Source organism: Streptomyces minutiscleroticus (assembly GCF_014650875.1).
Classification (GTDB): domain Bacteria; phylum Actinomycetota; class Actinomycetes; order Streptomycetales; family Streptomycetaceae; genus Streptomyces; species Streptomyces minutiscleroticus.
Genome location: NZ_BMVU01000006.1, coordinates 1 through 55,628, shown reverse-complemented (window position 1 = coordinate 55,628; position 55,628 = coordinate 1). Strand labels below are relative to the sequence as shown.

Here is a 55,628-nt window from a genome sequence, read left to right as displayed (position 1 = left end):
TCGCGGGGTCGATCCTGCCGGAGTAGAGGGGGAGCTCGACCGGGGCGTCACCGGGCCGGAACTGCTCCCAGGGCCGGTTGAGGCCGGCGGTGCCGTACCGGCGGACCCGGTCGGTCTCGCCGAGGTCGATGACGTCGGTGAGCACGCAGTCCTCGGCGCTCGGCGCCTGCGTGCGGACACGGCCCTCCGGGTCCACCAGGAGGCTGCGTCCCAGGCCGGTGGGGGCGGCGGCGTTGACGCTCGCGACGAACACCTGGTTGGTGATCGCGTTCGCGCGGGCCAGCACCACCTCCTGCTCCCGGTCGCTGGTGGGCGTCTGCACGAGGTTGACGATCAGCTGCGCCCCCAGGTGGGCGAGGTTGCGCGAGATCTCCGGGAACCACGCGTCGTAGCAGATCGACAGGCCGACCCGGCCGTACTCGCCCATGTCGAGGACGACGAACTCGTTGCCGGGTGCCGTCGTCTCGTACGGGCGCCACGGGCAGATCTTCCGGTAGGCGGTGACGCGCCGCCCGTCGGGGGAGTAGACCGGGGCGGTGTTGTGGATCCGGCCGTCGCCGCCCCGCTCGTAGAGGGTGCCGGGCATCAGCCAGACACCGAGGTCCCCCGCGAGTTCGGCGAGCCGCCGGTCGCGGGGCCCGTCCAGCGGTTCGGCGAGTTCCTCGGGGGCCGCCGCCTCGCCGCCGGGGCCGGACGCGGGCTCGGGAGTGGCGAGGTGGAGCTCGGGGTGGACGAAGAGGCGCACTGTCGGCCGCTGCCGGGCCAGCCGCTCCAGCCCGAAGGCGAAGGAGTCGAGGTCGCCCGAGGGGTGGGCGGGCGCCTGGACGAGCGCAAGGGGGAGGGGTGAAGCCATGCGGAACTGCCTTCCGTGATTTGTTAAACGAAATTTGATTAATGAACCGGCCAGGTGTCAAGAGTCGATCGGCCGCGTGAGAGGATGAGCGCATGGCGCGCCCCCGCAACCAAGCCGCCCGCCGCGCACACCTCGTGCAGGCCGCGGCGCAGACGGTGCTCGACCGGGGCGTGACCAACGCCCGCCTGCGGGACATCGCCGACCGGGCGGGCCTGACCCCCGCCTCGGTCCTGTACTACTACCCGGACGTCAACGACCTGCTGGTCGCCGTGTTCGAGCAGGGCACGGAGACGTACGTGCTGCGCCGCCAGGAGGCCGTGGAGGCCCGCACCACCGACTGGGACAGGCTCTCCGCGTGCGTCGCGTCGGGCGTCCCCTTCCCCGGCGAGGCCGAGACGACGAGCCGCCTGCTGTACGAGCTGCTGCCCGTGGCCTTCCGCAGCGAGGCGGCCGGCGCGCGGCAGCGGGCCTTCGTCGCCCAGCAGACGGGCCTGTACCGGCGCGTGCTGGACGAGGGCGCCGCGTCCGGCGCGTTCCGCCTCGCCGCCCCCTCCGACTTCCTCGCCCGCGGCTTCGTGGCACTGGAGGACGGCTACGGCATCGACGTCCTCTCCGGGGCGGCCACCGCCGAACAGGTCGAGGAGCGCCTGCTGCACCACGCCCGGCTGGTCACCGGGGTGTCCGGAGCCGAGGTACCCGGAACCGGGGCGTCCGGCGCCGGCCGGTGACACCGTCCGGGGAGCGGAGGGCGGCGACCGCTTCGGTGTAGGACGGTCCTCGTAGGGGACTCGCCGACGTCCGAAAGCCGGCGGAAGGGCCGGGGGAGTCCCTGCCGGGAACCCGGCGGGGAAGCCGCGGCTTTTTTCCTAGTGATTTCCCGTGAAAGTGAGAACGGGCATGGATCGGCGGTGTGGTCATTGCGTGGCGCACCGGTCGTCGCCCGGTGAAGAAAGCGTGCGTGAGGGGGAGGCGGGGTGCCGTGATTCCGGTCGATATGACCGATGCGTTACTTCGAGAACGCGGGAAAAGCGAACCGCTGCGCTGCCGGCCTTCTGGTGCAGGCATCGGCCTCCCGTATTCTCCGTTCCCTTCGAACCGGCCGACTGCGTACCGTAATTGATCGCATCGCGTACGCTGTCGCCGGTCGTGTGGACCCGGTGTCCGCTGCCGGGGATCCATGGCGAGGGCCCTCGGCGCTGCTCGGCTGTCCCGGTGTCATGGGGAATCGAATACGAGGTGCGTGGTGCGGTGAACGCGTATAAGCGGATGCTGGTCCCTTCCGTTCTTGCGGGAGTGGCCTCGACCCTGTTGACCGGGTGCGGATTCGGATTCGGCGGGTGGGCGGACTCGGGTCCCGAAGTGGTCGTCGGAATGTCCGACGACGTGCTGGCCACGGACCCCGCCTCGGGTTACGACCCGGGTTCCTGGCTCCTGTTCAACAATGTCTTCCAGTCCCTGCTCAGCTTTCCCAACGGAGGCACCGAGCCCCGACCGGAAGCCGCCGAGAGTTGCGCCTTCACCGACAGCCGCGCCCGGATCTACCGGTGCACCCTCAAGGACGGCCTGAAGTTCAGCAACGGTGACCCGATGACCGCGGAGGACGTCAAGTTCTCCTTCGACCGGATGCGCAAAATCAACGATGCGTCCGGCCCCGCCGTGATGTTCCAGACGCTCGACATGGTGGAAACGCCGAACGAGAAGACGGTGGTCTTCCGGCTCAAGGTCTCCGACGCCACCTTTCCCAGCAAAATAGCGTCCGGTGCCGGTTCCATCGTCAACCACCGCTCATACGACCTGGACGAACTGCGCGACGACGGCGGTGCGGTCGGCTCCGGGCCGTACACACTGGAGTCGTTCGACAGGAACGAGGCCGTCTTCGCGGTCAACGAGAACTACAAAGGCACCGCCGAGGTGAAGAACTCCGGCATCAGGCTGAAGTTCTTCCACGCCGACCGGAGCGCCCTGAAGCAGGCCGTGCTCGACGGCGGGGTCGACGTCGCGTACCGCGGCCTCAGCGCCCGCGACATCGCCGCCATCGAGGAGCAGGGCTACAAGGAAGGGGTCGAGGTCGTCGAGGGGGACAGCGCCGAGGTCCAGCACCTGGTCTTCGACATGGACGATCCGGTGGCCGGCAGGCTCGGCGTGCGCAGGGCGGTGGCCCACCTGATCGACCGCGAGGCCCTCATCAAGGAGGTGCACCGGGACACCGCGATCCCTCTGTACTCGATCGTGCCGGCGGGCATCGGCGGTCACAACACCTCCTTCTTCGACCGGTACGGCGCCCGCCCGTCCAAGTCCGCGGCCAAGGCGGCCCTGCGGGCCGAGGGCATCACGGACAAGGTCGAGCTGACCCTCTGGTCGACCCCGTCCCGCTACGGACCCGCCACCGACCAGGAGCTGGCGGCCATCGCCGACCAGCTCAACGCCAGCGGACTGTTCGACGCCGAGATGAAGTCCGTGCCGTTCGACCAGTACGAGAAGGACATCCTCGCGGGCCGGTACGGCGTCTACGTCAAGGGCTGGGTGCCGGACTACCCGGACGCCGACAACTTCACGGCGCCCTTCTTCGGTGAGGGCAATGTGCTGGGCAACCACTACACGAACCGCGACATCACCGACTCGCTCCTGCCCTCCACCGCCGCCGCCGGCGACCGCACCTCCACGGTGAGGGAGTTCGGGCGGATCCAGGACATCGTGGCCGAGGAGGTGCCGGTCCTGCCGGTGTGGCAGGGCAAGCAGTACGCGGTCGTCCGCGAGGGCGTCCACGGCACCAACTACTGCCTGGACGCATCGACCGTGTTCCGCTTCTGGGAGCTCGGAAAGGAGTGAGCCGTGCTCGCGGGCGCCCGGCTCCTCCGGCCGGCGGCACCCCCGGCCGAGCGCGGCCGCCGACCGGTCTGACGGCCCGTCGGCCCGGAGTGACCGCACGGGCCGTCAGACCGGTACGGCGGCCACGGACTTGCCCGCGAGCGGTCGGCAGCCCGCTCAGCGGGGCGTCGCCGCCGTGAGGGAAAGAGCGGGGACGCCGGGCGGCGCCGTACGCGCGGGCTGCGGGGGCGGGCCGGCCGGCCGCTCGGGAACCACCGCGCCGGTGCGCCGGAACTCGCTCGGGCTGACCCCCCGTATCCGTTTGAACGCCGCGCTGAACGCGAACGCGTCGGAGTAGCCCACGCTGCGGGCGATCTCCGCGACGGTCGCCGTGCCCCGCTCGGTCAGCAGGTCCGCCGCGAGCGTCATCCGCCAGCGGGCGAGGTAGGTGAGCGGTGGTTCGCCGACCAGGTCGGCGAACCGCTTGGCCAGGGTGGAGCGCGACACCCCGATCCGGCCGGCCAGCGAGGAGACCGTCCACGGCGCCGCCGGTTCGGCGTGCAGCAGGCGCAGCGCGTCGCCGACGACCGGGTCACGCTGGGCGGCGTACCAGGCCGGCGGTTCACCGCCCGGCCGGTCGAAGTAGTCGCGCAGCGCGCACACCAGCAGCCAGTCCAGCAGCCGGTCGAGGACCACCTGCTGGCCCGGGGTGTCGGCGGCGACCTCGGCGGCGAGGTGGTCCAGCACGGGGTCGGTCCCGCCGCCGGAGTCCACGCGCACCACGACGGGCAGCGCGTCCAGCAGCCTGCGGCTGATCTCGCCGCGCACCGGGTAGGCGCCGACGATCAGCGTCGTCGCACCGTCGCCCGCGGCGTCGTCGGTGTCGTTCCAGCCGAGCCGGTGCCGGGTGCCGCCCTGCTCGGGCGTCGCGCAGTGCTCGCCGCACGCGACCGGCTCGGCCCGGGTGCCGACCTCGTCGACGAAGGTGAACGGGGCGGGGCCCCGCACGATGACCGTCTCGCCGGCGCCGAGCCGTTCGGGCGGACGGTGCTCCGGCACGATCCAGCCCGTACCGGTGAGGACCGTGCACAGCGTCAGGGGCGCGCCGTCCACGAAGCGCAGCGCCCAGGGCGGGGACAGGGTCGAGCTGCCGAACAACGAGCCCTGGGCCCGCATCCCGCGGAGGAGGTCACCGAACGCGTCCATCCACCGAGGTTAGACGATGACAAAGGCGATCCGGTTTCTCACCCATGGATGCGTCCGAGCGGGCGCCGTTGAATGCTTCCATGAGCAACGACACCACGAGCAACGACACCACCCTCGTCCTCGGCGCGACCGGCAAGACCGGCCGGCGGGTCGCCGCCCGGCTGAGGCTGCGCGGCACACAGGTGCGCGCCGCCTCCCGGACCAGCCGGACCCGCTTCGACTGGTCCGACCCCAGCGGCTGGGACACGGCCCTGCAGGGCGTCGACGCCGTCTACGTGGTGCCCCCGCCCGTGCCCGGACCGGTGCACGAGTTCGTGGCGCGGGCCGAGGCCGCCGGCGTGCGGCGGCTGGTCCTGCTCTCCGGACACGGCGCCGACACCTGGGGCGACTCCACGTTCGGCCTGGAGATGCGGTCGGCCGAGGACGCCGTGCGCGGCTCGGCGCTGGAGTGGACCGTCCTGCGCGCGTCGAACTTCGACCAGAACTTCGACGAGGACCTCTTCCACGCCCCGCTGGTCGCCGGCGAGCTGGCGCTCCCGGCCGGTGCGGTGCCCGAGCCGTTCATCGACATCGAGGACGTCGCCGACGCCGCGGCCGCGGTACTGGCCGAGCCCGGCCGGCACGCCGGACGGGTCTACGAGCTGACCGGGCCGCGCGCGCTGACCTTCGCCGAGGCGGTCGAGCTGATCTCCCGGGCGTCCGGGCTGCCCATGACCTACCGGCAGATCCCCTCCGCCGAGTACGCCGCGACGCTGGTGAAGGAGGGCTGGGCCGAGGACGACGCCCACCATGTCGCCGAGATGTTCGTGCTGATGGAGCGCGGGGTGATCGCCGAGGCGACGGACGGCGTCGCCACCGTGCTGGGGCGCGCGCCCCGGACCTTCGAGGACTACGTCGTACGGGCCGCGGCAGCGGGAGCCTGGCGGCGATGACCGCCTCCGGCGGACGCCCCGAGGCCCGCAGGGCTCCAGCGGGCGGAAGCCCGCGCACCGGGGCGGTCTCCGCGGACGGTCGCCGCCGCGCGTCCGAGGCGCACCGCACCGCCCCACCCGCCGCGCATACGGGTCGCACCACACCGTCCCGCCCGCCCGCCGCGCCAGCGGCGACTGAACGGCACGAGCCCACCGTCACCACCGTCACATCTTGCGAAAGGACCACGACGAGCACCGCCACCGGCCTGCTGACCGCCGAGGACATCGCGTTCCTCGCACGCCCTCCGCACGGGTTCCTGTCCGTGGCCTCGGGAACGCAGCCGCCGCAGCCCCGGCGCCACTGCCCGGCGAGGGCGGGGGACGTCACCGCCTCGGCCCACAGCGGCAGGAACGCCCGGCCGGTCCCTCGCGGCCGGGCCCGCGGACGTAGCCCCCGATCAGGCGGACCAGGCGTGCGAGCCCGGGGCAGGTCGGCGACGCCCAGGAGGAAGCCGCTCCGGCCGGACTTCGCCGCGCGCCAGGCCGGGCCTGCTTCGAGCCGAAGCAGTGGGTGGCGATGCCGCGCCTGTACCCGGCCCGCTCACCGGCGTTGGCCAGGGGCGGGGCGCGTGCCCCCGGACTCCGCCACCAGGTCCGCGGTCGCCGCGAGCAGCGTGCCTGCCGGACCGTGCCGGTGACACGGACTAGCTTTTTGGTCTACTGTTGGACGGTAATTCCAACGGTGTGTCGGGCATCCTCGGGCACCTGCCGCGGGATGCGCACGGCGTGCTGTCCGGCAGGGCGGCACCGGCCTCCCGTCGATGCAGGACACATCCGGTATCGACCTGGGAGAGGTGCCCGTGGCGCGTGTCACCGACGACGAGGAACAGGGCCGGCGCGACGTCTCGGACGCGTCCGGCCCGGCCGGGGCGGACGAGCACCTGATCCGCGAGGCGGAGAAGATCGCTGTCGCCCTGGGCCGGATGTTCCCGGGCCTGTGCGAGGTGGTCCTGCACGATCTGCGCGACCCGCAGCACGCCGTCCGGGCGATCGAGAACAACCTCTCCGGCCGGCAGGTCGGGGACCCCGCGACCGAGCTGGGCCTGGCCCGCATCGCCGACCCGCACTATCCGAGCGTGCTCCAGAACTACCCCAACCGGTTCCCCGACGGCCGTCCGGCCAAGAGCACGTCGATCGGCATCAAGAACGCCGCGGGGGAGTACATCGCGGCCCTGTGCCTGAACCTCGACGTCTCCGTCCTGTCGCCGGTCACGCTCGCCCTGTCCAACCTCGTCGCCACCGACACCGGGCACCGCGAGCAGCCACTGGAGACGCTGCGGAACCGCAACGCGCGCGAGCTGCGCCGGACGGTCGAGGCCCGGTCGGCGGAGCGCGGAGGCACCCCGAGGTCGCTGAACCGCGAGGCCAAGAAGGCGCTCGTGCGACAGCTGCACCAGGAGGGCTACTTCGACTCCCGCGACGCCGCGCAGACCATCGCCGACCTGCTCGGCGTGTCCCGGGCGACCGTCTACAACTACACCAAGTGAGACGGCGTTCGTGGTCGCCGCGGGACGGGACCCCGTCTCCGCCGCCGCACCGTCTCCGCCGTCCCCGGTGGACGACGGGGAACCGACGGTGCCGGCCGGTCGTCACCCCCGCATCGCGACGTACTGCGGTCCCCTCCACCCCGCACATCGCGCCGCACCGAGGTCTGCTCCCCGCCTTCGGGCCCGGCTCCTCGAGAAGAACGGACGTACCCCTGTGACCCTCACCCCGCCCGCGGCCGGCGTCCGGACGCTGGCCGACCCCGACACCCCGTTCGCGGTCGTCGACGTGCACAAGGCGCTGCGCAACATCGAACGGCTCGCCCGGCGCGCCGACCGGCTCGGGGTCGCGCTGCGCCCGCACGTGAAGACGGCCAAGAGCCTCGACGTGGCGGCGCTCATGCACGACGGCACCCACTGTCCCGTCACCGTCTCCACGCTCGCGGAGGCCGAGGCGTTCGCCGACGGCGGCTACACCGACATCACCTACGCCGTGGGCATCGCCCGCCACAAGATGCCGCGCGTGACGGCCCTGCTGCGCCGCGGTGTCACCCTGCGCGTCCTGCTCGACAGCGTCGAGCAGGCGGTGTTCGTCGCCGACGCCGCACGCGAGACGGGCCTCGCCGTTCCCGCCCAGATCGAGATCGACTGCGACGGCCACCGCGGCGGACTCGGGCCCGACGCCCCCGACCTCGTCCGGGCCGGCAGGATCCTGCACGACGCCGGCTGCCTGGACGGCGTCCTCACGCACGCGGGCGAGTCCTACTTCGCCCACTCCCCGAAGGAGCGGCGGCTGGCGGCGGAGAACGAGCGCGACACCGCCGTCGCCGCCGCCGGGACCCTGCGCGCGGCCGGTCTGCCCGTGCGCACCGTCAGCGTCGGCTCCACCCCCACCGCGCACGCGGCCGAGGACCTCACCGGCGTCACCGAACTGCGCGCCGGCAACTACGTCTTCTTCGACCTGGTCATGGCCGGGCTGGGCGTCTGCGGGATCGACGACCTGGCGCTGTCGGTCGTCGTGACCGTCATCGGCCACCGCCCCGAGTACGGCTGGATCCTCACCGACGGCGGATGGATGGCCATGTCCCGTGACCGCGGCACCGCCGCCCAGCCCCGGGACCAGGGCTACGGCCTGGTCACCGACCTGGAGGGCAACGTGCTCCCCGGCCTGGTGATGAGCGCCGCCAGCCAGGAGCACGGCACCCTCACCGCCCGCGACGGTGCCGACCTGCCCGACCTGCCCATCGGCACCCGCCTGCGCATCCTGCCCAACCACGCCTGCGCGACCGCGGCCCAGCACCGCGGCTACCACGTCGTCGACAGCGCCTGGCCCACGGGCCCCGCGCCCGTCGTCCAGGCCGACTGGAAACGCATCACCGGCTGGTGACCGGCGCCCGGGCCGGTGCTGCCCTGCCGCCCGATCCGCCCTCCGCCTCCGATCCGCCCTCCGCCTCCGACCCGCCCGAGGATCCTCATGACCGCTGCCCTGCCCGTTACCTTCGACGACGTCCGTGACGCCGCCGTGCGCCTCGACGGCATCGCCCACCGCACACCCGTGCTGACCTCCCGCACCCTCGACGCCCTCGTCGGCGCGGAGGTGTTCGTCAAGTGCGAGAACCTCCAGCGCGTCGGCGCGTTCAAGTTCCGCGGCGCCTACAACGCCGCCGCCCAGCTGCCCCCCGAGCGGCTGGGCAGAGGTCTCGCCGCCTACTCCTCCGGCAACCACGCCCAGGCCGTCGCGCTGGCCGCCCGGGAACTGGGCACCAGCGCCGTCATCCTGATGCCCGAGGACACTCCCCGCTCCAAGAGGGAGGCGACCGTCGGCTACGGCGCGGAGGTCGTCACCTACGACCGCTACACGCAGGACCGCACCGCACTCGGCGAGGCGCTCGCCGCCGAACGCGGCCTGACCCTCGTCCCTCCCTACGACCACCCGCACGTCATCGCGGGCCAGGGCACCGCGGCCCTCGAACTCCTGCAGGACGCCGGGGAACTGGACGCCCTCGTCGTGCCGGTCGGCGGTGGCGGCCTCATGGCCGGCAGCGCCGTCACCGCCAGGGCGCTGCACCCCGGTGTCCGCCTCATCGGTGTGGAACCCGACGACGGCGACGACACCAAGCGATCCCTGGAGGCCGGTGAGCGCGTCTCCGTCCCCGTGCCCCGGAGCATCGCCGACGGACAGGCCACGTCCGCCCCCGGAGAGATCACCTTCGCCGTCAACCGGCACCTCGTGGACGGCATCGCCCTCGTCGGCGACGACGAGATACGCGACGCCATGCGCTTCGCCTTCGAGCGACTCAAGATCGTCCTCGAACCCAGCGGAGCCACCGCCCTGGCCGCGCTCCTCTCCGGACGCGTCGACGGCCGCCCCCGGCGGATCGGCCTCATCGCCTCCGGCGGAAACATCGACACCCGGCGATTCACCGACATCGTCAAGGGCTGACAGGTCCGGTGCCGTGAGATCGCCGGGCCGTCGAGGACGGTGGCCGCGCAGCGCCCGCTACGCGGCCGGCCGGCCGGTGTCGGGGGCGACCAGCCATGCGACGAGGGTGCGCCAGCGGTCGGGGTGTCCGGTGTCGCGCGGTCCGACGAGATACACCTCCTCGACGAGGTCCTGGGAGCGCAGGCCGTTGCGGGCGGCGAAGGAGCCCACGGCGCCGTAGGTGAGGTCGAGATCGTCGTGCGGACCGGTGTGGACGGCGACGGCAGCGGTCCGCCGGGGCAGCTGGAGCTCGCGCACGGTGGCCGGTGCCTTCGGCGACAGCGGCACCTCGGCGGGGAGGTAGACGGTGGCGCGGCCGTGGCCCTCGGTGAAGAGCTCGTGCTCGTACCGGCCGCCCGGCGGGAGCACCGGGTGCTGCCCGGCCGCCGCGTCCAGGTCGTGCATCGCGGCGTCGTACCAGCTCAGGTCGGACCCGGGCGGGACGTCGAGGGACACGGCGAGGACCCGCTGCGGGGGGAGGACCTCGAGGTTCACCGTCCGCTCGGCCTCCGGGTCGAGCAGCTCCCGGAGCGCCTTGACCGCTCGCTGGGTGCGGCCGAGCCGGTCCTCGAGCCGGCGGAGGTGGGCTGCGACGACCTGTTGCGCCGCGTCGTGCCCCGCGGCGTCCCCGCCGGCGGACTCGGCGTCGAGGAAGCGCCGGAGGTCCGCCAGCGGGAGGTCGAGGTCGCGGAACCGCCTGATGGTCAGTGCCGGCCGGACCTGTGCGGGCGCGTAGTAGCGGTAGCCCGTGGCCGGGTCGACCTCGGCGGGGACGAGGAGTCCCTGCTCGTGGTAGCGGCGCAGCGCGCGGATGCTCAGGTGCGTGATGCGGGAGAACTCCCCGATCGTCAGCCGCTCCGCCATGTGTCCTCCTCGTCGTACGCGATCCGGCCCGGTCCGAGTCCCGGTCCCGGGGTGTCAGGGTGTCAGGGTTCGATGTCCAGCGTGGTGATCTTCCCCTGCGCATCGCGCTCGAAGGCGAAGCGGAGGGTGACCGGGCTGCCGGGGAAGTCGCCGGAGATCTCCGCGACGGCCCCGCACGCCGCGGCCGGTCCGGTGACCTCGCGCAGGTCGTAGCGCACGGACGGGACCTCGCCGCGCCAGCGGCGCACCGCTGCGAGCCCTCGGTGGGTCCGGCCGTCGTCGTGCACGACGGCGTCGTCGCCGAAGAGCGCGAAGTAGCGCTCGTGGTCGGGGTCGGTCGCCGCGGCGAAGTACTCCTCGACGAACGTCCGGGTGTCCTGCATGGTGTTCTCCACTCCGTCCTGGTGAGGCAACGGTTCACAGGGTGCGGACGGTGCCGCCGTCGACGACGTACTCGGTGCCGGCGACCGCGCTCGCCCGGTCCGAGACCAGGAAGGCGATCACCTCGGCCACCTCCTCCGGCTCGGCGGGCCGCCCCAGCGGGACACCGCCGAGGACCCGCATCAGGTCGTCGAGCGCGGCCTGCCGGGTGAGGCCTCCCTCGTCCATCCGGCGCGCGAGGAGGTGCTCGGCACCGTCGGTGCGGATGAAGCCGGGGGCGACCGAGTTGACCCGGACACCGGCCGGCGCCACCTCGTTCGCGAGCCCCTTGCTGTAGGTGGCCAGGGCGCTCTTGGCCGCGGCGTACGCCAGTGTCGAGTCGTGCAGCGGCATCCGGCGCTGGATCGAGGTCACGTGCACCACGGCGCCCGACCCGCGGGCCACCATCCCGGGGACGAGCGCGCGGTCCAGCCGGACCGCGGGGAACAGGTTGAGAGCGAGTTCCTCGGCCCACCGATCGTCGTCGAGGACCGCGTATCCGCCGGCCGGAGTGCGGGAGCCGCCCACCACGTGCACCAGGACGTCCGGTACGCCCACCAGTCCGGCCACCGCCGCGGCCGCCGACGCGGCCCCCTCGGCGGTGCTCAGGTCGGCCCGCACGAACAGGGGGTCGGCCTCTTCCGGAGGCGTACGGGAAAGGGTGACCACCCGTGCCCCGGCCTCCCGGAGCCGGCGTACCGTCGCCAGCCCGCTTCCCTTGCTGCCGCCCGCCACCACGGCGAGGCGCCCGTCGAGATCGTTGCTGTCCATGCCCGCGACGATGGACCCTCCCGCGGGGAGAGGGTCAAACCCGCACGACCGGGCTCGGCCCGCCGCCGGACGATGGGACGTGGGACACCGGAACTCGCCGGAGGTGAGGCGGTGGGGAGTGCGTGCGCAGGTACGCACCGGCCCCGTCATCCGTCGGCGGCCCGTAGGGCACGGCCGACCCGCTCGACGAATGCTCCTGGCCGCGGCTCTCCGAGGCGCGGATGAGTCGAGCGGCGGAGCGGGACGGACGGTCGTCGAGCCGTTTTCGAAGTGTCGGACATACGCCGGACACGAAACCGGAAGCTGTAAAGAGGTTTCCCGGCGGGTGACCGCTTGTTCGCCGTGGCGAGGGTAGACGGTGGCCGTAGGCGGAGGTGGGTTGATCAATGCCCTGTCACCGTTGAGCAAGGATGAAAAGGATGCCCCAGACCCCGGAATCCCAACTGATCATTCATCGAGCGGGCTCGGACGATCACACCGTGCAGGTGCGCATGGCCGGTCTTCTGACCCTCGACGGAGTGTGGCAGCTGACCGAGATGGTCGCGGAACTGTCCCTGCACACGGACGATCAATGCGATGTGTCGCTGGATCTGTCGGAGATCTCCTACTGCGACCGCAACAGCTTGTTCACCCTGCTGGGTATGTGCATGACCATGCGCGGGCTCGGTGTCGACATCACCATCACCGATCTGAGTACCACCGTGCGTATCCAGGTCGATCTCGCGGGCCTGGAGAAGCACCTCCCGATCGGGGACGGCTGAGCATTTCATGCACCGCGGCGCGGCACGCGGGGGTAGCCGAATACGACATCGTCGAACGCCGAGTTCCCGGATTTCCTCCGACAGCCGCAGAGCGACGTCCGCATGGCATTCCGTCAAGGGTTCCCGGACGGATTCCAGCGATGTTCCGGGCCGGACCGGGGCGGCGGCCATGCCGACGTCACGCTCGAAACGCATGCTCAAGTGACGTGATCCCCCGCCGGTGCTGTCCGTGGCGGTGGCGGCGGCGGGTCACCGTCGTCGTGGCCCCAGGCCGACAGGGGCCGCGGTCCGGCCCTCTGCGGCGGCCGCGTCAGCGGTGCGTCAACATCGCCCCGATCGCCGTCAGTGTGTCGTCAGGAGACGCCCACGACCCGGGGCAGGCGGGCATAGCGTCATGGGCGAGCCCCGGCCGGCCTCCCCGCGTCCGGGGCGTCCCGGGCCCACACCCCGCACCCTCGATCACCACCGATGTCCCTCGGAAGGCACCCATGACAGAGCCTCTGCACGGCGAAGACCCCGAGCCCTGCGATCCGTTCCCGGCCGGACCCCTGTACGTCCCGGTCCGGCCGGGCCCCTCACAGTGTGCGGCGCGCCTCTTCCGTACGCCTCTCGGCGACCGTACGGCCGTAGGCTTCACCACCGAGCGCGGGCTGACCGCCGCACTCGGCCCCGGCCAGGCCTGGATCCGGCTCGCCGAGCCCGCGCTGCGCGCGCTGACCGCGCCGCTGGGCGTCACCACCGTCACGGTGGACCCCCGGTTCACCGCCCCGGCCCCCGCCCGGGTCGCCTCCCCGGTCCCCGCCCCCGCACTGCGGATCGCCCGAGAGGGGTGCACACGATGACCACGCTCCACGAACCCGCCGCCACGGCCGCCTCCGCCGACCTGTCGGTGTGGCCCGCCTCGGCCACCGAGCCCCGGCCGGGCGACCTCGCCGTGGGCGGCGTACCGCTGGCCGAGGTCGCCGACCGCTTCGGCACCCCCGTCTACGTCCTGGACGAGGCCGAGGTCCGCGACCGCTGCCGCACCTACCGCAACGCCTTCCCCGACGCCGACGTCCTCTACGCGGCCAAGGCGTTCCTGTGCCGGGCCGTGGCGCACTGGGTGCACGAGGAGGGCCTCGGCCTGGACGTCTGCTCCGCCGGCGAGCTGGAACTCGCCGTCACCGCCGGCTTCCCGCCGGAGCGGATCGTGCTGCACGGCAACGCCAAGTCCCCCCACGACCTGCGGACCGCTCTGCGGCTGGGGGTGGGCCGCATCGTCATCGACAGCCCCTCGGAGATCGCGCGGCTGGCCGCCGCCGTCGGACCGGACGGGCGGCAGAAGGTGATGGTCCGGGTGGTGCCCGGCATCAGCGCGGGCGGCCACGACAAGATCCGCACCGGCACCGACGACCAGAAGTTCGGCATGTCGATCGCAGACGGCTACGCCCAGCACGCCATCGCCCGCATCCTCGACCAGCCGCAACTGCGCCTCACCGGCCTGCACTGCCACCTGGGCTCCCAGATCACCGGCGTCAAGCCCTACCTCGTCGCGGTCCGCCGCACGGTCGGCCTGATGAGCCGCCTGTACGAGCAGCACGGCCTGGTCCTGCCCGAACTCGACCTCGGCGGCGGCCACGGCATCGCCTACCGGCCGGGCGAGCCGGCCCTCGACATCACCGCACTGGCCCGCAGGGTCCGCGCCGAACTCACCGAGGCGTGCGCCGCGAACGGACTGCCCGTGCCCCGCCTGCTCGTCGAACCCGGCCGGGCCGTCGTGGGCCCGGCGGGCATCGCGCTCTACCGCGTGCTGGCCGTCAAGCGCACCGGTGACCACGTCTTCGTGGCCGTGGACGGCGGCATGAGCGACAACCCCCGCCCGGCCCTGTACGGCGTCCGGTACGCCCCTCGCCTGATCGGCCGGCACAGCGCCGCGGCCCCGGCCCGGGTGACCGTCGTGGGCCGGCACTGCGAGGCGGGCGACGTCCTGGCCGCCGACGCCGGACTCCCCGCCGACACACGCCCCGGAGACCTGCTGGCCGTACCCGTGGCGGGCGCGTACCACCTGTCGATGGCCTCGGGCTACAACCTGGTCGGCCGTCCGCCGGTGGTGGCCGTGCGCGAGGGCCTCGCCCGCCTCCTGGTCCGCCGCGAGTCCCTGGAGGACATCCGCGGCCGCGACGTGGGCCTGTAGCGAATCCGCGCTCCCTGAGCGGGCGGGCAGCGCCGGGCGCCGCCCCGGCGCCGCCCGTGACGACCGGCGGAACCGCCTCGCTGGGACTGCGTGAGATCGCCCGCCGGGCCGGCGTGTCGCACGGGGCTCCGCGCCGGTACTTCCCCACGCACCACGCTCTGCTCTCGGCGATCGCTCACCGGGGCTTCGCCGACCTCGCGGCCCGGTTCGAGGCCGCGGCCGGCGGCGCAAGGGCCGGCCAGGTCGTGCCCGGTGGGGGGACGGTGCTGTGCACACCGCAGCGAGCGCCCGGCGCCGTGCGGACCGGCGGAGCGATCCGCACGGCCGCGGGTGTCCTTGCCGCCCGCAGGCGCCTGACGACCTCGGAACGGGCATGCGCGTCGCCTGCGGCGAACGCGCATGCCCGTCCCGGCCGCGGCCGGGCGACACACCTCACGGACGGACCGTTACGACTGCACGCAGCCGATCGTGCCGGCCGGCAGGTTGTTGCCGGTCGAGGTGGCCGTGAAACCGAAGGTGACACTGCCGTCCGGTGCGATGGCGCGGTTGTGGTCCACGTTCTTCACCGTGACCGTGCCGTCGGAGGCCGTGGACAGTGTGCCGTTCCACACGCTGCCGAGCTTCGTACCACTACCGGGCTTCCAGGTGACCGCCCAGCCGTTCAGCGCCGTGGTGTTGTGGTTCATCACCTCGACGGTGCCCTGGAAGCCGCCGGACCAGGAGTTGGTCACGCTGTACACGGCCATGCAGCCGGTGTGCGGGTCGGTGGGCGGGGTGGTGGGGTCCGTGGGCGTCGGGGTGGGCGTGCCGCCCGAGTCCCCGATGCCGGTCACCTCGCCGTTGCCACCGTCGAAGACGATGTCGGAGCAGGAGAAGAAGTTCTCCTGGCTGTCCGAGCGCACCCACTGGATGAAGAGCAGCGCGTTGCCGGACCGGCCGGAGGGCAGGGCGAGGTCCCAGTAGTAGTGACCGGCCTCCGTGCCGACCGAGCCCTGCTGCGGCGGGTTGTTCACGGTCTGGATCAGGTCGAGGTCGTCCCAGCCCAGCTCGGACGTGGGCGACCAGCCGGGCTTGGACAGGTAGACCCGGAAGTCACCCGGGTGCGCGGCCCAGTTGCTGTACTTGACCCGCATCGTCTTCCCGGAGGTCAGGTGTGTGCGGGGCCAGTCGGAGCGGGCGGCGTTGTAGGCGGAGAAGTCGTACGGGGAACGGTCGCCGGCGCTGCACAGCTTGCCGTCCGGCACGTAACCGGCGCCGCGCCCGCCCGCGTTGGAGTCCAGGACGGCGAACCAGTTGTACAGCGGCGTCGCACCGCTCTTGGCGAGCGCGTCCTGGCAGGCAGGGTTCGACGGGTCCATGCTGCCGTTGCCGGTGCGGCCGTCCAGGTAACACAGGTACGTGCGCGATCCGGGCATCATCGCCACCCCGTGCGCCTCGGCGCGGTCCTTCCCCAGCAGGGTCAGACCGAGCGCCGCGAGCAGGGTGGCGAAGGCCGCCACCACCGGGAGGATTCTGCTGCGTCTTGCCACGTTCATTCCTTTCGGGCGGTCAAGGTGGGCCCCCGCCCGTCCCGGGGAAGGTGCCGCCCGGGAGGGGCGGGGGAGACATGGAGGTGCGGAGTGTGCAGGGGTGCGGCGCGGTCTGCGGGCGGTACGGTGCCTGCGGTTCAGGCGTGGCCCGGCGGAACCCGGGGGGCGGTGCGACGGGGAGGGCGGGCGGAGCGCCGGCCCGCTGCCCGCGTCGTCCGGCCGTGCGGGCGGCGGCGTCCGCGACGGAGCCGCCCTGCCGGACGTGCGTGCCCTACGTCACCCCGCGGACCGCCGGGCACCGGTGACGCCCGTGGCGCCGCTCGTGGTGTTGACGGACGAGGAGAAGGACTCCACGGAGAGCCCCGCGCCGTTCTGCCAGGGCTCGAAACCGGCCTGGACGCTCGTCAGGTACCAGTCGGTCCTGGCCAGCCCGCGCGAGACGGCCTGCCGGACGAAGTCCATCACGTCGAAGCTCCAGCTGTCGATCGCCGACGGGGCGACGAAGGACAGGACGTCGTTGGAACCGTTGCCGCCCGACCACACCTGCCAGGAGCGCCCGGCCACGGTGGCCGTACCCACCTGGGACCCGATCGGCTGGATCGACCCGACCTTGTTGAACCAGATCATGATCTCGGTCCGGTTCACACCGTCGGTCCGCGGTGTCGGATCCAGCCAGATGTCGTACGAGGCGTTGTAGACGGCGCCGCCCACGTAGCCGTACCTGATGCTGGTGGGCGCGCTGGAGATGCTGCTGAGCCGCGCGGGCAGCCTGGTGCCCGGGGAGCAGTTGGTGTAGTGGCAGCCGTTGAAGACCGACGGGTACGACTTCGGCGCGCCGTTCGTGGGTACCGAGCCGTCGGCCTGCGTGATCCTGAAGCCGGTGTTCGTGGCCGTGACGCACTGGGTGCCGCTGCTGCCCCAGCGGTTGTTCTGGACGACGTAGCGTCCCTGGATGGTCGTCGACCCGAACTGCTCGCAGAGCGTGGTGTCCGCCTGGGCCGTGGGGGCGGCGGTGACCAGGGCCGCGAGGGCGGTCAGGGCGGTGACCGACGCGCCGAGGAGGGCGCCCGGGACGCGCGGACGCCGGAGCGGCCGGGAACGCGGAGGGGGCGGTGCCGGGCGGGACGGCGACGGTCCCGTGCGGGGGTCGTGAAGCGGTGAAGGTCTCATGTGGGGGTCCTCTCCGGGAGGGCGCCGTGGGGACGCGGGTGCGGAGACGTTCCGGGCGCGCGCCCGTGCGGGAGCGCGGTGACGCGGAGGTATGGGAGCGCTCCCATACCCTGTTCTGTCGGACTGTAGGGACGACCCATGGTCATGACAAGGTCATGCGCACGGAATCGTCGGGGAACCTCGCGGACATACCGAGTCCCGCGGGCGCGCCAAGTGGTGCCGTGGCGCCGAGCCCTGCCGTCACGCCGGATCCTGACGGTGTGCCAAGTCCCGCGGGCGTGCAGGGCTCCCGGGTGCGCCGGGCTCTGCGGGTGCGGCGTCACGGAAGCCCCGGTGCCGTCGTGGCGGGTCCCGTGGTGCCGCACCGCCCGGTGCTTCGCATCGTGCGCAATCGGACATCGTGTCCTCTCCATTCGGGCGGCGCCCGCCGCCAGGGCCTTTCCGCCGGCGGAACGGCCGTGCCCCACGGGGAGGCAGGCGGTGGCCGGGCCGGCACCCGGATCGGGGGTGCGCTGCCCAGCGCACCGAAGGCGAAAGTTTCGGAATTTTTTCGGTGATGTGTCGGGTCACGCTAGAAGTAGCTCGTTGTGGCGTCAACGGGTCTGAAGTCAGCCACAACAACGGCACCCCTGGCTGATATTGAGCTTCAATGCTCCTCGGGCTCTGAAGTCGGAACGGTTGACCCGCCTGGACTCGCTCCGTAGGGTCTCCGCAGCGCATCGGTAACAGTCTCGAAACTTTCGATAATCGGATCATCGAGAGTGCCCTGCTGCACGGGTTCGACGCGCACCCGGCCGCCTGTGCGCCCGAGTCGCTTCCCGTGCACGTCCGCCGTCCCGCGCGGCGGCGCTCTCGTGAACGGAGAGGGCATGCCCATGGCTTACTGGTGCCGCGCACGGCTCTCCATCGGGGCCGTCGGCCCGTCGCCGCCTCCCCCGGCGCCCCGCTCCCGCTCCCGCACCGCAGCCACGCTCACCACGGCCGCCCTGCCCGTCGGTTCGGCGGTCACGGCCCTGTCCCACCCCGCGGCGGCCGCCGACACGCCGGAGCCGCCGCGGCCGGGAAGGGGCGCTGCTTCGGGACCGCGGTGGCGGCGGGAGGGCCCGGACCGCTTCGCGGGCGCGAAAATCGGTCGTACTCCGTGAAGCGAGCCGCTACCTTCCGCCGGAGCCCGGGGAGACACGGGACGTGACCACGAAGGGGCTGGTGGGGTATGGGGACCGAGGGTGCGCGGACCGATCGTCTGGGCGTACTGCTGGAGCAGTTCGACAAGGCCACGGACATGGCCCGGGTGCGGCTGGCGGGGCTCGGCGACGAGGAGTACCTGTGGGAGCCGGTGCCCGGATGCTGGTCGCTCCGGCGCCGGGCCGAGGCGGTGACGCCCAGGGCGTTCGGCCCCGGCGAGTGGGTGCTCGACCTGGGCGCCCCGGACATCCCGGCGAGCGAGTACGCCGAGGTCGCCCGGCAGGCCGCCGGCGGCATGAGCGTCGACAAGATCGCCGAGGACTGGAGCGTGAGCGTCGAGCGGGTCGAGGAGGTCCTCGCCCACACGGGCGAGCCGGAGCCCGACGAAACGCAGGTCACGACCATCGCGTGGCGGCTGGGACATCTGCACTACCATTTCGCGGGCAGCTGGGAGTGGACCTTCGGTGAGCGGCGCCAGGACCCGAAGCTGATGGTCGACTTCACACCCTCCGCCGGCTTGGCACTCGAGCGGTTCTGGGCGACGATCGACCGCTGGCGCGACAGCATCGCCACCGTCACCGAGGAGCAGCTCGACACGGTCGGCTTCTCGCAGTACCCGTACGGCTCCGACCCCGACGACCCGTACGTCGGTGTGCTGTCGGGGGCCAACCTCGAATTCATCCACCACATGGCCGAGATCGCGCTCCTCCGCGATCTGTGGCGGTTCCGCTTCACCACTTCCCGGTAGGGCCGGACGCGTCGCGGCGGGCAGGGGGAGGGGCCGGCCGTCCGGCAGTCCCTCTTACGGGACGGCGGGTGCGGCGAACCTCCGCCCGCTGCCGTGCGGCCTGCCGGAATCCATCGGGAACCGGTCAGCCGCCGTAGGCGTCGATCGTGACCCGGACGAACGAGCGGATCAGCGGGTTGGCGTCGCCCTCGTGCCACGCCGCGACCACACGGCTCGGCGGCATGTCGGCCACCGGCACCACAGTGAGTCCCGCCGGGGGCTCGTGGTCCAGGAGCGTCATGCCGATCGTGCCGTTCCACAGGACGGCCTGCCGGCACTCCTGGACGGCGCGCACTACCGGGCCCTCGCGGGGTTCCCCGCCGTTCCAGTACGACTGCCAGAGGGGGTCGGTGCCCTCGGGGAAGACGAACCAGCGGCGCTCGGCCAGGTCGGCCAGTTCCAGGCTGTCGCGGCGGGCCAGCGGATCGTCGGCGCGCAGCAGCGCGCCCACCGGGTCGGCACGCAGCTCGTGCACGGCCAGGCCGGTCTCGTCGAACGGCCCGCGGGTCAGGGCGACGTCGACCAGCCCGGCACGCAGCCCGCAGGTGGGATCGGTCAGGTCGGTCTCGCGGACACGGACCTCGACGTGCGGGTGCCGCCGGCGGTGGAGGTCGGCGAGCCGCCGTACGCCCGGGTCGGCGCTGTCGCCCAGGAGGCCGACGGTGAGCGTCGCGGCGCCGGCCGCCCCGGCCACGCGCGCGCGTACCCGGTCGGCCCGGTCGAGCAGGCCGCGTGCCTCGTCGAGCAGTACGGCCCCCGCCGCGGTGAGCGAGACACCGGAGGGCGACCGGTCCAGCAGCACGGCGCCTAGCTCCGACTCCAACTGCTTGATCGCCCGGCTCAGCGGCGGCTGGCTCATGTGCAGCCGAGCGGCGGCCCGGCCGAAGTGGAGTTCCTCGGCGACCGCCACGAAGTAGCGCAGCGTCCGTAGCTCCATGCTGGAACGATACTCGTACGGTATCGACGCCCCGCAACAGGTCTTGGACAGGCGCAGTCGCCCGGCGGTGCAATCGGAGCATGACGCACGACGAGGGTTTCCCCATCATCCGGGCGAACGCCCCGGCGGACATCCGGGCGATGAGCCGTCACGCCGCGGAGCCCGCCACCGGCTCCGCCCCCAAAGCCGCCTGACAACGCGGCTCGACCGCCTGTACGGGACCTGCACGGCCCGGGCTGACCCGTTCCCCCGGGGGGGATCCGAGGCACTGACGCACACCCGTGTGCCGCCCGCCGGTGTCCGTCCGGGGCCTGTGTCCACCCGTAACCGCTCCACACGAACGCACCGCCCCACACGAACATGAACGGACATCGTGAACGTCGCATACTGGATCCTCGCGAGCCTGCTCGCCCTCTTCTACCTCTACGGGGGCGGGGTGAAGCTGGTACGGAGCCGTGACCGGCTCCGGCCGATGATGGCCTGGGTGGACAGCACGCCCATGCCGGCCGTCAGGGCCATCGGACTGATCGAAGTGCTGGGCGCGATCGGACTGGTCCTCCCGCCGCTGACCGGCATCGCGCCCTGGCTGGCGCCGGCCGCGGCCATCGGGTTCGTGGTCCTGCAGATCGGCGCGACCGTGGTTCACCTCCGCCTCGGGGACCGCCGGATCGCCCTCAACATCGCGCTCGTCGCCGCTGCGGCCGTGACCGTCTGGCCGGCGACGACCTGGCTGTGACCGTCGGGGGCCGGCGGGCCGTGTCCCCGACGGCTCAGGGGGCGCATGACCCCTCCGCCGCCGGAGCGCCCTTCCCGGCCGCTTGCGCGAACGCCGCGCAAGCGGCCGGGCGGCTCTTCGTCGACCGGGCCACGACAACGTTTGAGCTGTCCGCGACCACATCCGTCCGAGGGTGCGGCGGCGGCCGCTGCGCGACCGGCGGATCACGAAAGCATCGCGAAACAACCTCATATCGGTGACCGTCGGATACATGCAGGCAGACCGGGACAGGCGCCCACTGTGAACAGCACCAGAAACAACCGGGAATCCACCCCGGTTCCGGACGCCTCGACCACCGAAGACGCCGAGTCCTGGATGGACCGGCTGCGCGTCGTCATGCTCCCTGTCTCGGCCCTGGCCGTGGCCACCGCCCTCGTCCTCACCACCCTCACCTGATCCGGCGCGCGCCCGGCACGCCGGCACGGGTCCAGGAGGGTTCGTTCGTGGCGTACCTCTGCCTGCCCGCCTCGTCCGGTGGTCGAGTGCGCTCGGGTACGGGGACCGGACGGTGAGCAGGATCGGGACATGGCGCACCGTGGGCTTGATAGGCAAGTGAGTGCTTGCCTATTGTGTGGTGGTGGCCGATGACCTTTTCAAAGCCTTGGCCGACCCCACCCGTCGCACCATCCTCGACGAGCTCACGGAGAAATCCGGACAGACACTGTTCGAAATCTGCTCCCGGCTGAGCATGAAGCACCGGCTCGGCATCTCGCGCCAAGCGGTCTCGCAGCACCTCGCCGTGCTGGAGGCCGCCGGGCTCGTCGAGACCAGGCGGGAGGGCCGCTACAAGTTCCACGACCTCAACGCGGCCCCGCTGCGGCAGATCGTCGAGCGGTGGCTCGTGCCCGACACGTCCGGACCCCAGGAGAGTGCCCCGTGAAGATCCATCTGACCAGCATCTTCGTCGACGACCAGGCCAAGGCCGAGCACTTCTACACGGAGGTCCTCGGTTTCGTGAAGAAGCACGACGTCCCGGTGGGGGAGAAGGACCGGTGGCTGACCGTCGTCTCGCCCGACGAGCCCGACGGCACCGAACTCCTCCTCGAACCCGTCGGCCACCCGGCCGCCAGGACCTACCGCGACACGCTCGTCGAGGACGGCATCCCGCTCGCCCAGTTCGCCGTCGACGACGTGCGGGCGGAGTACCGGCGCCTGCACGGTCTGGGTGTCCGCTTCACTCAGGAACCCCTGGAGACGGGCCCCGTCACCACCGCGGTCTTCGACGACACCTGCGGCAACCTGATCCAGATCGCGACCAAGCCGCGGTAGGCGGTCGTCCGCTGGTACGCGCTGTCGGGAAGCCGGGAAGAGTGTCTCGCCGGGTCCGGCGCCGGATCGTGTGCGTCTTGACCGACGTGCGCGCCGAGCCGCCCGCACCGGCTCCGGGCGCCGACAGGCGAACTCGCCCTGCGCGTAACCACCTTGACTGGTTACTTTCATGGATGCATGCTGGAGGGTGTCAAGCGGCACGGCACACTTCGCCGTCGCCGGATCGGAGGTCGGTCATGGACACCGGACACGTGGTGGACGACGCTGCCACCGCTCGCCACGCACGCTTCGGCAAGCTGCCCGAGCGCATCCGCTACGAGGACATGGTGGAGGAGAGGGAGGTCGCGCCGAAGGGCGGGACCGCCGACCCCTATCACCCCGAGGGCTCCTGGAAGTACTTCTCCTGCCTCGCCCTCGACCTGGGGCTCTGACGCCGGGGGCAGCGGCGCAGCCCGCTGCCCCTCGCACCGGCCGGCAGCCGGTGGACGGGCAGCCGGCAGTCGGCTGTTCGCCCGTCGTGAGGCTTGTGCGCGGTCAACTCCTGGCGCTGCTCTGGCGCGCCCGGTAGGCGGCGGCCTTGACCCGGTTGCCGCAGGTCCGCATGGCGCACCACTCCCGACGGTGGCCACGTGAGCGGTCGAGGTAGACCTGCGTGCACTCGGGGCGTGCGCACTCGCGCAACAGCGCGCCCTCGGGGCCGCCGAGGATCTCGACCGTCTCGCGGGCGAGCGCCGCGAGGCCCTGGGTGACGGAGCCCGTACGGGTCGTGCCGTCGGGGCCGAGTCTCAGCGTCACGGGCAGACCCGACGCGTGCAGGTTCACCTCGGTGACCGCGTCCGAGGGCAGCGGCCGGCCGTCGATGCGGGCCGCGACCAGTGAGTAGACCGCCTCACGCAGTTCCACGGCGATGGCGAGGTCGGCCTCGTCGGCGCCCGGCGCCAGGTCGAGCATCCCGGACTCCACGAACCAGTCGTCGAGCAGTTCGGGGGTGGCGAGCTTCTCCATCGGCTCCGCGTTGCGTCGCGCACGCAGTGTGCCGACGAAGTCGAGAGGGAGCGTCCCACAGGGAAATGCATGATTCACGTAACCATACTGACCAGTGACTCGGGGGAATGCAACCACTTCGTCGCCCGAGTCGCATGCCACCGTCCTGACCGGTCACGGATCGGCCCGGGCGTCGTCATCACGCAAGGTCGCTGTTCGCCCCGCCATGCGGCTTCCACGCCTTCCCGCCTAACGGCAGGGCGTGTCATGCGCGCCGTACGTGTCGGCCGGGCCGCCCCGGTGGCGGGGCGTCAGCCCGCGTCGGCCGGTGAGCCGGACTCCGCGGCCGTAGGCCCGCCGGACTCGGCCAGGGTGTACATCACGGACCGCTCCCGCTTGTGACGCCGGATGCGCCCCTTGGCCACGAGCGACTCCAGGGTGTTCCGCACGACCTGCGGGGTGGGGCTGCGGTCCGGGTGCTTCTTCAGCAGCTCGTCCCGCAGTTCCTTGGCGGACCGCGGCTCGGAGTGGCCGCCGAGCAGCCGCAGCAGGAGGTCTCCGAGCAGGGGCTGCCGCGACTTCCCCTTCGCGGCGGACTTCCCGGCCGGCGTACCGGTCCGTGTCTCGCCCCGCGCCGGTGTGCGGCCGGAGGCGGGGCGCGACCGCTCCTCGGCCCGTGCGGCCGCGGGCTCCTCCCGGGCCTGCTCGGGCGGGGCCGACGAGCCCTCGTACCGCTCGGCCAGGTTCAGGATGTCGACCAGGAGCGCCTCTTCCTGCTCCAACATCTTCATCTTCTCGGCCAGTTCCCGCTGGCGGCGACGGTTGTCCTCCAGATCCGACGCGGCTTGTGCGACGTACCGCGACCGGAGCGTGTCGGCTGATCGGCTGGTCACAACCGCTCACTCCTTAGTAATGGATGACGCTGCGCATGCTACCCATGTCGAAACGACCGTGCGGACGGGTGGTGCGCCTCTCGGACGGACAAGTGTTGCGCCTGCCAGGCGGACAAGTGTCGCCCCTGCCGGATCGCGACGTCCCGCTTCGGCTGGTCGTGCCCGGGCAGCGGCAGCGGTCGCAGATGCCGCGCGGAGAACACGTGACCGCACGTACGACCGTCTCCGACGGGAACACGCCCTCCACACCGTACGCGTCCGTGCCGTCGACAGCGGACCGAGTGACACACCTGTGCCATGTGCACCACGCTCGCTCATGGTCGGCACCGGCCCGGCCGTCGGCACGACGTGCTGCGCGAGCGACGTGCTGCGCAAGCTGCGCGCCGTGCCGAGGACCGAGGGGGCGCCGCACGGCAGGCGTGGGACGCCCCCTGACGGGTCAGTGCCCTACAGCGCGGGGGCCCCCGTCTCCTCCAGCGTGCCGTCGGCCAGGCGCAGCCACCGGTCCACCCCGACCTCGGCGAGGAACCGTTCGTCGTGGCTGACGACGACGAAGGCGCCCTGGTAGGAGTTGAGCGCGCTCTCCAGCTGGCCGACGCTGACCAGGTCGAGGTTGTTCGTCGGCTCGTCCAGGAGCAGCAGCTGGGGAGCCGGCTCCGCGCACAGGACGCAGGCCAGGGTGGCGCGCAGCCGTTCGCCGCCGGAGAGCACACCGACGGGGAGGTGTGCCCGGGCGCCGCGGAAGAGGAAGCGGGCGAGCAGGTTCATCCGCTCGGCCTCGGGCCGCTCCGGGGCGAACGCTGCGAAGTTCTCGGCCACGGTGCGGTCCACGTCCAGCAGGTCCAGTCGCTGGGACAGGTGGGCGATGCGCCCGTCGGCCCGCTTGACCTCCCCCTCCTCCGGGAGGAGGTCGCCCGTGATCAGACGCAGCAGTGTGGTCTTGCCCGCACCGTTGGGACCGGTGAGCGCGATGCGCTCGGGCCCGCGGACGGTCAGGTCGACGCCCTGCCCGGCGAAGACCGCCCTGCCCTCGTGCCGGACCTGCATGCCGTCGCCGATGAAGAGGTTGCGCCCGGCGGGCACCCGGGTGTCGGGCAGGTCCAGGACGAGGCGCTGCTCGTCGCGCAGCGCACGCCCCGCCTCGTCGAGCCGGGCCTTCGCCTCGCTGACCCTGGACGTGTGCATCTGACCCGCCCGGCCTGCGGATTCCTGGGCGCCGCGCTTCATGTTGCCGGCGAAGATGCGGGGCAGACCGGCGTTCTTGAGGTTGCGGGCGGCGTTGCTCGCGCGGCGCTCGGCGCGCTCGCGGGCCTGCTGCAGCTCGCGCTTCTCCCGCTTCAGCTCCTGCTCGGCGTTGCGGACGTTCTTCTCCGCGATCTCCTGCTCGGCGCGCACGGCCTCCTCGTACTCGGTGAAGTTGCCGCCGTACAGGCGCAGTTCGTCGTCGCCCAGCTCGGCGATGCGGTCCATGCGGTCGAGCAGGAGGCGGTCGTGGCTGACCAGCAGCAGGCAGCCGGTGAAGCCGTCCAGCACGTCGTACAGCCGGTGGCGGGCCTCCCGGTCGAGGTTGTTGGTGGGCTCGTCGAGCAGCAGCACGTCCGGCCGCTTCAGCAACTGGGCCGCCAGTCCGAGGGAGACGATCTGACCGCCGCTGAGCGTACGCAGACTCCGGTCGAGGGCGAGGTCCGCCAGGCCGAGGCGGTCGAGCTGGGCGCGGGTGCGTTCCTCGACGTCCCAGTCGTCGCCGATGGTCGTGAAGTGCTCCTCGCTCACGTCACCGGACTCGACGGCGTCCAGGGCGCGGATCACCTCGGCGACACCGAGGACCTCGGCGACCGTGAGGTGTGAGACCAGGGGGAGGGACTGGGGGAGGTAGCCGAGTGTGCCGCCGACGGAGACGGACCCCCCGCCGGGCTCCAGCTCACCGGCGATCAGCTTGAGCAGGGTGCTCTTGCCGGAGCCGTTCGGAGCCACGAGGCCGGTACGGCCGGGATGGACGGTGAAGGACAGGTCGTGGAAGACCGCGGTGTCGTCGGGCCAGCCGAAGGACAGGTTCGAGCAGACGATGGACGCGTCGGACATGGAAGTACCCCAAGGATCACGGGGGAGGAGACACCTCTACCCCGGGAGACGGACGGAACGTGGGTACGCCCGGCCGGCCACCTCGGCGGTGCTCCGCGCACCGGCCGGTGGCCTCCGGACCCGCATCTCACCCGGAGATGTCGTCGTCACCCACCACGTCTGCCGCTACTCCCTGGTCCGAGAACTACGTCCGTCCCACCATAGCAGCAGGCGGTACGCCGACGCAGTGCCACCGTGTGGTCGGCCGCGCCATCGTGTGGTCGGCCGTGCCACCGTGTGGCCGCCGACGGCGCGGGTGCGACGGGGAGCGGTCGCTTCCGCGGCGCCGCCGGAGGACGAACGGCCGTCCCGCGGGTCCTGGTACGTCGTCCCGTGGGGGAGCGGGGGCCGACGGCTCCGTCAGAAGTGGTCCACGTCGACGACCGCCTGGGCGAACTCCGTCGGCGCCTCCTGGGGCAGGTTGTGCCCGACGCGCACCGTGCGGTGCTCGTACTTCCCGGTGAACTTGTCGCGGTAGGACGATCCGTCTCCGGGTGCCGTGAACGGGTCCAGCTCGGGATCGACGGTGATGGTGGGCACCGTGACGACCGGGCCCGTGGCGAGCTCGTTCTCGTAGCGGTCGTAGCGGCGCTCGCCCTCGGCCAGGCCCAGCCGCCAGCGGTAGTTGTGGATGACGATCGCGGCGTAGTCGGGGTTCTCGAAGGCCGCCGCGGTGCGCTCGAAGGTGGCGTCGTCGACGTTCCAGCCCGGGGAGACGAGGTCCCAGACGAGCCGGGTCAGATCGTGGCGGAGCGTCTTGTCCTCCATGGCCTTCCTGCCGCGCTCGGTGGCGAAGTAGTACTGGTACCACCAGGTGTGCTCGGCGGCCGGCGCGATCGGCTCCGCCTGGGCCCTGCGGTCGGTGATGAGGTAGCCGCTCACCGACACCAGGGCCTTGACGCGCTCGGGCCACAGGGCGGCGAGGATGTCGCCCGTGCGGGAGCCCCAGTCGAAGCCGGCGACCACGGCCTTTTGGATCTTGAGAGCGTCCATCAGCGCGATGACGTCCAGAGCGATCACCGACTGCTGGGCGTTGCGGAACGTCCGGGAGGACAGGAAGCGCGTGGTGCCGTGGCCGCGGAGGTACGGGACGATCACGCGGTAGCCCTGGTCCGCCAGCAGGGGAGCGACGTCGACGTAGCTGTGGATGTCGTAGGGCCAGCCGTGCAGACAGATGACCACGGGCCCATGGGCGGGGCCCAGTTCGGCGTAGCCGACGTTCAGCAGACCGGCCTTGACCTGTTTCAGCGTGGGGAAGGACGTGTGCGTGCCCGGAGTGGTCGCGGGCACGGCGGGAGCCCTGCCGCCGCCGTGGCCCGACGGAACGGCGGAGGCGCTCGACACACCCTGCAGGCCGGTCAGTGAGACGGCGGCCGCTCCCGTGCCCAGGCCCATCGCCTTGTTGAAGGTACGCCTGTTGATCATGTGAAACCCTCCGTCGCGTTCTCGGGTGCCTCTCTGCGCGGTGCGGAGAGGCGGGCAGGTCCCGTACGTATGTGTCGCCGCGGAGGCGGCGTGCGAGGACTCTGGCACACTCGCGCGTCACCGGTCAAGATGGTTACGAGTCGAACAGGGCGCTCCTCCGTGGCCGGTGGGCTTCCGGTGGCAGGGTCCGCTCTCCGGCCCTCACCGCTCTTGAAATGGCCTGGGGGTGCACCGGTCGCGGGGTGGTCGCGCATCGGGTGACGGGTGGCCGTGAAGGTCCTCGACGAGGTGCGTGTTCCGGGCGGCGGGAGGCCGTCGTGACCGTCCGTCAAGGGGTGGATATGGACGGCGGGCGGCGCGGGTGGCGGTAAGGGGAGTGGCTTCAATGTGTGTAGCGTCACTGGCTTGACAGGTGACATGATGGTCCGACAGATTGATCACCGCTTGAAGGGGTGACGCGAAGAAGGGTGGTCCGCCCGGCGCTTCGCGCGGACCGGCGCGCCCTCGGCGACGGTGACGGCACAGGGCGTCGTCGACGGCACAGGGCGTCGTCGACGGCACAGGGCGTCGTCGACGGCACAGGACGTTGCCGACGGCACAGGAGGTCGTCGACGACACAGAACGGCACTCACGCACCTCACGCGCACTTCGCTCCTGCGCTTTCTCACGCACTGCGCTTTCGCACGCACTTCACTGCGCTTTCGCACGCACTTCGGAGAACTTCGGAGAGGGAATGACATGTTCAACAACAAGGTCACCGGCAAGCGGCGGGTACTGACCGGTGCGGCGATGGTCCTCGCGGCCGGCGCGGCGTTCGGCGCGTCCACCCCGGTGGCCAGCGCCGGAGGCGATGCCACCGCTTCGCCGGACCGGCACGGGACCAAACCGACCGTCGTGCTGGAGCACGGCGCGTTCGCCGAGACCTCCAGCTGGAACGGTGTGATCGAACGGCTGCGGGCCGACGGCTACCCCGTCGTCGCGGCGGCCAACCCCCTGCGCGGTATCCGCAACGACGCCACGGCCCTGCGCAGCGTCCTCGACCACGTCGAGGGGCCGAAGATCCTCGTCGGCCACTCCTACGGCGGTTTCGTGATCAGCGAGGCCGCCGCGCACGACCCGCAGGTCAAGGCCCTCGTCTACGTGGCGGCGTTCCTGCCCGCCCCCGGAGAGAGCGCGCTCGGGCTGACCGGCAAGTACCCCGGCTCCACGCTCGCCGGCGCCCTCGAACCGGTCACCGTCACCCACCGCGACGGCACCAGGAGCACCGACCTCTACATCCGGCAGGACAAGTTCCACCACCAGTTCGCCGGGGACGTCCCCCGCAACCAGGCCGCCCTCGCCGCCGCCGGCCAGCGGCCCGTGGCCCAGGCGGCGCTGGAGGAGAAGGCCACCGTGGCCGCCTGGAAGACCATCCCCAGCTGGGACGTCGTGACCACCGAGGACCTGAACATCCCGGCCGCGGTGCAGCGCTTCATGGCCGAGCGGGCCCGTGCCCGCGTGACCGAGGTCGCCGCCTCCCACTCCGTCGCCGTCTCGCACCCCGACGTCGTCGCCCGCGTCATCGAGGACGCGGCGCGCGCCACCCGCTGACCCCTCCCGACCACCACTTCCCGAAGGCGAGAGCAACTGCCATGGACCTGAAGCTCGAAGTCGTCGTCCTCCCCGTCTCGGACGTCGACAAGGCCAAGGACTTCTACGCCGACACGCTCGGTTTCCGCCTCGACGCGGACTTCCCGATCCACGACGGCTACCGGATCGTCCAGGTGACACCACCCGGGTCGGCCTGCTCGATCATCTTCGGCGAGGGCCTGACCGCCGCACCGGTGGGATCGGCGCAGGGCCTGCACCTGATAGTCACCGACATCGAGCAGGCGGTCGAGGAGCTGACCGGCCGCGGCGTCGACGTCGACGGCCCGTTCCACGACGCCACCGGAGCCTTCCACCACGCCGGCGCCACCCAGCGGATACCCGGCATCGCCCCGAACCGCCCCAGCTACGGCACCTTCGCCTCGTTCGCCGACCCCGACGGCAACGAGTGGTTCCTGCAGGAGATCACCGAACGCGCACCCGGCCGCTGACCGATCGCGCACCACTGTCCGGGAGAGGCGGCTGTCGCCGTACCGCCTGGGGAGGCGGCGGTCGCGGCGCCGCCCGCGCGCACGGCGTCGCCCTCGACCCTTGGTCGGGGCGCGCACCAAGGCACCGCCCGCCGTCACCGCGGCCGTTCCGCAGGTCGGCTCCCGCTCGTACCGTCCACGCCCGTACGGCCGCCGCGGTCGGGTCTCTTCGCGGACCGCGTCCGGCGACGGGACCCGTGAGGTACGCCGTCGCGGGTGGGGGGCGGACACACGTCCGGAGGCACACATCAGGGTCCGCCGGAGAAGTGACACTGCCTCGTCATGTCGGCGCACACACCATGGCTGCCGTGCTGAGCAAGGAGTGAGGTGATCGGTCCGGTGCGGCCGTGGCTCCCGTCCGCGGCCCCGGAGCGTCACCCTTTGAGCTGGGTGTTCCGTCGTCCTGAGGGCGGAGCCGACGTCGGTGTCCACGGTCTGCGCGCGAGGGCCGTTCTCGGGGACACGCGCGGGGCGGACCGCTGACCCCCGGACGCGTCGGCGGAGCCGCGGGAACATCCGACGCGTCCTCCCCGTTAACATCACCGGATTGACTGGTGACTGTCGTGGTCGGGCGGTGTGAGACCGTTGGGCGAGCGATGCGACGAGAGAAGGGGATGAGGACGCGATGGCCGGTAAAGAGGAGAGGGCCGTACTGGCGGGCGGCTGTTTCTGGGGCATGCAGGAGCTGATCCGGAAGCAGCCGGGTGTCCTGACGACGCGGGTCGGTTACAGCGGCGGCGACGTCGAGAACCCGACGTACCGCCACCATGAGGGGCACGCCGAGTCGATCGAGATCGTCTTCGACGCGTCCGTGACCGACTACCGCTCCGTCCTGGAGTTCTTCTTCCAGATCCACGACCCGACCACGAAGGACCGGCAGGGCAACGACGTGGGCGACAGCTACCGCTCCGCCATCTTCTACCTGGACGACGAGCAGCGGCGCGTGGCCGAGGACACCATCGCCGACGTCGAGGCGTCGGGGCTGTGGCCCGGGCCGGTGGTCACCGAGGTCACGCCGGCCGGTCCGTTCTGGGAGGCGGAGCCCGAGCACCAGGACTACCTTCAGCGCTACCCCAACGGCTACACCTGTCACTTCCCGCGCCCCGGCTGGCGGCTGCCGAAGCGCTCGGAGGTCTGACACCCGACCGGCCGCGAGGCACCGGCGCCGTCGCCCCGCACGGGCGCGGCCCGGCCCCGCCTCGCGGCCGTCCGCTCGGCCTTGTCACCGCAGGGCGGCGGCCTCCAGGACCGCCGATGCGAAAGCCCGCGGTTTCTCCTGGGGGACGTTGTGCCCGGCGCCCGGCACCACATGGTGCACGCGAGGGCCGGTGAAGTGCGAGGCGGAGGACGTTCCGTCGGTCGCCGGAGTGACGCCGTCGGCCCGGCCGTCGAGCGTGACGGTGGGGACCGTGATCGGCGGTTGCTCCGCCAGCAGCCGCTCGACCTCGTCGTAACGCGGGTCGCCCGGTACGGCACCGAGGCGGTGGCGGTAGCTGTGGATCACTACATCGACGTAGTCCGGATTCGTCCACAGCGTCGCCGCCCGGTCGAGTTCGGCCTCGCTGAACTGCCACTCCGGAGAGTTGCGGTGCCAGACCACCCGGGCGAGTTCCTTCCGGTTCCGCTCCAGGCCCAGTCGGCCGCGCTCGGTGAGGAAGTAGAAGAAGTACCAGTACCCGTTCTCCTGGGCGGGCGCCAGGGGCTGCTGGGCCGCCGCGATGTCCTGGATCAGGTAGTTGTTCACGGAGACGAGTCCGAGGCAGCGCTGCGGCCACAGCGCGGCGGCGACGTCGGCCGCCCTCCCGCCCCAGTCGTAACCGGCGAACAGGGCCTTGCCGACACCCAGCGCGTCCATGAAGTCCCTCAGATCCGTCCCCAGCGCGCCCTGCTGCCCGGACCGGAGCGTGTCTGCGCGCAGGAACCGCGTCCGGCCGTGGCCGCGCAGATAGGGGACGTAGCACCGGTGTCCGCGCCGGGTCAGCTCGGGGACCACTTCCGCGTAGGAACCCACGGGGTCGAAGGGCCAGCCGTGCAACAGGATCACCGGAGCGCCGTCGGCCGGCCCGACGTCGTGGTACGCGATGTCCAGGGTGTCCGTGCGGACGTGTCGGACGCGCCCGAGGTCCCCTGCCGGCGGCTTCCCCGCTCCCCGGTGCGCCACCGGGGCGGCGGGCCTTCCGGCGGTCGCCGAGGCCGGCGCTGCCGCGAGGGGAAGCGCTCCCGAGGCCGCCGCCGCCATCACGTGGCCGAGTGTTCGCCTGCTGATCATCCCGGTCGTCTCCCTCTTCCCTCGGTGCCCCGACGGACCTGCGGGCAATCGCGATGCGTAACCACTTAGAGCAGTGACGAGATTGGTCGATGGAGTATCGGCTGTCAAGCAGGTGTCAGCCATGTCCGCCCGTGCCGAACCAGGAACTTGCCGTACTGAACCAGGAAATCGGCCACACGCGTGCCACATACGTGCCGTTGTACGGGAAGGACACGAGCACGCGTGACGAGAAAGAGGTGTGCGCGGCTCCGTCCGGGCCGTGGACGGGTGGAGCCGCGCGTCGTACGCGGGTGTGAGGGGTGGCGTGTCTGTCGCTGCCCGGTGCGGGCGCGGTCGGCCCGCAGCGGACCGGGGCCGACGGCCCGCGGGCGCGCCGTCACGGCGGCCACGGAAGGCACAGGAGCCACGGCGGTCACGTCGGTCACGGTGTCTCCGTGCCGCGTGTGTGGTGCGCTGCTCGTTCCAGCGGAGCGGCGACGCTTCCGTCGGGTTCGAGCGGCGACGCTTCCGTCGGGTTCGAGCACCGTCGCTCCGGGATGCCGGACCCGCGCCTCCGGCTTGTCCTCCAGCCCCCGCGGTCAGGGCGTGGACCCGGCCCCTGCCGGTCGCGTCGGCCGTGTGCGTCGAGCGCGCCGGCCGGGAACGGGTCCCGGCCGGCGCGTCGCGGCGCGCGGGCGGCGGTGTCAGCCGAGGTGCCGGGCGAAGAACCGCAGCGTGCTGTCCAGTTCGAAGGACGGGATCTCCGCGTGCTTGCCGGGATTGGCGTGCAGGGTCTTCTCCGTCGACGCCAAGAGGTCGAACAGTGCCAGCCCCTGGGCCCGCGGCACCCGCTCGTCGTCCCACTGGAGCAGGAACTCCACCGGGACGGTGATCCGCGCGGCGGCCTCGGCCGATGCCAGTACCCCGCCCAGGCCCAGTACCGCCGCGCGGACCCGGGGTTCCGCGGCGACGAACGGAACACCGAGGCCGCAGCCCAACGACACGCCCCAGTAGCCCACCGGGCCGGCGCCGACGTGCTCGAGTCGCTGGACGGCGTCCAGGACCGCCCGCCACTCCGGGACGGTTCGACGGGCCACGAGCGCCTGGAAGTCCGCGATCAGCGGAGCCGGTTCCTCCCCGGCCTCGACGCGAGCCCGGTTCTCGGTCGCGATCCGGTCGTACTCCTCGTCCTTCGGCCGGTCGCCGTGGCCGGGCACGTCCACCGCCACCACCGCGAAACCGCACTCGGCCACGAAGCGGCGCGCACGGACCGCGACACCGGGGGCCTTCTTGTGCTGGCCGCCGCCGTGTCCCATCAGGATGAGGGGGCGGGTACCGGTGACGCCCACCGGCGTCCACAGCGCACCGGGGATCTCGTCGAGTGCGAAGAGCTGTTCACGGACGCCGTCGGACGACGTCTCGGAGTTGAAGCGCACAGCGTTTCAAGCCTTTCGGGATGCCTTCAGCGGGCACTCCCCGGGCCATGCGGAGGAGGGAGTCCCGACCTGTCACAGCGTTGATCGGTCTCACCTCCTCGGATCGCAGTGGTGCACGGCGGCGCCGAACGTACCACGAAGGACGCACCTGCGTCCGTGCGAGGCCGTCGACGGGGCGAACACGATCCGACACGGCGTCGGGTCGCCGGAACCTACGCCAACCGGCCTGTCCGTAGCCGCTCGCCCCCTCGTCCCCGCGTCCCCCTGGGACCGCGACGGTATGGGCAGCCGGACGTGCGGAAATGGGTGCCGGCTCCCATCGACGGAAAGGACCGGGACGGGCAGGCTGGGGCACCGGACGGCCGAACGCGACGGCCGCCGCTCATGCCCGGGACGCGCGGTGACCGGCAGGAGGGACAACAGCCACCACCGACACGAAGAAGACAGAGGAAGGCAAAGGGGGACGGTGCGTGGCACGCTCACGGCACACCGTTCCCCGCGCCGCGGGTCTCGAGCCGACAGCGGTGGTCGCTGTCCTGTTCACCGTCCTCACCGCACTGCTCGGCCCGCTCACGCACACCACCGCCGTGCCGCCCGGCCGGGTCGACGGCGGGGCGTCGATGTGCGAGGCCGTGCAGGCCGGGAGCAGTCCTCACGCGGACGACGGACGTCCCGCAGGCCGCAGCGTCGTGGTGCGGAGCCGGCGCGACGCCCCCAGCGAGCGTTCCTCTCCGCCGGCGACGGCCCCGCCCCCGTGCCGTGCGACCGGTGATCTGTTCCGGTCCGCGCCCACGGCACGGCCGGCGGCGTGCCCGCCACCACGCACGCACCCTGTGAACTGCCGGCAGCGGCGGGCCCCGCCCGCACCCCCAGGCACCGAAGACCCTTCCCCTTCTCCTTGACCGCGGCCGTCGCCCTGGCCGCGGCGTGCCTGCCGGAGGCCCCCTTTGACCCGCGCCCTGCGCATCCGAGGGCTGCTCGCCCTCGTCGCCGTCGCCCTGTCCTCGTACGTCGCGCTCACCGTCCCTGTCCAGCTCGGGCTCGATCTGCGCGGTGGCACCCGGATCGTGCTGGAGACCCGTCCCACCGACACCGACGCCGACAGCGGAACCGCCACCGCCGTCAGCGAGAGCGAGGCCACCGATCGCACCGTGGAGGTGCTGCGTGGCCGGATCGACGCCCTCGGTGTCGCCGAACCCACCATCGCCCGGTCCGGCAGCGACCGGATCGTCGTCGAACTGCCCGGCGTCCAGGACCCGGCCGAGGCCGCCGACGTCCTGGGCCGCACCGCCCGGCTCACCTTCCACGGGGTCCTCGGGACCGCCGCCGACGAGGACGACACGGCCGGACCGCTGCCCGGTCAGGGCCACCGGCAGGTTCTCGCCGACGAGTCCGGGCAACTCCTGCGTCTCGGACCAACCGCGCTGACCGGCAAGGACGTCGACAAGGCCCGTGCCGAGTTCGACCAGCACGGCGGCGCCGGCTGGCTCGTCACCGTCGGCTTCGAGGGCCCCGGCCGTGCCGCATGGGCACGTCTGACCGGCGAGGCCGCCTGCCATCCGGTGCGGGACGAGGCCCGCCGGGTGGCCGTCGTCCTGGACGACAAGATCATTTCCTCTCCGGAGGTCGACCCGTCGGTCGACTGCGGCACGGGCATCACCGGCGGCTCCACACAGGTCACCGGGTCCTTCAGCGCCGCCGAGGCCAAGGAACTGGCCCTGCTCGTCAACGGCGGAGCCCTGCCCGTGCCGGTCGAGACCGTCGAGCAGCGCACCGTCGGCGCCACCCTGGGCGCGCAGGCCATCACCGCGAGCGCCTGGGCCGCCGCCATCGGCACCACTCTGACGGCGCTGTTCATCATCGTCGTCTACCGGCTCATGGGCGTCCTGGCCGCCGTGGCGCTGGTCTGCTACGGGCTCATCTCCTACGCCGCCCTGGCCGCCCTCGGCGCCACCCTCACCTTGCCCGGACTCGCCGGATTCGTCCTGGCCATCGGCATGGCGGTCGACGCCAACGTGCTCGTCTTCGAACGCGCCCGCGAAGAGTACGCCTCCCGCCTGCGGCCCAGCCCGCGCTCGGCGCTGACCGCAGGTTTCCGCGGCGCCTTCAGCGCGATCGCCGACTCCAACATCACCACTCTCATCGCAGCCGGCCTGCTGTTCCTCCTCGCCTCCGGACCCGTGCGCGGCTTCGGCGTCACCCTGGGCATCGGCGTCCTCGCCTCCATGTTCAGCGCCCTGGTCGTCACCCGCGTACTCGCCGACCACGCGGCCACGCGTCCCCGGGTGCGCCGCCGCCCGCACCTGACCGGCATCGCCCGCACCGGTACCGTCCGCGACCGCCTCACCCGCGGGAATCCCGACCTGATGCGCCGTCCCCGCAGGTGGCTGGCCGTCTCCGCCGCCGTGCTCGTCCTGGCCGCTTCCGGGATCGCCCTGCGCGGCCTGGACTTCGGCGTCGAATTCACCGGCGGCCGCCTCGTCGAGTACAACACCGCCGCCCCCGTCGCCCCCGACCGGGTCCGCGCCGCCCTCACCGACGCCGGCTTCCCCGAGGCCGTCGTGCAGACCTCCGGGGAGACCCACCTCGCCGTACGCACCGGGCAGCTGACGAACGCGCAGGCGGCGAGCGTCACGACCACCATCACCGACCTGGCCGGCCACGCGGACAAGCTCCGCGACGAGGCCATCGGGCCCAGCCTCGGCAAGGAGCTGCGCCAGGGCGCCCTCATCGCCCTCGCCGTCGCCCTCGGCGCCCAGCTGATCTACCTCGCGGCCCGCTTCCGCTGGCTGTTCGGGGCCTCCGCGGTCGCCGCCCTGGCCCACGACGTCATCATCCTCATCGGTGTCTTCGCCTGGCTCGGCAAACCCGTGGACGGCGTTTTCCTGGCCGCTCTCCTGACCGTCATCGGCTACTCGGTCAACGACTCCGTCGTCGTCTTCGACCGCATCAGGGAACTGACCGGCGGCAGCCGCACGGCACACAAGGCACCTTTCGCGTCCCTCGCCAACCGGGCGCTGCTGCAGACCCTGCCCCGCACCGTCAACACCGGCATGGGCGCCGCCTTCATCCTCACCGCACTGGCCGTCCTCGGCGGCGACACCCTCACCGACTTCGCCCTCGCCCTGCTCATCGGCCTCGCCGTGGGCACGTACTCCTCCATGTTCACCGCCACGCCCCTCGCCGTCGCACTGCACGAACGCAGGTAGCGAACGCAGGTGAGTGGAGCCCACTGTTCCAGTGGAGCCCCACTGTTCCAGCGTTCCCGACCCGAGGCCCGGTACCGACCGGGACGAAGAAGCGACGGGGAGGGCGAGGGGCGACGAGGAGGGCGGGGAGCGATCACCGCGCGGTCGAGGGCTGCGGAGCCCTCAACCGCGGGAACGCCGACCCTTCCGTGGGCTCCGGGCGGACCGGGTGCACACGGGCAGGCGCCTGGAGGCCGTGCGGGCGGAGTCGGCCGAGGGCTTGCCGAGGGGAGGATCGAACAGGTGCCCGGCGATTCCCGCCATGACCAGGCCCGCCGCCGTGAGCAGCCCGCTGGGCAGCGCGATGCCCGTGGTCAGGAGCGCCAGTGCCGCGGCCAGGACCGGCCAGGCCGGTCCTGGCCGGTCCTTCCGGGGGCGGTGGGGCCGGCGGGAACCCGGCGCCCGGGTGAACCGCGGATCGCCGGGCCCGCTCTGTTCCTTCGGGCGCTCCGGCAACCGGTCGTCGAGACGCATGGCGGCTCCTCCTTCCAGGGGTTCATGGCGGCTCCTCCTTGCGAGGACCACCGAGCCTGGTCGGCTCCCACCTCCACGGTCTCCCGACTCCCCGGCGGCCGGAATCGACCACGGCACCCATTTCTCCCGGTCCTCGATGTGTAGGAAGAATCGGACACGCCCGTCCCCGCACCTCCACCGCGCGGATCGCCGCCCACCAGGACCGGCCCGTCAACGGCCGGAAGCACCTGCGGACGGCCGGCGCGAGGGCGCAGGCATCTCGGGGCCTTGCCACTCTTCCGAGAAGCGGGGAACGTACTCGATGCGGGGCCTGTGCGGGACGTCAGGCACACGGGCGGGTACGGGCCGGCGAAGCACAGGCCCGAGGGCTCGCGCAGGGCGCAGGCTCCGGTGGGCTGCCGGCCCGGCGATCGCACCGGCCGGTCCGGCCGGCCGGGACAGCCGGGCACCGAGTGTCCGGCAGAAGCGGCCGGGTCGACGCGCTGCGCACCGGGAGGCTCTCGTGTCCGGGACCGACCACTCCGACGCTCGGGCCGAGGGAGCCGGGCGGCGATCCCGTGCCGACTACACGGGCGGCGTGTACGGCTCCGTGCTCGCCGCCTCGGTGGTGATCGGCGCCGGCACCCTGGGCTCCTTCCCGCGTCTTGAACTGGTGCTGCTGTTGCTGCTCACCGGCGTGGTGTTCTGGATCGCGCATGTGCACGCCCAGTTGTTCGGGGCACGTCTGGCGCAGTGGACCCCGGACCGCCGCGCCGTGCTGCACGTGTGCCGCGAGGAGTGGCCGATCGTGGAGGCCGCCGTGCCGCCCGCGGTCGCGGTGGCCGTCAGCCCGGTCCTCGGGCTGGGCGTGTCCGGAGCCGTATGGCTGTCGCTCTCGACAGCCGTGGCCGGACAAGTGGGCTGGTCCGTCGCCGCGGCACACCGTTCGGGCGCTTCCCCGCGTCTCGTGGTGGCCACTGCCTCGGTCAACCTGGTGCTGGGGCTGCTGATCATCTCCTTCAAAATCATCCTGAAGCACTGACACGGGACTCCGGATTCCCGAAGACCTGCTGCCGGACCCCGCGCGGGCCGCCCACCGGCCTGCCGTCCCGCCGGCGAGGTCGCGATCGACCGGCGTGCTCCGGCGTCGCGGGATCAGAGGCCGATCCCGCGACGGAATGCCGGAGAGAACGACCTTTCAGGGTTTGCGTGCGACGCCGCAGAACGCGACCTCGGCCGTGGCCTCCTGGGGCCGGCTCGGATCAGGCCGCCAGGCGGTGCTGGACACCACTCCGGGCGGTACGAGGTCCAGTCCGGCGAAGAAGGAGCCGATCACCTGCGGGGACCGCAGGTGATAAGTGTGCACCGACTGCTGGTTGTACGCCGCGACCGCCCTGTTGAGCGCGTCGTTGGTGTCCGTGCCGTCGCTCAGGGCCAGATAGCTGCCCGAAGGCAGGCCCGACAGCAGAGCGGCCACCAGGTCCGCGGGACGGTCCTCGTCGGTGATCTGCCCCATGATTCCCAGCATGGTCAGAGCGACCGGCCGGTCGAGGTCCAACGTCTTGGCGGCTTCGGCCAGGATCCGCGCGGGGTCGCGCACGTCGGCGTCGACGTAGGCGCACGCTCCCTCGTCGCTGCTGGTCAGGAGTGCCTGTGCGTGGGTCAGGACCAGAGGATCGTTGTCGACGTAGACGACTCTGCTCTCCGGCGCGATGCGCTGGGCCAGCTCGTGCGTGTTGTCCGCGGTGGGGAGCCCGGTGCCGACGTCGAGGAACTGACGGATGCCGGCCTCACGCACCAGGAAGTCGACGGCCCGCGCCAGGAAACGCCGCTGCAGCCGCGCGACGGACGCGAACTCCGGGAACGTGGAGAGGATGACGTCGCCGACCTCGCTGTCGACGGTGTAGTTGTCCTTGCCGCCCAGCAGGTAGTTCCAGACACGGGCGGAGTGCGGGCGATCGGTCTGGAGCCTGGCTTTCAATTCATCAGTCGAGTGATCCATGGGCATAGCCTCACATGAAGTCACCGCTCGGGGATCGCCTTTGCCCATGTCCCCGGGGGTACCGGTGCCGAGCGCTGCGGGGCTTCCGGGCCGGTCGGACGGCGTTCTGCCGAACCCGGTGCAGGTCTGACCGGAAGCCCGCCCTCGGCAGGTCCACCCTCCACTGTGGGTACGGCCGTGGCGTCCGGCGGGTGAGCCTTCAGACGGTCGTGTCCGCGGTGGGGGAGGGGGTGGTGCTGGGGGAGGGTGTCGGGGTGGTGCGTGCCTGCAGGATGCCTTCGACGCCCTGGAGGAAGGTTTCGCTGACCAGGTGGGGATCGAAGAGGCAGCCGGCCGCCATGGCGCCGTCCCGGAGCATGACGAGGTGCCGGGCGGCTTCGTCCGCGCCTTCTCCGCCGGTCTGGGCCAGCAGGTCGGTGACGGTGTCGAGGAACCACTGCCGGTGGGCCAGGACGGCTTGGTGGATCGGGTGGGCGGGGTCGGGGTATTCGGCCACCGCGTTGAGGAAGGCGCAGCCGCGGAAACCGGGGGACTGGATGCCGTCGGTGATGGAGCGGGCGACGGCGCGGACCTTGTCGGCGGCCGAGCCGCCGCTCGCCCGGGCGGCGGTGATCTGCTGCCGGATGGCCTGGTCGGCCTGGTCGAGGTAGGCGAGGACGAGGTCGTCCTTGCCGGAGAAGTGCCGGTACAGCGTGGCCCGGGTCACCTGTGCCTCGGTGATGACGCGGTCGACGCCGACGGAGTGGATCCCCTCCGAGTAGAAGATCTTGGTCGCTGTACTGAGCAGCCGCGATCGCGCTTCGGAGGTGCTGCTGCCTGCTGTGCTCCGGCTCATGCCGCACAGCGTAGCAAGTCGAAGAGGGAGAACGTTCGGTCTTGACGGCGACCGTGCCGGTCCTCTTGACTGTGTCCGCGAGACCGAACGTTCTCCCTCGCGATGGTGGCGTCTTTGTGACTTTTTGTCGTACGTTCTCTTCCTCCGGCGTGGAACCTGCCGCCGTGGCCGATGCCATGGCCGACGTCGTGACCGCCGCTTCGGCCGCTGCCTCCGAGCCGTCCAGGGCCGAGGGCGCGGACGGCTCGGAGGCGACCGGTGGCGAACCGACCGGCACCGGGTCGACGGCGGCGCTGGTGCACGGCGCCCGCGTCGGCTCGTCCAGCCGGAACGCTGTGATCCAGCGGCCCCGGCATGTCGGCCGCCCCGGACGCGCCGCCGATCCTGTGCGCGGCCTTCCTGCGGACACCGCTGTGCTCAAGGACGTTCGCGGCGGCGTCGACGGTCCGGTCGTCCTGACCGGCCACTCCTGTGGTGACGCGGTCATCGGCGACGCCGCGGCCGGCCGCGGTGAGACGCCGTGACGGTGTGCCGGACCGGCACGGACACGCACCTGGCCGAGGAAGCGGACCGGAACGCGCGATGACTCACCGGAACGCGCGATGACTCGGCCGTCGCCCATCACTCCACTCCTGAAAGGCACACCCATGAACAACACCCTCGCCCCGGCCCCCGCCGCCACCACCTCCGCCGACGCTTCCCCGGCCCTGCGGAAGCTGTACTTCCTGCGCTTCGCGTTCGCCGCGGTGTGGGCCGCCCTGCTGTTCGCGAGCGCCGGCGCACTGAGCCCGCTGAGTGTGACGCTGCTGGTGGTCTACCCGCTGTTCGACGTGGCGGCCGCGGTCGTCGACCTCAGGTCCGCCAAGGCGAACGGCGGCGCGGCTTCCGGTCTGTACGCGAACATCGCGATCAGCCTGCTGGCAGGCGTCGGCCTGGCCTTCGCCGCCGCGTCCGGCATCCCGGCCGTCCTGCGGGTCTGGGGAGTCTGGGCCATCACCTCGGGGCTCGTCCAGCTCGTCGTGGGGGCCGTCCGCCGGAAACTGGGCGGCCAGTGGGCGATGATCGCCAGCGGCGCCATCTCCACTCTCGCCGGTGCCTCGTTCTTCGCGCAGGCCGGTACCGGCGACGCCTCGCTGGGAGCCCTCGCCGGCTACGCCTTCCTCGGAGGCGTCTTCTTCCTCGTCTCCGCACTCCGCCTGAACCGCGCCCGCAGCGAGGCATGACCCGGTCCGCCCGCACCCGATGCCACGGGCCCGGCCGACGCAACCGAGTCGGCCGGGCCCGTCGGCACGCCTTTGACCAGGGGCGATGTGGTGATTCGGTAGCGGTGGGACGCGATGCCCGGGACGGGATCGGACCCCCTGTCGGGAAGGCGGGGGCGGTCGCGCCCTGCGGGCCGTGACGCGGCACCTGAGAGGAATGCCGAGGGGGAGGGCGGGAACATCCGCGTCGCACGTTGCGTTGTGCAGGGTGTGGTCGTGGAAGGGGACAGTGTCCCCGGGCCTCACTTATCGCCTGCGGGGACGATCGTTCGGCTGAAGCCCTGCAGAGCCTTTCGCCGCGTAGGCGACCGCCCTTCCACGATCATGCCGCAGCCCCGGCCGGAGTCCCCCCTTCCGGCGGGGGCTGCCTGCGTGTTCACCCGTTGCGCGGCCCGATCCGTCGAACGCCGCGGTGGTGCCGGCGGCCGGGTCGTGCCGTAAGCCGTGCGGCAGGACATGCGGACCGCCCGTCCGGCGTACCGATTCTGCTGTCGCTGTCGCTGTCGCTGTCGCTGTCGCTGTCGCTGTTGCCGGTCCGGGCGGTGCTGTGCACCGGTGTCCCGGCGGATGCCGCCGGCTGTGGCTGCCGCGGCGGTCGCGCGTCCGCGGCCCGGATGTGGTTCAGACGGTGGTGTCGGTGGCTGTCTCGGGCCGGATGTGGAGGATGTCACGGGCCTGTTCGGCGGCGCGGAGAGTGTTCTCGCTGACGAAGTCGAGGAAGCGGGCGACGTTCTCCAGGCGCGTGCCGGCGGGGGTGTGGGGGCCGAGGACGGCCGCGCCCTGTCGTGCGGTCTCGACGATCTGAGTCAGGGCGCGGGCGCTGGCCATCATCGACTCGTACCAGATCTCGTCGCCGACGGTGTAGCGCTCGCGGCGGCGTTCGTCACGTTCCCGGCGGACGAGGCCCTGGCCTTCGAGGAAGGCGATGGCTTTGGAGACGGACGCCGGGCTGACCGCGAGGCGCTGGACGAGTTCGGCGGCGGTGAGGCTGCCGGTGTCGGTGAGGGAGAGGCAGGCCATGACCCGCGCCATCATCCTGGGCAGGCCCGAGGTCATGAGGACGGTGGTGAACGTCTCCTCGTACGCGCGCACGGCCTCGGCGTCGCGCCCGTAGGGCTGCGCGGGCGCCTCCGCTCCTCGGGGCGCGGTCTGCCGGCGCCGGCGGGCGCGGTGTCCGGTGGCGCGGTGGGCGATCTCGGCGCGGTAGCCGGTGGGGCCGCCGTTGCGCATCACCTCACGTGTGACGGTCGAGGTGGGGCGCTCCAGGCGTCTGGCGATCTCGGCGTAGGCGAGGCCGTCGGCCAGTCCCAGCGCGATCTGCTGGCGTTCCTGCTGGGTGAGCCTGCCTCCCGGCATCGCGGTCTCCTTCACGGTCCTTCGTGGCCTCCGGTGCCTCCAGGGTAGCGTTCACCGCCAGTTCATTGCAATGAACGACGCGAGATCTGTTGCGTTAAGTCGGAGACCGTTGCAACGAATTATGCATTCTGGCCTGCGGTTACTGGATTCATGCGCAACAACCTCATTGCTGGATCAATGAATGCAACGTAGCGTTTCTGTCATCGGAAAACGACGGACCGAAGGAGTGCACGATGCAGGAGAAGCAGAGCACGATGCGGAAGTTCGACACCCCCGCCCCGGTGACGGCCGTGATGGACCTCCCCGCCGGGCGCATCAGGTTCATCGCCGCCGACCGGGCCGACACCACCGTCGAGGTCCTGCCCGCGGACGCCTCCAAGAACCGCGATGTGAAGGCGGCCGAGCGGACCGAGGTCGTCTACGGAGACGGCGTCCTGCGGATCGAGGCTGCGGAGGCGAAGAACCAGCTCTTCGGGGCGTCCGGATCCGTCGAGGTGACCGTCCAGCTGCCCGCCGGCTCCCACGTCGAGGCGAAGGCGGCCGCCGCCGAGTTCCGTGGCGTCGGACGGCTCGGTGACGTCGTCCTCGAGGGTGCGCAGGGCTCGGTCAAGCTCGACGAGGCCGACAGTGTCCGCCTCACCCTCTCCGCCGGCGACGTCTCCATCGGCCGCCTGGGCGGTTCCGGCGACATCAGCACCCAAAAGGGCGACCTTCGCATCGCCGAGGCCGTGCGCGGCACGGTGACGCTGCGTACGGAGTCCGGCGAGATCTCGGTCGGCGCCGCCCGCGGCGTCTCCGCGACCCTGGACGCCGGCACGTCCCACGGTCGGATCCACAACGCGCTCAAGAACAGCGACGGTGCCGCCGCTCAGCTCGACATCCACGCGACCACCGCCTACGGCGACATCACCGCCCGCAGCCTCTGAGGCGTCCAGGGAGCCTCTCTCATGGCCAGCTTGGCCATCGCGGCGAACGGACTGCGCAAGTCCTACGGCGACGAGGTCGTGCTCGACGGCGTCGACCTGGCCGCTCCCGAGGGGACGATCCTCTCCCTGCTCGGTCCGAACGGAGGCGGTATGGCCGAGGGCATCGTCTGGATCGCGGTCGGGACGGGCCTGGTCGGCCCGAACGCCGAGGCCGCCAGCAACAACGCCATGCCGCTGATCCTCCTGCCCCTCGTCTCCAGCGCCTCCGTCCCCACCGACACCATGCCCGGCTGGTTCCGGCCGATCGCCGAGTACCAGCCCTTCGCACCGGCCATCGAGACGCTGCGCGGGCTGCTGCTGGCCACCGGGACCGGGCACAACGCCTGGCTCGCCGTCGGCTGGTGCCTGGGCCTGACCGCGCTCGGCTACCTCCGGTCGGCCGCGAAGTTCAACCGCGACCCGCGGTGGCGAGGGAAGAACCGGTCAGCGGTCCGAGGCCAGCGGCTCGTCCCGCCTTGGGCGGCGTGCCTCCGACGCGGTGTCGGAGGCACGCCGCCCCGTCCGCGCTCCCGGCCGCCCGCCGCGCCCGAGGAAGCGGTCGCTGATCGCCGGGGGCACTCGTCGCGGTCGGCACCGGGCGGGAGCTCACCGTGCGTCGCTGTCCTCGGCGAGGGTGTGGGCGACCAGGGCGTCGGCGTGGCGTGTCCCAGGCCGTGCTCGGACTCGAGCCAGGAGACGAGCTCCATGTGCCTGGTCAGCGGCGAGGAGCGGACGAGTTCCTTCCAGTGTGCGATCGGCCGGCCGTACTTCTTCTCGATCGAGGGGAAGCGGCCGGCAGGGCCCTTCACGGTGCTGGTCGTGGTGTGTCTCCGTTTCGTGAGCGGGTTGATGGTGACGGTGTGTCGCCGACGCTGCTCAACGGATCGCCGCGGACTGGTCGCGGGCCGGATCGGTGAGCGGGCGGGCCAGGACGAAGAACGCGGCGCGCAGGGCGAGGCAGCGGGTCGTCCCGCTGAACATGTGCAGGGCGCCGTGCGCGCTGAGCGAGGCGGACGCGGGGGTACCGGAGGGGAATCCGGCTCCGGCGTCGGCCGGGAAGACGGCGGCGGCCACGGACGAGACCCCGAACACACCGACCAGGACCGGCCCCCACGTCACGCCGGCTCTCCCCCGCAGCTCGCGGCGCAGTCCGATGGAGCCGGCCAGGAGCAGGGCCGCGGTGAGGAGGAAGTCCGTCGTCCGGATCCAGCCCAGGTCCCCCAGCGCGCGCCGGCTGACGGCGTTGCGGGTGAAGTCGAACCCGTCGCGGGTGAGTCCCCCGACGATGCCCGCACCGAGGAACAGCGGCCCCGCCACCAGGCAGCCGGTCGCAAGGCCCCGCGTCACCCGCCGCGGCGCAGCCGCGGAGCGGGCGGGGGCGCTGAGCGTGTGGGTCATGTCGAGTGGCCTTCCCGTGCCGATGCCGTCGCCTGTACGACCGGCGGGGACGGGCGAAGTCATCGCAAGGGAGCAAGTACGCGGGTCACACCGTGTGTCCTCGCGGTGTGCCGCGGCCGATCCCTGGGGACCGGGCACGGCACCGCTGCGCGGGGCGGCGGGTTCGCCCCCCGGCTCCTGGACGAGGTCTGGTGGCCGCTGGACCGCGGTCACGCGTCGCCGTGGTCCTCGCGGCGCAGGAGGGCCAGTTGGTGGTGGACGGCGGCGGTCACTCTGGGTTCGTCGCCGGTGGCGAGAAGGTCGAGCAGCGCTCCCCGGAGTACCGCCAGCGTCAGGGTGCGGCGGACGGCGCCGTCCGCGGAGTCCCGTTCCGGCTCCGGCTGGCAGGCGGCCAGGACGTCGAGCCAGTCGTCCACGGTGGCCCTGGCGAACCCGGCCCAGGGACCGTCGGGTTCGACGAGGGAGCGGGTGTAGGTCTCGGCCCACAGGCGCAGCAGGGGGCGGTGTCCGGCGGAGGCGAGCCATCTCCACACCTCCTCGGCCGCCGGAACCAGGCCGGCGGGGCGGTCGTCCCGGCGAAGACGTGCCAGCAGGGCCAGCTCATCGGCGCGGGCGCGTTCCAGCAGCGCCCGCACGAGTCCGTCCTTGTTGCCGAACAGGAACATCAGCACCCGGGTGCTGGAGCCGACGGCCTCCGCCAGCGGGCGCAGCGACAGATCGGTCAGGCCGTGGGTGAGCGCGTACTCGTAGGCGGCTTCGAGTAGCTGGGCCCGGCGTGCGGACGGCTTCGCGGTCTTCGCGGACATGGACCCAGCCTAAAGCGAGTGACACACTCGTGTCAGTAACTCGCGGCAATGGCCCGATACGGAGAGTGCGTCATGTCGAAGAGCGTCCACCAGCGGCAGGTCGTGGTCCGCCGTGCCGACCGCCCCGGCGACCTGGGCTGGGTGGTGATGGCCCACGGTGAGCTGTACGACCGGCAGTTCGGCTGGAACACCGACTTCGAGGCCCTGGTGGCCAGGATCGTCGCCGACTACGCGGCACGGCACTCCCCGGCCGCGGAGGCGGGCTGGATCGCCGAGACCGACGGCGAACGCGCGGGCTGCGTGTTCCTGGTCGCCGGCGACCGGCCGCAGGTGGCCAGGGTGCGTGTCCTGCTCGTCGCACCGGCCGCCCGGGGCCTCGGTCTCGGCACCCGTCTCGTCGAACGGTCCCTCACCTTCGCCCGCGAGGCCGGCTACCGCCGCGTGACGCTGTGGACCACCGACGACCTCGTGTCCGCGCGCAGGATCTACGAGCACTTCGGCTTCGCCCTCGTCGACGAGGAGCCCTGCCACAGCTTCGGCCACGACCTCGTCGGCCAGACCTGGGCCCTCGACCTCCACGACAGGGCCGCGGAGGGGTGACGCGACCGGGCTTCCAAGGCCCGGACCGGCCGACCACGAGGGGCCACCGGACAGCGTCCGAGCCCGGAAGCGCTCCGGCGGGCCGTGTGGGCGCCGTGAGGCCGGACGCCTGCCACCGCCCGCCCGTTCTCAGGGGCTTCTCTCCTGGTCACTCGTTTTGCCGGGTCGGCATCGCACCTGGTGCACCGGTCGGGTCCCGGCGGCCCGGCCGACGGAACGGGAGACCGTCCCCGGCCGGTCACCGGACGGTGGCCCTCATGGCCGTACTCGCGACCGTGTGTGCCGTGGCCGTCGGGGGAGTGGCGGTGGTGCTCCTCCTGCTGACGCGTGACCACGGTGAGCCGCAGTCGTCCGTTACGCCGTCCGCGTCCTCGGCCCAGCCACGGTGCCGGGGCGCCGCCTGCGAGGGCAGGAGCCCCATGGCCACGAAGCGCGGCGCCCGGCCCGACACCCTCACCAGGCGCCGCATGGCCACCGGCGCCTGGATGGAAGTGCGCTACAGCCGGTGGTGCGGGACCAGTTGGGCGCGGACCTGGGGGCGCGCCGACGACCGGATCGAGATGAGCGCGGACGGCGCGGGACACCCGGTCCGCCGCGCCGAGATCAAGGATGACGTGGACGCCGATTCCTTCGGCTGCACCCCCATGACGGTCACCCTCCCCGGGACCGTCGTCAGGGCCTGTTTCCGGCCGGCCGCGGCCACCGGCGAGGAGTGCTTCGAGAGCCGCGTGGCGCAGTGACGCAGGGCGGCGCGCGAGCCGGTGGGGCGGACCGGCCACACCTCGACTTCCGGCGCCCGGGGGCCAGGGGCTCGATCCGGCGACCGTTCGACGGCCGTGGCCGTCACCGGGGCCGCGGTCCCCGGGCGAAGGACCTGGCGGCCGTGCTATGGTCGATCTTGAGCGGTCGCCGAACTCCCGGCGGCGGGCCTCGCGTTGGTGGTCCAAGGAAAGACGCCCCGCTTCCTGCGGGGAGATGCAGGTGCAAGGCCTGCCCGGCGCTCGATGCGGCCCCGCTCCCGGTGATCCGGGAGTGGGGCCGCAGTGTTGTGCGCACCGCTGCCGCTCCGGGGAGCCGGCATCCCCCGGAGGGCGTCGGCGCTCGTGCCGGGTCGCGTCCCTCCGTGCCCCGCCACGATCACATACGAGGCGGTCGTTCCACGAGGCTCACCGCCCCGGTCGCAAGCACCCCGGGCGGACGGGAACGCTGTGCGGTTCCCGTCCGCCCGAGAGTGTGGTCCGGGCGGTTCCGGTCCTCCCGAAGGTGTGGTCCGGCCGGTGCGCGGGTCAGACCGGGACGAGGTCCTCGCTGCGGGCCTCCGCGGCCAGCTGCCGGTTCAGCTTCTCGCCCTCGATGTCGAGGTCGGGCAGGACCTTGTCGACGGGCCCGGGCAGCCACCAGGCGGCACGGCCGAGGAGCGACATCACCGCCGGAACCAGCGCCATGCGGACGACGAAGGCGTCGATGACCACGCCGACGGCGAGGGCGAACCCGATGGACTTGATGATCGGGTCGTCCATCAGGACGAAGCCCCCGAACACGGACGTCATGATGAGCGCGGCGGCCGTGACGACGCGGGCGTTGTGGCCCAGGCCGCTGACCATGGCCTCCTGCGGATCGGCGCCGTGGACGAAGTCCTCGCGCATACGGGAGACGAGGAAGACCTCGTAGTCCATGGCGAGGCCGAACAGGATGCCGATCAGCAGGATCGGCAGGAAGCTCACCAGCGGGCCGGGGGTGTCGACGCCCACCAGGCCGGCGAGGTGGCCCTCCTGGAAGATGCCGACGGTGATGCCGAAGGTCGCGCCCACGGTGAGCAGGAAGCCCAGCGCCGCCTTCAGCGGCACCAGGATCGACCGGAAGACCAGCATGAGCAGCAGGATGGACAGGCCCACCACCAGGAGCAGGTACACCGGCAGGGCGTCGGAGAGCTTCTCCGAGACGTCGATGCCCAGGGCGGTCGCGCCGGTGAGGGCGATGTCGGCGTCCTTGACGTCCGCGACCCGGTCGCGGATGTCGTGGACGGCGTCCTCGGTGGCGGCGGCGGTCGGGCCGGCCTTGGGGATGATGGTCAGCAGAGCGGTGGTGCCCTGCTTGTTCAGCTGCGGCGGGGCGACGGCCAGGATGCCGTCGGTGTCCTTGATGAGGGCGGTGGCCTTCTCCGCGGCCGCCTTGGTGGACTGCGCGTCCTCACCGTTGACCACGGCGACGAGACGGCCGTTGAAGCCCTCGCCGAAGCCCTCGGACGTCAGGTCGTACGCCTCGCGTGCGGCGGAGCCCTCGGCGGCGGTGCCCGCGTCCGGCAGGGCCAGGCGCATGTCCTGGGCGGGCAGGGTGAGCGCGCCCAGGCCGAGGATGCCGACGATCAGGAGCGGGACGCGCAGCTTGGTGACGAGCCGGCCCCAGGTGAAGCCGAAGCCCTCGGCGACGACGGCGTCCTCGGCGGCGTCCCCGTCCGCCCGGCGCTGCTTGCGCGGCAGGATCTTCTTCCCGGCGAAGGAGAGGAAGGCCGGCAGCAGGGTGAGGGCGACCAGGACGGCGACGGCGACGGTGGCGGCCGCGGCGAGGCCCATCACGCTCAGGAAGGGGATGCCGACGACGGAGAGGCCGGCCAGGGCGATGACGACGGTGGCACCGGCGAAGACGACGGCGGAACCGGCGGTGCCGGTCGCCCGTCCGGCGGCCTCCTCGGGCTGCAGGCCCTCGGCGAGGTACTGGCGGTAGCGGGAGGTGATGAAGAGCGAGTAGTCGATGCCGACGGCCAGACCCAGCATCAGCGCCAGGATGGGGGCGGTGGAGGTCAGCTCGATGACACCGGACAGGGTGAAGAGACCGGCCATGCCCACCGCGACGCCGATCAGCGCGTTCAGCAGGGTCATGCCGGCGGCGACCAGCGAGCCGAAGGTGATGACCAGGACCACCGCGGCGACCAGGACGCCGAGCGCCTCGGTGGAGCCGACCTCCACCTCACCGCCCATGACCTCGCCGCCGTGCTCGACCCGCAGTCCCCCGATGTCGGCGCCGACGCCCTCGTAGGCCGACTTCGCCTCGTCGGAGACCTCGTCGGCGGCCTTGTCGAACTGCACCTGGACCAGGGCGTAGCGGCCGTCCTCGGAGACGGAGCCGGTCTGGAACGGGTCCATGGCGGCGGTCACGCCGTCGATCCCGGCGGCTTCCTTCACCACGGGCGCCACCGCGGCGGGGGTCAGCTTCTCGCCCTCGGGCGCGGCGACGACGATGGTACCGGTGGCCCCGCCGGCCTGCGGGAACTGCCGGTCGAGGTCGTCCAGCGCCTGCTGGGACTCGGTGCCCGGCATGGAGAACTTGTCGCTGGTCGGGCCCATCAGGGTGGCGGCTCCGACGCCCAGCAGAGCCAGCAGGAGAAGCCAGACCGCGGCTATTCGGCCTCTTTTACGGAAGGAGAATCGGCCGAGCCGGTACAGCAGGGTCGCCATGGAGGAAGGGTCTTTCCGTGAGTGGTCAGCTGAGGGTGTGGTCAAGCGTCCGCAGCGCACTGCGGATCATTTCGGCACGCAGCACCTCGTCCGGCGCCACTTCCTCGTCGGAGGCACTGGTGATGAAGACGGCGCCCAGCACCATCCACGCGGCCACCCGGGCCGGCGCCTGCCGCGAGCGGCCGGCCAGCGCGTCCAGCAGCCCGTCCGCCAGCTCCATGACGCCGAGGTCCTCGTGACAGGACATCTCGGCGATGTGCTCGAAGAGAAGCTGGATTTCGCGGCGGTACCGCAGCGCCAGGTCGACGTATCCGGTGACGGTCTCCTCCACCAGCCGGCCGCCCTCCAGCCCGGCCACACGGCCGAGCAGGGTGGCGACGGCGTCCCGGGCCGGGGTCAGCAGCTCGGTGAGGATCGCTTCCTTGCCGGCGAAGTGGTAGAGGAGCGACGCCTTCGAGCAGCCGGCGTCGGAGGCGATGTCCTGCAACGAGGTGCCGCGGAAGCCGTGCACGGCGAACAGCCGTAGTGCCGACTCCAGGATCTGACCGCGCAGGGCGGAGGCGGAGCGTGCCATGCCCCAACCGTAGCTGTCCGATCGGTCAGAACTGACCGATCGGACAGTGCGTCGATGTGGCGTGCGCCACTTTTCACACTCTTCGGGCCTCGGCGCGGTGCGTCCGGCGAGCGGTGGAACCGAGTGCCTCGACCGGGTGACTGCGCGTCACATCCCATGGCGACGCGAGACGCACAGAAGGTGCGGTCCCCTCGCCGAGGGGACCGCACCTTCTGTGCGTCAGTCCTGGGACACGGCGGGCGGAGCGGCGCCGACGCCCCACTTCGTGGGCCTGTCGGAGAGCTTGACCTCGATCGTGCCGGAGCGGAGCAGGTCCTCGTGGGAGAGCCAGCTCTTGTGCGCCTTGCCCCGGTCCGTGCGCACGGAGGACACGTACTGCAGCTTCGAGGCGTCGGCCCCCGGAGCCTCGATGCCGATCCTGCGCCCGTGCTCGGGCCGGATCTCGACCTTCTCGAACATCGGCGCCGTGACGATGTAGGCGGCCGAACCGGGCTGGGCCTCGAAGACGCCGGCCATCGCGAACACGAGCAGCGACGAGGTGGCGCCGAGGTCGTCGTTGCCGGGCATGCCGTACACGTCGTCGGTGAAGAGGGTGCGCATCGCGCGCAGCACCGCCGAGGTCTTCCACGGCGAGCCGGTCCACGCGTACATCCAGGGCGCGTGGAAGTCGGGCTCGTTGTTGGGGTTGAAGGCGAAGTTGTTGTGGTAGTCGTACGCGCCGGTCACCCACGACTGCGAGGCGGCCTTCGCCGGGTCGGTGAGCACGGTCGGCATGTCGAAGAACGTGTCGAGCCGCTGCTCGGCGGCCGCCGCTCCGCCCATCAGGCCGAAGAGGGTCTGCGGGTCCTGCTGGGCGAGCCACTGGTACTGCCACGCGGTGCCCTCGTGGAAGGCGCCGGACCGAGTGGGATCGGGGTCGCCGGCGACGGTGCCGTCCGCGTTCCTCGTCACGGGGAACCCGGAGAAGCCCCGCGAGGTGACGTCGGGGTCCCAGAGCTCGGTGAAGTTGTCACAGCGTGAGGCGAGCGTCGCGGCCTTGTCCTCGTAGCCGAGACCGTCGGCCATCGTGGACAGCGCGCAGTCGCCGAGCGCGTACTCGAGCGTGGCCGAGCCGGCCTGGCGGCTGTCGCCGAACTTGTAGCCGGGCAGGTCCTGGTAGCCGACCCAGCCGTTCTCGACGTACGTCGGGTTGCCGTCACGGCCCCGGAAGGTGGACTGGTCGGCGGGGACGTCGTTGGCGTTCTTCCACAGCGCGGCGAAGAGCCGGCGCGAGGTGCGGTCGTCGAGGAGACCGCGGTTGTGGATGTCGACGATCCACGGGGTGACGGGATCACCGCTCATCACGTTGGTCTCGCTGTTGCCGAGCCCCCAGCGCGGCAGCCAGCCGCCGTCCTCGTAGACGTGCAGCACGGACTTGGCCATGTCCGCGGCCTTGTCCGGGTTCAGCAGGGCCACCAGTTGGTTCTGCGAACGGTAGGTGTCCCAGAGCGAGAACATCTGGTAGTACGTCGAGTCCGCGCGGTGCACCTCGTCGTCGAAACCGCGGTAGCGGTTGTCCACGTCGGACCCGATCGACGGGTGCAGCAGCGAGTGGTAGAGCGCGCTGTAGTACGTGCGCTGGTCGGCGGTGGTGCCACCGGCCACGCGCATGCGGTTCAGCTCGTCCCGCCAGGCGTCGTGCGCGCCGGAGCGGGCCTTGTCGAACGACTTCGGCTGCTCGGCCCTGCGGTTGAGGCGCGCCCCGTCGACCGAGGTGTAGGAGAGGCCCACCGAGGCGCCGACCCGCTCGCCCCCGGCCGGGTCGAACGTCAGCCAGGCCCCGACGCGCTTGCTGCCGCGCGAGGCCTCCCGCCGGTCCGGGGCGAGGCTGCCGTCGCTCCAGGTGCCGAACGTCGAGAACGCCCGGTCGAACTTGGCGCTGAAGAACACCCGGTAGCGCTCCTTGCCGGTCTCCCCGCAGAAGTTGCCGCCCTGGACCCAGCCTTCCACGGTGTCGTTCCCGACCACCTCGACGTCACCGGCATAGGTGCTGCCGTTGCTCTCGCCGGCCTCGATGAGGACGTTCTGCGCGCCCGAGCCGCCGGGGTAGGTGTAGCGGTGCTGGCCGGTCCGCTGCGTCGCCGACAGTTCGGTCCGTATGCCGTTGTCGAACTCCACACCGTAGTAGCCCGGCGTGCGGGTCTCGTTGGCATGACTGAATCTCGCACCGTACTGCGCCGGGTCGGACGACGTCACCGCGCCGGTGGTCGGCATGAACCGGATGTTGCCCATCGTCTGGCAGCCGACGCCCGAGAGGTGCGTGTGGCTGAAGCCCAGGACGGTGTCCTGCGCGTAGTCGTAGGAGGCGTACTTGTTCAGCTGCGTGTCAGGGCTGAGCTGCACCATGCCGAACGGAGTGGCCGCGCCCGGGAAGGTCGTCCCGTCACCGTTGTTGCCGATCGACGTGTCGACCAGTGTGGTGGGGTCGGCGGCGAACTTCGGTCCCCGCTCCTTGGCGTTCGCGACGCCGGGGACGGCGGAGGCTGCGGCCACGGTGGTGACGATCAACGCGGCGGTGAAGGCGCGTCTCAACGCTCTCATCGCGATCCTCTCGTTCGACAACGTTGTCAAAATGCTGCCTGCCGATCTTTCTCCCGCGGACGCCGATCCGTCAATGCATCGCCGCCGGACAGCCGGGCCGGCGGTCGCACGGTGCCTCTGCGTTCGCCGAGCGACGTGGAGTGATCGCTGTCGAGGGACTTCACCGGAACGGCTCCGCCGGGCAGGTGGCCGATGTCCGGGTGGATCACTGTGACCGTCCACGACGGACAGGGTTCCGCCGGCTGCCGAAGAGGCGGTGAGGTCAGCCCGAGTCCCGGTCGGCGGCCGCGCCGACCCGGCCGGCCGCCCGGGCGGAGGTCCACCAGAGGACCGCCGCCAGGGCGCGCGCGGCCAGCAGGGGCAGCAGCGGGAGACGCGCGCCGGTCCGGTGGGAGGAGAAGGCGTCACGGACGGCGGCGTTCGCCGGTGAGGCGGTGAGCATCAGCAGCAGCACCGAGCCGACGGTCGACACACCTGCTCCGCCCGCTGTGGTGCGCACCAGCGGTGGGCTGCAGACCGCCCCGAGCGCACTGCCCGTCAGGGCGCAGACCGCACCAGTGGCCAGCCCGGCGCCGAACGCCGCTGCCGGCGAGGCGCCCGGTGGCGCCGTGCAGGTCAGCAGAGCGGCCACCGCCGCGAGCAGCATGGGCAGCAGGCCGGCGGCCAGGGGGACGGCCAGTGCGGCGTACTGGGGGCGGCGGGCGCCGGTCGCGGCGGACAGGCAGGCGCGGGCGGCGGGCGGTTCCGCGGCCGACAGGGAACGGGTGAGCCAGGCCAGGGCAGGCACCGGCATGGCGGCGTTCCAGCCGAACTGGCTGCCGAGCCGGGACTGGCCGTCCAGCGAGGTCCCCACCAGCGCGACGTAGAGCAGCACGGGCGGCAGCCACCGCTGGGAGCGCAGCAACAGCACCCCGTAGTAGCGGACCGACGCTGTCAAAGCCGTCCCCCGCTCACGCGGCGGATGTGAAGGCCCGGCTCCGCGAGCAGGGTCCGCAGCAGCGCGTCCGAGTGCGTCTCGTCCGTCTCCAGCCGAACGCCTCCGTCCGCCGGCGCACTGACCGCCCGGACACCCGTCCGCGATCCGGCCGGGCCACCCCCGCGACCACCCGCAGAAGCGCCGACTTCCCGCAGCCGTTGCCGCCCTGAGCCCGGATCAGCCGACCCGGCGGCAGCTCCAGGTGCACGTCCCGCAGCACCCATGGACCGCGTCGGCCATACCGCAGCCCGACCCCCTCAAGCCTCATCCGGCCGGCACAGGAGGGATCGGGCGAGCCGGAGGCCGTCCAGCCGGGACGCCGCACACGGCGCGCGGCGCACCGGTACCCGGCAGCCCCTCCGTCCCTGTCTCAGTCCGGTCCGCAGCGAACGAGTGCGGCACGGACCCGGTCGAGCCCCTCCACCCTCCAGCGGTCCCGGCCGGGCATGTGGTCGTCCCGGCGCCAGCGCCAGGCCGCGAACATCGCCCAGTTCAGGGCGCGGCACCGGTGGACCAGGCCGTGGTCGGCCCCCGCGTAGTGCCTTCCCACCTCCTCGGGCGCATGGGCGAGGTCGAACTCGACCGGCCCGCGGCAGCACGTGGCGAGGTCCACGAGGAGCGGCCCTCGCCTCGTGCCGAGGAGGTTGCCCGGATGCGGCTCGCCGTGCAGCAACTGGTCGTCGGCTTTCCCGTCACTGATCGCGGCACCCAGCCCACTGAGTGCGGCGCCGAGGAACTCCCGGTCGTTGTCGGGCAGTTCGGGGGACCGCTCCCGGTCGTTCACCTCTCTGAGCGCCGCGGCGACCCGGTCGGTGAAGTGCGGTGCGTCCAGATCGATCCGGCGCAGGGCGGCATGGTGCCGCAGGAGCACGTCCGCGTAGTCGGCCGGTGCGACGTCCGGTTCCACGGGTTCGTAGTAGGTCCAGAGCGAGACGGCGAAGGAATCGCGTACATGGACCCGCGGTTCGACCCGAGGGTCGAGCTCGCCCACCGGAGCGTCGACGCCGGCGAGACGGCGGGCGACCTCCACCTCGAACTCGGAATCGGCCAGATGCCCCGGAGGAGCGACCCGGGCCAGGACACCGCAGGGGACCAGACGCAGCGCGACGCGGTCCGAGTCGTGCACGACGATCACATCGTCGACCTCGAGGCCCAATTCCGAAGCGGTCGCCCGGCCTGCCTCGATTGCCCGGCGGAGTGCCGATGGCTCCATGCCGTCCTCCCTCGCGGTCGAGTACATCTGCATGACGGTGCTGCGCAACCTCGGTCGTGACACGGTCGTCGTGGCCGGAAGGCTCACCGACCACTGCCGCGGCACCACGGCCCGACAGGTCCTAGTACTACAGGGCTAGATCTTGATCATGGGGTGATGGGAGGCTGTGGCTGTGGCCACGACACAGCCCCATGATCGAGATCGTTCGTCGGATGCGGTCGGCCCGGCCGATTTAG

The 55,628-nt window shown here is 72.1% G+C and carries 51 protein-coding genes and 4 pseudogenes (1 of these 55 running past the window's edge); 28 read left to right on the top strand and 27 right to left on the bottom strand.

Annotated features, from left to right (window positions below; all coding sequences use genetic code 11):
• A protein-coding gene (locus IE271_RS10315; protein WP_190189926.1) for a carbon-nitrogen hydrolase family protein crosses the window boundary here: on the bottom strand, window positions 1–853 show its 5' portion. Its footprint begins 56 nt before the window's first position; 853 of the gene's 909 nt are visible here — the first part of the coding sequence; the start codon lies at window positions 851–853; its stop codon lies beyond the left edge, outside the window.
• 92 nt (window positions 854–945) lie between these two features.
• On the opposite strand from IE271_RS10315, the gene IE271_RS10310 reads away from it, so the two are divergent.
• Both IE271_RS10310 and IE271_RS10305 read left to right on the top strand, forming a co-directional pair.
• On the top strand, window positions 946–1,581 hold the full coding sequence (locus IE271_RS10310; RefSeq protein WP_190189925.1) for a TetR/AcrR family transcriptional regulator: 636 nt from the start codon (window positions 946–948) through the stop codon (window positions 1,579–1,581).
• 538 nt (window positions 1,582–2,119) lie between these two features.
• The gene (locus IE271_RS10305) at window positions 2,120–3,682 is read left to right on the top strand and encodes an ABC transporter substrate-binding protein (protein ID WP_190190025.1); all 1,563 of its coding nucleotides are present in this window, start codon (window positions 2,120–2,122) and stop codon (window positions 3,680–3,682) included.
• Between the two features lie 156 nt (window positions 3,683–3,838).
• Here the strand turns inward: IE271_RS10305 and IE271_RS10300 are convergent, their stop codons facing one another.
• Window positions 3,839–4,867: an AraC family transcriptional regulator gene (locus tag IE271_RS10300; RefSeq protein ID WP_190189924.1), complete on the bottom strand. Its 1,029-nt coding sequence runs from the start codon at window positions 4,865–4,867 to the stop codon at window positions 3,839–3,841.
• 80 nt (window positions 4,868–4,947) lie between these two features.
• Here IE271_RS10300 and IE271_RS10295 point away from each other — a divergent pair, with 80 nt between their 5' ends.
• The 4 genes from IE271_RS10295 to IE271_RS10280 all read left to right on the top strand — a co-directional run bounded on the left by IE271_RS10295 (window position 4,948) and on the right by IE271_RS10280 (window position 9,765).
• Window positions 4,948–5,799, top strand: coding sequence for an NAD(P)H-binding protein (locus IE271_RS10295; RefSeq protein WP_190189923.1), 852 nt, complete (start codon window positions 4,948–4,950; stop codon window positions 5,797–5,799).
• 800 nt (window positions 5,800–6,599) lie between these two features.
• Window positions 6,600–7,325, top strand: a complete 726-nt coding sequence (locus IE271_RS10290; RefSeq protein ID WP_190189922.1) for a helix-turn-helix transcriptional regulator — start codon at window positions 6,600–6,602, stop codon at window positions 7,323–7,325.
• 214 nt (window positions 7,326–7,539) lie between these two features.
• Window positions 7,540–8,709 carry a DSD1 family PLP-dependent enzyme gene (locus tag IE271_RS10285; protein ID WP_190189921.1) on the top strand — a complete coding sequence of 390 codons (1,170 nt, stop codon included), beginning with the start codon at window positions 7,540–7,542 and terminating at the stop codon, window positions 8,707–8,709.
• A gap of 87 nt (window positions 8,710–8,796) precedes the next feature.
• A complete protein-coding gene (locus tag IE271_RS10280) occupies window positions 8,797–9,765 on the top strand; it encodes a threo-3-hydroxy-L-aspartate ammonia-lyase (protein ID WP_190189920.1) in 969 nt (322 codons plus the stop codon).
• Between the two features lie 57 nt (window positions 9,766–9,822).
• Here IE271_RS10280 and IE271_RS10275 read toward each other — a convergent pair whose 3' ends face one another.
• The 3 genes from IE271_RS10275 to IE271_RS10265 form a co-directional block, all read right to left on the bottom strand.
• Complete coding sequence (locus IE271_RS10275; RefSeq protein WP_190189919.1) at window positions 9,823–10,668, bottom strand: MerR family transcriptional regulator; 846 nt, start codon at window positions 10,666–10,668, stop codon at window positions 9,823–9,825.
• Between the two features lie 62 nt (window positions 10,669–10,730).
• Complete coding sequence (locus tag IE271_RS10270; protein ID WP_190189918.1) at window positions 10,731–11,051, bottom strand: nuclear transport factor 2 family protein; 321 nt, start codon at window positions 11,049–11,051, stop codon at window positions 10,731–10,733.
• Window positions 11,052–11,085: 34 nt separating this feature from the next.
• A complete protein-coding gene (locus IE271_RS10265; RefSeq protein ID WP_190189917.1) occupies window positions 11,086–11,859 on the bottom strand; it encodes an SDR family oxidoreductase in 774 nt (257 codons plus the stop codon).
• Window positions 11,860–12,278: 419 nt separating this feature from the next.
• Here IE271_RS10265 and IE271_RS10260 point away from each other — a divergent pair, with 419 nt between their 5' ends.
• From IE271_RS10260 to IE271_RS41815, 4 genes and pseudogenes are all read left to right on the top strand, one after another.
• A complete protein-coding gene (locus tag IE271_RS10260; protein ID WP_190189916.1) occupies window positions 12,279–12,620 on the top strand; it encodes an STAS domain-containing protein in 342 nt (113 codons plus the stop codon).
• A 488-nt stretch (window positions 12,621–13,108) separates the two neighbouring features.
• Window positions 13,109–13,462 (top strand): SAV_915 family protein, encoded by a 354-nt coding sequence (locus tag IE271_RS10255; RefSeq protein WP_190189915.1) that lies wholly within the window; start codon window positions 13,109–13,111, stop codon window positions 13,460–13,462.
• Window positions 13,459–14,793: a diaminopimelate decarboxylase gene (gene lysA, locus IE271_RS10250; protein WP_190189914.1), complete on the top strand. Its 1,335-nt coding sequence runs from the start codon at window positions 13,459–13,461 to the stop codon at window positions 14,791–14,793. The genes IE271_RS10255 and lysA overlap by 4 nt, the downstream gene beginning before the upstream one ends.
• A gap of 14 nt (window positions 14,794–14,807) precedes the next feature.
• Window positions 14,808–15,023: pseudogene (locus IE271_RS41815) on the top strand (TetR/AcrR family transcriptional regulator); the annotation flags it as partial.
• Between the two features lie 216 nt (window positions 15,024–15,239).
• Here IE271_RS41815 and IE271_RS10245 read toward each other — a convergent pair.
• Entirely contained in the window at window positions 15,240–16,322 is a 1,083-nt protein-coding gene (locus tag IE271_RS10245; RefSeq protein WP_190189913.1) for a lytic polysaccharide monooxygenase auxiliary activity family 9 protein, read from the bottom strand.
• Between the two features lie 297 nt (window positions 16,323–16,619).
• Window positions 16,620–17,492: pseudogene (locus tag IE271_RS10240) on the bottom strand (GH12 family glycosyl hydrolase domain-containing protein); the annotation flags it as partial.
• A 1,213-nt stretch (window positions 17,493–18,705) separates the two neighbouring features.
• Here IE271_RS10240 and IE271_RS10235 point away from each other — a divergent pair.
• On the top strand, window positions 18,706–19,425 hold the full coding sequence (locus IE271_RS10235) for a DinB family protein (protein ID WP_190189911.1): 720 nt from the start codon (window positions 18,706–18,708) through the stop codon (window positions 19,423–19,425).
• 124 nt (window positions 19,426–19,549) lie between these two features.
• On the opposite strand, the gene IE271_RS10230 is transcribed toward IE271_RS10235, so the two are convergent.
• The gene (locus tag IE271_RS10230) at window positions 19,550–20,401 is read right to left on the bottom strand and encodes a LysR family transcriptional regulator (protein ID WP_190189910.1); all 852 of its coding nucleotides are present in this window, start codon (window positions 20,399–20,401) and stop codon (window positions 19,550–19,552) included.
• A 373-nt stretch (window positions 20,402–20,774) separates the two neighbouring features.
• Here IE271_RS10230 and IE271_RS10225 point away from each other — a divergent pair, with 373 nt between their 5' ends.
• The 5 genes from IE271_RS10225 to IE271_RS10205 all read left to right on the top strand — a co-directional run bounded on the left by IE271_RS10225 (window position 20,775) and on the right by IE271_RS10205 (window position 22,876).
• Window positions 20,775–21,137: a DoxX family protein gene (locus IE271_RS10225; RefSeq protein ID WP_190189909.1), complete on the top strand. Its 363-nt coding sequence runs from the start codon at window positions 20,775–20,777 to the stop codon at window positions 21,135–21,137.
• Window positions 21,138–21,416: 279 nt separating this feature from the next.
• Window positions 21,417–21,572, top strand: coding sequence for a hypothetical protein (locus IE271_RS10220; RefSeq protein WP_190189908.1), 156 nt, complete (start codon window positions 21,417–21,419; stop codon window positions 21,570–21,572).
• Between the two features lie 181 nt (window positions 21,573–21,753).
• Complete coding sequence (locus tag IE271_RS10215) at window positions 21,754–22,056, top strand: ArsR/SmtB family transcription factor (RefSeq protein WP_190189907.1); 303 nt, start codon at window positions 21,754–21,756, stop codon at window positions 22,054–22,056.
• Window positions 22,053–22,445, top strand: coding sequence for a VOC family protein (locus IE271_RS10210; RefSeq protein ID WP_190189906.1), 393 nt, complete (start codon window positions 22,053–22,055; stop codon window positions 22,443–22,445). Before IE271_RS10215 ends, IE271_RS10210 begins: the two co-directional genes overlap by 4 nt.
• A 236-nt stretch (window positions 22,446–22,681) precedes the next feature.
• Window positions 22,682–22,876 (top strand): hypothetical protein, encoded by a 195-nt coding sequence (locus tag IE271_RS10205; protein WP_190189905.1) that lies wholly within the window; start codon window positions 22,682–22,684, stop codon window positions 22,874–22,876.
• Between the two features lie 103 nt (window positions 22,877–22,979).
• On the opposite strand, the gene IE271_RS10200 is transcribed toward IE271_RS10205, so the two are convergent.
• From IE271_RS10200 to IE271_RS10185, 4 genes are all read right to left on the bottom strand, one after another.
• Window positions 22,980–23,528, bottom strand: coding sequence for a CGNR zinc finger domain-containing protein (locus IE271_RS10200; RefSeq protein WP_190189904.1), 549 nt, complete (start codon window positions 23,526–23,528; stop codon window positions 22,980–22,982).
• 212 nt (window positions 23,529–23,740) lie between these two features.
• Window positions 23,741–24,322 (bottom strand): hypothetical protein, encoded by a 582-nt coding sequence (locus IE271_RS10195; protein ID WP_190189903.1) that lies wholly within the window; start codon window positions 24,320–24,322, stop codon window positions 23,741–23,743.
• 447 nt (window positions 24,323–24,769) lie between these two features.
• Window positions 24,770–26,404 carry a ribosomal protection-like ABC-F family protein gene (gene abc-f, locus IE271_RS10190; RefSeq protein WP_190189902.1) on the bottom strand — a complete coding sequence of 545 codons (1,635 nt, stop codon included), beginning with the start codon at window positions 26,402–26,404 and terminating at the stop codon, window positions 24,770–24,772.
• A gap of 399 nt (window positions 26,405–26,803) precedes the next feature.
• Window positions 26,804–27,868: an alpha/beta fold hydrolase gene (locus IE271_RS10185; RefSeq protein WP_190189901.1), complete on the bottom strand. Its 1,065-nt coding sequence runs from the start codon at window positions 27,866–27,868 to the stop codon at window positions 26,804–26,806.
• Window positions 27,869–28,606: 738 nt separating this feature from the next.
• Here IE271_RS10185 and IE271_RS10180 point away from each other — a divergent pair.
• From IE271_RS10180 to msrA, 3 genes are all read left to right on the top strand, one after another.
• Window positions 28,607–29,458, top strand: coding sequence for an alpha/beta fold hydrolase (locus IE271_RS10180; protein ID WP_190189900.1), 852 nt, complete (start codon window positions 28,607–28,609; stop codon window positions 29,456–29,458).
• Window positions 29,459–29,499: 41 nt separating this feature from the next.
• Window positions 29,500–29,946, top strand: coding sequence for a VOC family protein (locus IE271_RS10175; protein ID WP_190189899.1), 447 nt, complete (start codon window positions 29,500–29,502; stop codon window positions 29,944–29,946).
• 664 nt (window positions 29,947–30,610) lie between these two features.
• Entirely contained in the window at window positions 30,611–31,123 is a 513-nt protein-coding gene (msrA, locus tag IE271_RS10170; RefSeq protein WP_190189898.1) for a peptide-methionine (S)-S-oxide reductase MsrA, read from the top strand.
• A gap of 84 nt (window positions 31,124–31,207) precedes the next feature.
• Here the strand turns inward: msrA and IE271_RS10165 are convergent, their stop codons facing one another.
• The gene (locus tag IE271_RS10165) at window positions 31,208–32,254 is read right to left on the bottom strand and encodes an alpha/beta fold hydrolase (protein WP_190189897.1); all 1,047 of its coding nucleotides are present in this window, start codon (window positions 32,252–32,254) and stop codon (window positions 31,208–31,210) included.
• 683 nt (window positions 32,255–32,937) lie between these two features.
• Window positions 32,938–33,669, bottom strand: a complete 732-nt coding sequence (locus IE271_RS10160; RefSeq protein ID WP_190189896.1) for a dienelactone hydrolase family protein — start codon at window positions 33,667–33,669, stop codon at window positions 32,938–32,940.
• A gap of 947 nt (window positions 33,670–34,616) precedes the next feature.
• Between IE271_RS10160 and secD the strand changes: the two genes are divergently transcribed.
• Entirely contained in the window at window positions 34,617–36,878 is a 2,262-nt protein-coding gene (gene secD, locus IE271_RS10155) for a protein translocase subunit SecD (protein ID WP_190189895.1), read from the top strand.
• Window positions 36,879–37,040: 162 nt separating this feature from the next.
• Here secD and IE271_RS10150 read toward each other — a convergent pair whose 3' ends face one another.
• Entirely contained in the window at window positions 37,041–37,391 is a 351-nt protein-coding gene (locus tag IE271_RS10150; protein ID WP_190189894.1) for a hypothetical protein, read from the bottom strand.
• A 502-nt stretch (window positions 37,392–37,893) separates the two neighbouring features.
• On the opposite strand from IE271_RS10150, the gene IE271_RS10145 reads away from it, so the two are divergent.
• Entirely contained in the window at window positions 37,894–38,412 is a 519-nt protein-coding gene (locus IE271_RS10145) for a hypothetical protein (RefSeq protein ID WP_190189893.1), read from the top strand.
• Window positions 38,413–38,568: 156 nt separating this feature from the next.
• Here IE271_RS10145 and IE271_RS10140 read toward each other — a convergent pair whose 3' ends face one another.
• Both IE271_RS10140 and IE271_RS10135 read right to left on the bottom strand, forming a co-directional pair.
• On the bottom strand, window positions 38,569–39,372 hold the full coding sequence (locus IE271_RS10140; protein ID WP_190189892.1) for an SAM-dependent methyltransferase: 804 nt from the start codon (window positions 39,370–39,372) through the stop codon (window positions 38,569–38,571).
• A 199-nt stretch (window positions 39,373–39,571) separates the two neighbouring features.
• On the bottom strand, window positions 39,572–40,207 hold the full coding sequence (locus IE271_RS10135; RefSeq protein WP_190189891.1) for a TetR/AcrR family transcriptional regulator: 636 nt from the start codon (window positions 40,205–40,207) through the stop codon (window positions 39,572–39,574).
• Between the two features lie 41 nt (window positions 40,208–40,248).
• On the opposite strand from IE271_RS10135, the gene IE271_RS10130 reads away from it, so the two are divergent.
• Window positions 40,249–40,731 (top strand): hypothetical protein, encoded by a 483-nt coding sequence (locus tag IE271_RS10130; protein ID WP_190189890.1) that lies wholly within the window; start codon window positions 40,249–40,251, stop codon window positions 40,729–40,731.
• 123 nt (window positions 40,732–40,854) lie between these two features.
• Window positions 40,855–41,430 carry a hypothetical protein gene (locus IE271_RS10125; protein ID WP_190189889.1) on the top strand — a complete coding sequence of 192 codons (576 nt, stop codon included), beginning with the start codon at window positions 40,855–40,857 and terminating at the stop codon, window positions 41,428–41,430.
• Window positions 41,431–42,090: 660 nt separating this feature from the next.
• On the opposite strand, the gene IE271_RS10120 is transcribed toward IE271_RS10125, so the two are convergent.
• A complete protein-coding gene (locus IE271_RS10120) occupies window positions 42,091–42,825 on the bottom strand; it encodes a MarR family transcriptional regulator (RefSeq protein ID WP_190189888.1) in 735 nt (244 codons plus the stop codon).
• Window positions 42,826–43,079: 254 nt separating this feature from the next.
• Here IE271_RS10120 and IE271_RS10115 point away from each other — a divergent pair, with 254 nt between their 5' ends.
• Window positions 43,080–43,751, top strand: coding sequence for a DUF4097 family beta strand repeat-containing protein (locus IE271_RS10115; RefSeq protein WP_190190024.1), 672 nt, complete (start codon window positions 43,080–43,082; stop codon window positions 43,749–43,751).
• 162 nt (window positions 43,752–43,913) lie between these two features.
• Window positions 43,914–44,216: pseudogene (locus tag IE271_RS41810) on the top strand (ABC transporter permease); the annotation flags it as partial.
• Between the two features lie 180 nt (window positions 44,217–44,396).
• On the opposite strand, the pseudogene IE271_RS10105 reads toward IE271_RS41810, so the two are convergent.
• The 3 genes and pseudogenes from IE271_RS10105 to IE271_RS10095 all read right to left on the bottom strand — a co-directional run bounded on the left by IE271_RS10105 (window position 44,397) and on the right by IE271_RS10095 (window position 45,994).
• Window positions 44,397–44,641 (bottom strand): annotated as a pseudogene (locus tag IE271_RS10105) (DUF4287 domain-containing protein).
• A gap of 25 nt (window positions 44,642–44,666) precedes the next feature.
• Window positions 44,667–45,188 carry a DUF998 domain-containing protein gene (locus IE271_RS10100; protein WP_190189887.1) on the bottom strand — a complete coding sequence of 174 codons (522 nt, stop codon included), beginning with the start codon at window positions 45,186–45,188 and terminating at the stop codon, window positions 44,667–44,669.
• A gap of 209 nt (window positions 45,189–45,397) precedes the next feature.
• Window positions 45,398–45,994 carry a TetR family transcriptional regulator gene (locus IE271_RS10095; protein WP_190189886.1) on the bottom strand — a complete coding sequence of 199 codons (597 nt, stop codon included), beginning with the start codon at window positions 45,992–45,994 and terminating at the stop codon, window positions 45,398–45,400.
• 72 nt (window positions 45,995–46,066) lie between these two features.
• On the opposite strand from IE271_RS10095, the gene IE271_RS10090 reads away from it, so the two are divergent.
• Both IE271_RS10090 and IE271_RS10085 read left to right on the top strand, forming a co-directional pair.
• Window positions 46,067–46,594: a GNAT family N-acetyltransferase gene (locus IE271_RS10090; RefSeq protein WP_190189885.1), complete on the top strand. Its 528-nt coding sequence runs from the start codon at window positions 46,067–46,069 to the stop codon at window positions 46,592–46,594.
• 257 nt (window positions 46,595–46,851) lie between these two features.
• Window positions 46,852–47,334: a DUF2690 domain-containing protein gene (locus IE271_RS10085; protein WP_190189884.1), complete on the top strand. Its 483-nt coding sequence runs from the start codon at window positions 46,852–46,854 to the stop codon at window positions 47,332–47,334.
• A 546-nt stretch (window positions 47,335–47,880) separates the two neighbouring features.
• Here the strand turns inward: IE271_RS10085 and IE271_RS10080 are convergent.
• The 6 genes from IE271_RS10080 to IE271_RS10055 all read right to left on the bottom strand — a co-directional run bounded on the left by IE271_RS10080 (window position 47,881) and on the right by IE271_RS10055 (window position 55,392).
• Window positions 47,881–50,049 (bottom strand): MMPL family transporter, encoded by a 2,169-nt coding sequence (locus IE271_RS10080; RefSeq protein ID WP_190189883.1) that lies wholly within the window; start codon window positions 50,047–50,049, stop codon window positions 47,881–47,883.
• Between the two features lie 25 nt (window positions 50,050–50,074).
• Window positions 50,075–50,623 (bottom strand): TetR/AcrR family transcriptional regulator, encoded by a 549-nt coding sequence (locus IE271_RS10075; RefSeq protein WP_190189882.1) that lies wholly within the window; start codon window positions 50,621–50,623, stop codon window positions 50,075–50,077.
• A 219-nt stretch (window positions 50,624–50,842) separates the two neighbouring features.
• Window positions 50,843–53,203 carry a GH92 family glycosyl hydrolase gene (locus IE271_RS10070; RefSeq protein WP_190189881.1) on the bottom strand — a complete coding sequence of 787 codons (2,361 nt, stop codon included), beginning with the start codon at window positions 53,201–53,203 and terminating at the stop codon, window positions 50,843–50,845.
• 262 nt (window positions 53,204–53,465) lie between these two features.
• Entirely contained in the window at window positions 53,466–54,140 is a 675-nt protein-coding gene (locus tag IE271_RS10065) for a hypothetical protein (RefSeq protein ID WP_190189880.1), read from the bottom strand.
• 13 nt (window positions 54,141–54,153) lie between these two features.
• Entirely contained in the window at window positions 54,154–54,447 is a 294-nt protein-coding gene (locus IE271_RS43895; protein ID WP_373308743.1) for an ATP-binding cassette domain-containing protein, read from the bottom strand.
• Window positions 54,448–54,549: 102 nt separating this feature from the next.
• Entirely contained in the window at window positions 54,550–55,392 is an 843-nt protein-coding gene (locus IE271_RS10055; RefSeq protein WP_190189879.1) for an aminoglycoside phosphotransferase/kinase family protein, read from the bottom strand.
• On the opposite strand from IE271_RS10055, the gene IE271_RS41805 reads away from it, so the two are divergent.
• On the top strand, window positions 55,391–55,531 hold the full coding sequence (locus IE271_RS41805; protein ID WP_229919232.1) for a hypothetical protein: 141 nt from the start codon (window positions 55,391–55,393) through the stop codon (window positions 55,529–55,531). The two genes, IE271_RS10055 and IE271_RS41805, sit on opposite strands and share 2 nt — an antisense overlap.
• Window positions 55,532–55,628: the final 97 nt, after the last annotated feature.

Coding starts and splice junctions, on each gene's coding strand:
- IE271_RS10205 (WP_190189905.1), top strand. CDS start 22,682: ATGGACACCGGACACGTGGTGGACGACGCTGCCACCGCTCGCCACGCA.
- IE271_RS10290 (WP_190189922.1), top strand. CDS start 6,600: ATGCAGGACACATCCGGTATCGACCTGGGAGAGGTGCCCGTGGCGCGT.
- IE271_RS10185 (WP_190189901.1), bottom strand. CDS start 27,868: ATGATCAACAGGCGTACCTTCAACAAGGCGATGGGCCTGGGCACGGGA.
- IE271_RS10305 (WP_190190025.1), top strand. CDS start 2,120: ATGCTGGTCCCTTCCGTTCTTGCGGGAGTGGCCTCGACCCTGTTGACC.
- abc-f (WP_190189902.1), bottom strand. CDS start 26,404: ATGTCCGACGCGTCCATCGTCTGCTCGAACCTGTCCTTCGGCTGGCCC.
- IE271_RS10100 (WP_190189887.1), bottom strand. CDS start 45,188: ATGACCCACACGCTCAGCGCCCCCGCCCGCTCCGCGGCTGCGCCGCGG.
- IE271_RS43895 (WP_373308743.1), bottom strand. CDS start 54,447: ATGAGGCTTGAGGGGGTCGGGCTGCGGTATGGCCGACGCGGTCCATGG.
- IE271_RS10120 (WP_190189888.1), bottom strand. CDS start 42,825: ATGCCGGGAGGCAGGCTCACCCAGCAGGAACGCCAGCAGATCGCGCTG.
- IE271_RS10300 (WP_190189924.1), bottom strand. CDS start 4,867: ATGGACGCGTTCGGTGACCTCCTCCGCGGGATGCGGGCCCAGGGCTCG.
- IE271_RS10230 (WP_190189910.1), bottom strand. CDS start 20,401: ATGGAGCTACGGACGCTGCGCTACTTCGTGGCGGTCGCCGAGGAACTC.
- IE271_RS10125 (WP_190189889.1), top strand. CDS start 40,855: ATGAACAACACCCTCGCCCCGGCCCCCGCCGCCACCACCTCCGCCGAC.
- IE271_RS10140 (WP_190189892.1), bottom strand. CDS start 39,372: ATGGATCACTCGACTGATGAATTGAAAGCCAGGCTCCAGACCGATCGC.
- IE271_RS10270 (WP_190189918.1), bottom strand. CDS start 11,051: ATGCAGGACACCCGGACGTTCGTCGAGGAGTACTTCGCCGCGGCGACC.
- IE271_RS10310 (WP_190189925.1), top strand. CDS start 946: ATGGCGCGCCCCCGCAACCAAGCCGCCCGCCGCGCACACCTCGTGCAG.
- IE271_RS10275 (WP_190189919.1), bottom strand. CDS start 10,668: ATGGCGGAGCGGCTGACGATCGGGGAGTTCTCCCGCATCACGCACCTG.
- IE271_RS10295 (WP_190189923.1), top strand. CDS start 4,948: ATGAGCAACGACACCACGAGCAACGACACCACCCTCGTCCTCGGCGCG.
- IE271_RS41805 (WP_229919232.1), top strand. CDS start 55,391: ATGCCGTCCTCCCTCGCGGTCGAGTACATCTGCATGACGGTGCTGCGC.
- IE271_RS10165 (WP_190189897.1), bottom strand. CDS start 32,254: ATGATCAGCAGGCGAACACTCGGCCACGTGATGGCGGCGGCGGCCTCG.
- IE271_RS10115 (WP_190190024.1), top strand. CDS start 43,080: ATGCGGAAGTTCGACACCCCCGCCCCGGTGACGGCCGTGATGGACCTC.
- IE271_RS10135 (WP_190189891.1), bottom strand. CDS start 40,207: ATGAGCCGGAGCACAGCAGGCAGCAGCACCTCCGAAGCGCGATCGCGG.
- IE271_RS10265 (WP_190189917.1), bottom strand. CDS start 11,859: ATGGACAGCAACGATCTCGACGGGCGCCTCGCCGTGGTGGCGGGCGGC.
- IE271_RS10280 (WP_190189920.1), top strand. CDS start 8,797: ATGACCGCTGCCCTGCCCGTTACCTTCGACGACGTCCGTGACGCCGCC.
- IE271_RS10180 (WP_190189900.1), top strand. CDS start 28,607: ATGTTCAACAACAAGGTCACCGGCAAGCGGCGGGTACTGACCGGTGCG.
- IE271_RS10175 (WP_190189899.1), top strand. CDS start 29,500: ATGGACCTGAAGCTCGAAGTCGTCGTCCTCCCCGTCTCGGACGTCGAC.
- lysA (WP_190189914.1), top strand. CDS start 13,459: ATGACCACGCTCCACGAACCCGCCGCCACGGCCGCCTCCGCCGACCTG.
- IE271_RS10055 (WP_190189879.1), bottom strand. CDS start 55,392: ATGGAGCCATCGGCACTCCGCCGGGCAATCGAGGCAGGCCGGGCGACC.
- IE271_RS10070 (WP_190189881.1), bottom strand. CDS start 53,203: ATGAGAGCGTTGAGACGCGCCTTCACCGCCGCGTTGATCGTCACCACC.
- IE271_RS10095 (WP_190189886.1), bottom strand. CDS start 45,994: ATGTCCGCGAAGACCGCGAAGCCGTCCGCACGCCGGGCCCAGCTACTC.
- IE271_RS10235 (WP_190189911.1), top strand. CDS start 18,706: ATGGGGACCGAGGGTGCGCGGACCGATCGTCTGGGCGTACTGCTGGAG.
- IE271_RS10260 (WP_190189916.1), top strand. CDS start 12,279: ATGCCCCAGACCCCGGAATCCCAACTGATCATTCATCGAGCGGGCTCG.
- IE271_RS10150 (WP_190189894.1), bottom strand. CDS start 37,391: ATGCGTCTCGACGACCGGTTGCCGGAGCGCCCGAAGGAACAGAGCGGG.
- msrA (WP_190189898.1), top strand. CDS start 30,611: ATGGCCGGTAAAGAGGAGAGGGCCGTACTGGCGGGCGGCTGTTTCTGG.
- IE271_RS10090 (WP_190189885.1), top strand. CDS start 46,067: ATGTCGAAGAGCGTCCACCAGCGGCAGGTCGTGGTCCGCCGTGCCGAC.
- IE271_RS10080 (WP_190189883.1), bottom strand. CDS start 50,049: ATGGCGACCCTGCTGTACCGGCTCGGCCGATTCTCCTTCCGTAAAAGA.
- IE271_RS10085 (WP_190189884.1), top strand. CDS start 46,852: ATGGCCGTACTCGCGACCGTGTGTGCCGTGGCCGTCGGGGGAGTGGCG.
- IE271_RS10075 (WP_190189882.1), bottom strand. CDS start 50,623: ATGGCACGCTCCGCCTCCGCCCTGCGCGGTCAGATCCTGGAGTCGGCA.
- IE271_RS10255 (WP_190189915.1), top strand. CDS start 13,109: ATGACAGAGCCTCTGCACGGCGAAGACCCCGAGCCCTGCGATCCGTTC.